The organism is Halostagnicola alkaliphila (genome assembly GCF_055379965.1).
The window spans coordinates 343,294-399,521 of the sequence record NZ_AP043825.1 but is presented as its reverse complement, the minus strand read 5'-3'; the positions used below and the strand labels follow the sequence as shown (position 1 = coordinate 399,521).

Below are 56,228 nucleotides of genomic sequence, written 5' to 3'. Positions count from 1 at the left end.
GTTCGGCGGATCATAGTCCCAATGAGGGTAATCCGAGGCGTACAGTAACTGATCCGCACCGCCCATTGCTTCGATCGATTCTTCGAAATACGACATCGAATGGGGCCTATCTAGCGGTTGAATCCCGTAATAAAACTCTCCCGCGTATTTGCTGGGTCGCTTGTTCAAGAGCGGACTTTCTTCGTTACGCTTGAGATACTCCGCATCAAGCCTCGAGAGATATGCTGGGACCCACGTGATGCCGGATTCCTGAAAAACGATATCCAGATCAGGATACTTCTCGGGAATTCCCTGAATGAGTAAACTCGTCAACTGAGCCATATTGCTCCAGAGAAACCCGAGTGAATGAGATTCGATGAAGCGGCCGAATCCATCGATATAGAAATCATCGAGGCTAGAGCCCCCGGCGTGGAAAATGACCGGGAGCCCCTTCTTCTCAGCGGCCTCGTAAATGATATCGTATCGGCGGTTCCCTAACGGGGGCTCGGGTCCCTTTGTAATGAGACAGACTCCAACGACCCCATCTTCATCTCCGTAGTCGTCGATCAATTCGACTGACTCTTCGGGATCGTGATGTGGAATCGGAATTGCCGTATATACGCCCTGATCGGGATCAACAACTTGGTCGAGCATGAACTCCATATACGCACGAGCCAAAACGATCGGACGGCGATCGTCTGCTCCAATTTCTGAAAAAGAAATCTGGGTGTGTGATAACATCAAAATTTTATCGACATTCAGCTTTTGCATGACGTTTTGAACATCTGAGGGGGACATCTCTTTCTGTTTTTCTTCACGTTTGATACGGCCGTAGAGATAATGGTCGGGTGTGTTTGACGGCGTGATTTTATCAGGTTTTGCTTTTAACCGGCGTTTCCATGGATCGGACGAATCGACGTAATCTGCTAAATTATCGATTTCTTCCAAATAATGCGCATCAGTATCGACCACGAGAGCGTTTTCAGCCATGATACGGACAATAATCTACTACGATATATAAGTTTCCGCACCCGGAAGGGAAGTCGTCAATCGATCTGTAAAGCAAATCACCCCCTCAATCTCGAACCACACACTCCAGACTCGGTCGCGAGACGAATTCACATGAGAACAAATTAATCAGCACAGTCGTTAACCTACTCTCTCCGAAAAACCGTATAAACGGCCGCACTAGTGTGGGTTTTCCCTTAGCTTGACACGAAAGACCGGATGAAACGCGTATAATTCGGTTTCGGACCGGACCAGCGCACGAAACTACGACCGTACGATCCGGTTTCACACCGTTACAGTCCGATACAGTGTTGCAAGCGAAACACGGCTTGGTGAAGCGGGGTTATATAAAACCATAGGGATTTTTAACCGTGCAATCAAAACAATCAGTATGGTTTCAGAACGCTTTAATGATGCGTACGTCCCTAATGTCGTACCGGAATCGGATTTGGCGTATTTTGACCGAGGCGGACACGGAGTCCGAATCGGATGGGGAGAGTCCCCAGCAATGCTCGTCGTCGACATGACAGAGAAATTTACTGGTGAACGCTCCGAAGAGGGAGATCGAGCGGTCGATGCGACGTCAAAGGTGCTTACGATCGCTCGCAGCGAGGACGTACCCATAATTTACACTCGCCCCGATTCGAATTTACCCTCGGATTACCGAGGTACGACGAAACCGAAGTCGGATAATGTCTCTGGAAGAGTGGGGCGGAATGTTATCGATCCACGACTCGACCGCCAATCCGATGAATTGGTAATCGATAAACCTCGAGCGAGTGCTTTTTTTGACACTCACCTAGCGACAATGCTTCATGATCGGGGTATTGATACTCTGATAGTAGCGGGAATAACGACCAGCGGCTGCGTTCGTGCTTCCGTTGTAGACGCTCACTCAAACAATTTCAATACTATCGTTCCCCAAGAATGCACAGCCGACCGTTCACGACTCTCTCATGAGGTGTCGTTGTTTGACCTAGATATGAAATATGCCGACGTAACTCCGACAGAGAAAGTGATACAGAAATTTAAAAAATAATGTTAATTTTATATTATATATCTTCGTTCCACGTTTGATCCGATTATTCGCTGCTGCGAATACGGTCTCACATTACTCTTCGCCAAGCACGTCTAATAATTCTTCTCGGTCCGCCCATTCGGTAACGGTAGTTTCTACCACATTTCCAGCTTCTTTTCCATCCTGGTACGCAATTGGAATATCCATTTCATCGGCTTCTTCACGAAACTCTTCGTCGTTGATAACAGCATATAGAGCGTCCACTAAAATTTCAGTTTCCTCTTGGGGAATATCCGGCGGTCCTGCAAATGCGCGAATCGGAGAGTTGATTTCGGCAATCTCCGTGGAGTTGTCAACGTTCGCCGAAGCTAAGGTCTCAGCGTCAGGAACCTCTTTCGGAGGCTCTTCTTCAGCAATTAGAGTGATGAAAATTTCTAAGTCGTCGGATTCGTGATAGGGGCGAATTGACGAGTAACTCCCGGCGATTATATCAATATCTCCTCGTTCAAGTGAAGGGATCATATCACCCCGACCATCGTGGATAACAAGGTTGTTCAATACTTGATCGGGGTCGTATTCACCGCCGATCTCTCCTGCTAACGCGGGACCGAGTGATCCAGTAGCTAACCTGGATTCGGTCCCGAAATTGAAGTTGCCATTCTGGACTTCTTGGACGTATTCTTCCCAATTAAGGTCGTATTCCAGATTCGTGCCGATAGCCGTGATATTTTCTGCAACTGTTGCCAACCAGGTCATCTCCGTCAGGTCGAACGGTGCGTCCGCGACTATCTGATCGCGAGAAAATTGCTCTACATTCATTAATCCGAGCGTGTATCCATCCGGTTCGGCATCGTACACTTCTCGAGCTCCGATCTGACCCTCGCCTCCCGCGACATTTCGAACATTGACAGGTGTGTCGAGCTCTTCTGTTAAGTACGATGCAGTCAAACGAGCGTACGTATCGTATCCTCCTTCGGGACCGTATGGAACGATAATCTCTATTTCAGCGGAAGGAAAATCGCCCGTCTCTTCGGATCCCACACATCCCGCAAGCCCAGCGACTGATAGCCCCCCAGTTACTCGCAGCACGTCTCGACGTTGAATGCCACTATATGCCATGCATCAAGAAAGAACAATCATGGAGTAATAAAACATAGGGATAAAATGGCGAGGCGATTATAGTAGACTCTTTCTGAATCGATAACGACAACCTGTCAAAGGCGGTAATCGAGACAAAGGACGGCCGCTCTAAGCGGAATCATCTGTTCATCGGGCGGCGAGACCTCGCCCTCCCTTTCCCGTTGATTTCAAGTACCGCCATTAGATGGCATATTGTTTACTATAAGCAATACACTAAATAACACAGTTACCTAACCCTACTACGTTGACCAAACTTTACGACCATCTCAACGAGGCCCCGCAAACGGGAATCGACCGAAGCAATCTGTCGTTCCCCGAACGCGCTCATCTCCGCCAACTCCGCATTCGTCGTAGTCATCTCCCTGCGTCGAACAGTCCTGGTGCCTTCACGACGGTATACTACATCGAAGGCGACGAACGCGCTGCCGCGCGCAAGTTCGTCGAAAAAAATCGTCCGTTGCTGGAAGCGATCGACTTTTCAAACCCTGACCCAATCCAGATGTCAGTTAGTCGTGAGGTATACGATTGGATTCTCCACGAACTTCGCGAACGGAAACTCCGAAAATATCACACCGTCGTTTACGAACGACGGCCCGACGGACTCGAGTGGGTAATCGACCGCAACCACTTTCACGACCACCCGGAACGTCGATATTCAGCCAGTTCTTATACGGCTCGGATCGCATCAACAACAACTGCCAACGAAATCTATCACGACCTCGAATCGCCCATTACGGAAGGCGGTCTCGCCAATTATAGCGCGGTAGAAGGAAGTAACCGGTGCCTTTGGGAATACTATCGGGTTGCAGGTCCATTCGACTGCAAGGCAATCACCGTCGATGATCAACCGATGCTTGTAAAGTTCGACTAATCCATTGATTTACTCGTCTTGACTTCGGTGAATCGCAATACTGCGTCAGGTTCTAGTGCCTTGCTGTCTTTGGAACGCCGTCTAATCGGTTCGTCACCGCCGGACTCCTCAAGATTGCACTCAAAATCGTTCTAGAGTGACGCCTCGATCGACGTTGGTTTCCACCAAAAGTCGCTGTCATCTAGTGATTCACCAGAGTCCTCGTCTTCAAATTTCTGTATCGTTCGTAGATAGTGCTAGTAACACGCTGTAACAACAGTCTTTAGATGTCATGAAGTTAGATAGCAATATTCATGAATCCAGAATGATAGTTGGTGTTTCACCAACTGAAGCCTTCTCATGTCCAAGTCAACGTCGTTTCTCTACTTGCACCCAGATACCGAGAAGGTCTCCACGGGCCGGAAGTTGTACCGAGTAGTGGATTTAGTCCGATATCTCTGCCTTTTTACTTAGATTCGATTTCGGCAAGTAGACCCGTTCAGAGTACAGAAGTGCAATACAAACATTTGCGAGGAAAGTCCCGGCTGCGAGAATGAGAATACCGTACCGCATACCGATCACTTCGAAAATAAACCCAATAACTGTCGGGAGAGCCGCCCCGGTCAACGTAGCGGCAGTCCAGATATATCCGAAGGTTCTCCCTTCTCGATCAGGTGGAGTGATATCACTGATCAACGCATCTCTTGCGGGGTTCACTCCGAACAGTCCTGTGCCAAGGAAGAGAATAAGAATCAATAATAGCAGAGGGTGAAGATCCAACAGTGCCAAAAGAACAAGCCCAACCGTAGCAACGCTCATGCAACACAAAATAATGAATCGAGTATCATATTTATCTGTAAGACCGCCGAGGACCAATTGCGTCACAGCACCCGCTCCTAACAACAACGCAAAATAAATATTCGCTACCGACTCTGCACCGACTTGGACGTCAAAAATGTCGAACGAGTACGCATAGACGGTGACCAAAAATGCAGGTAAGAACGTGTCGATCCCTCTGGTCGTTAGCATCTTGGAAACAAAGAAAAAGTAAATCGAGACCATGGGGTACAGGAACGTACGTCGATCATCGCTCTGATCTTCACGCGTTGATGTGTCTTGATCGGTAGTTTCCTCCCGTTGACTGGATGGAACGGTCTCAAATTCGTCACCCTGAAGAACGATGAACAGAAGGGTCCCATAAATGATCCCCACGACACCGAAGATTAGAATGATTTGATGCCATACCAAGACGAGTATCAAGGCGGCCACGACAGCGGGTGCGGTCGCGTCGCCAAACTTCGAAGAAGCGCCGAACACGCCAAGAACCTTCCCTTTATTCGCATCCGAGATGTTATCCGAGATCATTGGATATCCAACCGGGTGTATTACGGCCGAACCGATGCCAACTACGAGCATCGATAAACTCATGATGAGAAAACCTCCCTCGAAAAGGTAGCCGAAAACGGTAATGGAAGGAATATTGCCCGCCAGAGTTGGTGTGAATGCGAACAGTACGTATCCTGCTCCAGCAATTGTGATTCCCGTTGGGAGAATGTACAAACGATCGTACATATCCGAGATGACTCCGAGCGGTGCCTGAGCAATACCGGATCCCAACGAATAAAGGCTAATCAATAATCCCAATTGCCACAGTGGATAATCCATCGCAACTGCTAAAATAGGTATTAACGGGGGAATTAGCCGCATCAAAAGATGCTGCGTAAAGTGAGACGAGCTAACGACGAAAGCAAACTTAGCTTCTTGACGCGACATTCCGAACATATCGTAGGATTCATTCTGAAAGCTAATAGTTTACTTGGTATGGCACTGATGGGATGAAAGCCTGCTAAGTCCCCACGCATGGATGAACGCAAGCGGTACACACTGGCGGTGCGCCATCTTGAGGACGGCGACACCGCCAGTAGCGTCCTCGCAGAGTTTCTCGGTACTCCCGACGGCCTTGACCTTGTCCCGCGGCGGCATTTCTGCACCGGTTCACCGAGAAACACAATCTCGACGAAACAGAGTTTCTCGTCGATGCTGGCGGCTATCCGACTGCCCTCCCTCGCCACGAATTGATCGGTCAGCTTAACTACAGCGACCGAACTACGTCGAAAAGTGGAGAGATCTAACTGTTTTTGTTGATTCGCTACCGCATCAAGTGCTTACGGATCAACGAACCCCGACGATCAAACTGGTAACACTACTATTGAACGAGACGAGGGAAGTAGATAGCCGCCGAATTTTCAGCACAGTGAATCCGCGTTCCGAACTACGTACGGAGTCACCGAATGGTCGCTCTCGGCACTCTCTATGGTATTTATTCCCAAGTTGTACGGGAGATATCCGTTAAAAGACGCTATGAATTACATACATACATTCGTAATAAATAGGTAGTGAATCATTCGGTATAAGGGAACGATATTGTACTCCATTGTTCCACGTTGCTTCGCAGATAAAACGGAAATATGTGTGAGATTGTCAATAGCAGATTGTTGCGGACACCAGAGATGACCTCTTTCCAACTCACTCGAATCTACCGGCGATTACAGTAATAGGCTGAACCAATAACTCACCGACGCATTGGTTCCGATTAACATTGCAACCGTGAAATTGGATTAATACATCCGACATATTTCGGCTATTGGCACTGCTAGATTGAGGTTGAACTGAACGGAGTTCTTCGAGGAAAGTGGAAACATGCTGTTCGAAGAACTCCAAGTTGATGTAACGAGTTCTTCTGATGTGGAGTTTTTGGATAGTAATCGGACGCGCACGCCAACCTGGCTGATCAGGCTGGCGTGCGCTGCCCATACTGGAGCAGCCTCGTTAGCGGAGTGTCGAGACCTCTGCGAGTGGTTCGGCGTCGAACGACGCCGAGCCACGATTCAGCACTGGTACCAAGCCTACGCTGATTATTATGAGCAAGACTTCACAGCAGAACCGGACCGTGTTGCGGTCGATGAGAAACAGATTCAACTCGGTAACGAAGAGAAAGCATGGCTCTACGCCGCGATTGATGTCGGTTCGAAAGTCGTGCTCTATGCACGACTTTCGAAGCACAGGGGCCGAGATCCCGCTGAACAGTTCTTAGAGGACCTGAAAGAGAAACACCGCGTCGCACAGACGCGGAGTTTCTCGTCGATGGTATGGGTTACCTGACTGCCCTTGCTCGAACTGATCTCAGCGGCGATCTCAACTACACTGACCGCAATATCGTTGAAAAGTTCTTTCAAACCTACACGATGCGAATCGAGCGGTTCCACGAAACATGGAACGGCAGTCAGGCCAGCGCTCGGCGCTGGCCGACTGCCTACACCGCCTACTACAACCATCACCGCAGTCACCAAGCACTTGAGAATCAACCGCCAGTTGAAGCACTCAACCAATGAGGTTCAATCTAGCAGTGCCCGGCTATTCGAGGAGTCAAATGGTGATAACTACGATGCAATAAAGTAATCATTCGGTACCACCGAACTCTAATACTAATTGCGTCCATACGCACGGACCATCGCTTGAATCGGAGAAGGGTGAAGTTTTAATATGGCTATCTCTAACTAACTAGTATGGCAGGCCAAAGTGCCAAGGTTGATCAAATCGTGGTTGATGCGGATGTCCACACGGCATATCGCACACAAAAAATCCGCGACAAGATCGCAAAGCGTCTCGACGAGCCGTATAAAACATTTCTGACCACCGAGACACTCAACTACGGAGCGTATCCACGCGACTCCTTCCCGAAAGAAGGGCTCATGTCCACAGGAGGGACAACCGATGACGCCGTTGCAGACACCCCCGAAAGCATCCGAGAGGAGTTGTGTGATGGATTCGGCGTGGATGCGGCTATCCTGAACTCTCTTCAAAAATTCGATCTAATACCGCAACGAGAACGCGCCATCCGTGAAATGCGTGCTGTCAATGACATGTTCCTCGAGCACTTCCTCGATGGACACGACGAGTTTCATGGCCTGGCAATGCTGACAACCCAAGATCCTGATAAAGCAGCTGAGGAAATCGATCGGATGGGAGAGGAAGATAGCATCGTCGGCGTGTTAATTCTTAACGGGGCATCGGACAAACCGCTCGGTGATCCAATTTACGACGTTATCTATCAGGCGGCGGAGGACAACGGGCTCCCGGTCTGCTTCCACAGTTCGGCAGTTGGCTACGCGGCCGCGAGTAAATTTCCGTTCCTCTACAACGATCTTCAACACTACGGTTCGTTGCATATGTTGTCCCACCCGTTCGCAAACATGGTAACGGCCACGACGCTCATCATGAACGGCGTCGTCGAGAAGTTCCCCGATCTTGATTTCGTCTTCCTCGAGCAGGATCTTGGAATCGTCCCGCTGTTGATGTACCGGCTCAATCGGGAGACAGTCCAACAACCATATGAGGTTCCGCTCCTCGAGAAGGCACCTGAGGAGTACATTCGCGATCGGTTTTACTGGGGGACCCAACCGCTCCCAGAACCGGTGAACAAGCAGGACTTGCAACATCTAATAAGTATGATTGGAGCAGACAACATTCTGTTCTCGACCGATCACCCACACAGTGACTTCGATGATCCTTCCTCGGTGATCAACAGTTACTTCGGTCACCTCTCAGACAAGGAGATTGATAAAATCATGTACAAAAATTCCAGCGAGGTCTTCGGGCTCGGAATATAAAACTAAGAAATATCATCAAATATATGTCAGAGCATGTTGTCGGCACGGTAGACGAACTCAGTGAAGGCGACCGGATATTGGCCGAGATCAAAGGTAGAGAAATTGGTGTCTTCGTCGTTGACGGCGAGTACTACGCGTACGTCAATTGGTGCGTTCACCAAGGTGGTCCAATCTGCGAAGGGAAACTTACTGGCCGCCAGACGGCGGAATTCGACAAAGATTCCCTTGAGACGGAACTTGAGTGGACGGACGAAGACGGGGTTGTTGCCTGTCCGTGGCACGGTTGGGAATTCGATCTCGAATCCGGAAAAAACATCTCTCGCGAAGATGTGGAACTACCATCGTATCCTGTTCGAGTGGAAAACGACGAAATAATCGTCTCCGTTTGAGCGCTCGAACAACATCATTTCTTGCGGAGCGAGCACTACAAATCGGATGATTCGATGGCGGAAAACTCTGTTGAACCGCATCGATCCAAACCTATCGTCTGAATTCGCTGAAACGGGATCCCTATCTATACTTTATACTCGTCGAAGGTCGTCGGGGCAAAGAGGTCTTCAACTTCGAGGGGCTCCTGAATAAGACCCTGCTCGTGGGACATTTGAGTCATAAACTCGAGAGTCTCTCTGTTGTTTTCGACGCCGTATTCCCAGAAGTCCCATCCCATCAGTTCACGAGTTTCTTCGACTTCGTTGATGAGCCACGGGAGTGTCCGCTGTAGTTCACCGGTATCACCCAACTCTTCCAGGCAGATCTCTTTGGCCTTGTCGAACGTTTTGTACAGTTCCTGGGCGACCCAGGGGTTCTCGTCGTAGACATCCTGGCGAAGCACGATCGTGTGCATAATCGGGAAATGACCAGTCCGGTCGTAGTAATCCATCTCTACGTCTCGATAGTTCGGAAACAGTCGCTCGACGGCATCAGTCTGGAACGAAGACGGCGCCCGAGCAGTTATGAGCGCATCTAGATCGCCAGTCTCGAGCATTCCGCTTAGTGTACGATTCTGTGGGATATACTCGAGGGAAACCGAACCAGGTAAACTAAGTTCTAACTTTTCTTCCCGGCCAGCGTCTTCCTCGCCACCGTGGAACCAATCCATCTCCTCGGGGCTGACACCGTACTCGTGTTCTAATACACCACGACACCAAAGTGCGGCAGTCATCTGGTATTCTGGAACGCCGACGTTGCAGTCGGCGAGATCTTCCGGTTTGTCGATCCCTGCATCGGCATTGATGAAAATACAGGAATGTCGGAAAAACCGAGACGGAAAAACCGGGATCGCGATCAGTTTGGGATGACCACGGTCCCGAGTCATCATGTACGAAGACATCGACATCTCAGCGGCAGAGAACTCCTGATGCTTGAGCATTCGCCAGAACGTCTCCTCGATCTGTAGCGGCAGGAACGTGAGGTCGATGCCGTCCGGACGGACTGTTCCATTGTATACGGGTTGCGTTCGGTCGTTGAGATCACACGCGAGATCGAGCGATAAATTATCACTCATTACTACACACCTCGACGTCGCAATCGTTTTCATTCCGAAGCGATCCGCCGGGACGCGGAAAATTCATGTCTCGTGCAGTTCGGTTGTTGACAAGTGTTGTCATGGGCATGACGTGGAAGAGTCTTCCCGAGCAAATCCGATAAATATTTCGATCAGTCCGAAGCGAGTGACGATCCAGTCGTAGTGTCTGTAGTCAGAAGCTGTCCCGGGATACAACCGGTTCTCGCGATATTCGTACAACGTATTAGATGAAATCGATTGCCGAACAATCGGAGCCAGATTCAATTTAGCTACATTTCTCGAGTAACGCTTACAGCCGATCGATCAATGCAGTATCCAGTTCCAGTTCCACAAAGGTTTTTCCTCGTGAAAATGATTACAAAGTATGGACAATAAGGAATCACGCATCGACTCACTCGAAAATTCTGAGCGAGTGACCAACCCATCAGCAATATATGAAGATATAGAGGATCTCCCTGAATGGTGGCAATCGGCTGTTATCGAGTTTCAATCGTACGAGTTACGGACGTATCAACCCTCACAGTTCACCGATGGTGAAATTGTATACAAATTCATTAGTCAACTCGAGGATGAATACGACGTGAATATCGAACTCAAGGCGAAAAATCCGCCGTACGATGGGGACTGGAAGTTTGTTGTCGACGGAACCACTGCGATTATCGCCCCCCACAGCAGAAAACCTGAAGGCTATACAGAATACGGAATAAGCAGCGAAGACTTGGACCAGGCTGTTTCAGTTGTTGTTAGTAGTGAGTAAAACAGAGAACTGGCCAGTCGATACGATGCCATTATCTTTTCGCTCAGCATTTTCTCATTATCACTGTGAAAAGTATAACGAGCGCCAGTGATTGGAAGGTTTCTCGGACCGATCCCCGTGTATTGTAGTAGGATTTAAATAGAAAGAGTGCTGTGTATCTAGATATGGTGAAGAAAAAGATGACTCCAGAGGATGAGATACCTCCGGAGGCCTACGATGATCGCATCATCGATATGGACTTCCATCTCACCCCTGCGGTTGACGATCTTTTGACCTATGTCGACGATGATCGAGTCCACGACAAACTCACAACTGAGTTCGGAATTGCGCCTGTCAAAGGAAAGTGGGACGCGGCCTACGCGATAAAAGACGGGAACGAAGGGCTTTACACCCAAGGGAGAGCCGAAACGGCCTCCGACGTAAGAGAAGCTGCTGAGCGGTTCGCTATTGACGAACCGATAGTTAACGCGGGGATTAACAGTATGCCCGCACAACATCATGACCTACTCAAAACGGCAGTCGCTCGAGCTGCCAACGATTACCTCCTTGATCGGGTCGTTCCGGAGGATATGTACTGTCTCATGATGTTGCCACAATGGGACACAGCCGCCGCCGTCGAAGAAATTGAACGGGTTGGAGACGAGAAAGGAATTGTCGGCGCCTACGGTTGGTTCGGACCGTTTGGATTGTTCGGAGAGAAAGACTTCGATCCGGTTTTCGACGCGCTCGTCGAAAATGACCTGCCACTGGTTCTCCACGGGTCGCTCGCGTTCTGGCCACAGCAAGACCCTGTTGGGGACCAGATGATCACATGGACGGAAATACTCGGCTTCGATTGGCCAGTACACGCCATGCTGACAACCGTCAATATGATTATGACAGGCGTCTTCGATAAGTACCCGGACCTCGATGTCGTGATCCAAGAAGGTGGCCACTGGTGGCTTCCATTTGCTCGGTATCGAATGGATGAATTCTACGAAATGCATCCAGAAGACGTACAGATCACTCCTCGAAAATTTGATGCTGGTGAAACCTACCTCAACCGACGTCCGAGTGAATACCTTCGCGACAATATCTACGTCTGTACGCAACCGATGGCGCTGCCACAACGCGCGAATCAAACGAAGGATCTGTTGGATCTTTCGATGGCCGAAGACACGTTCCTCTACTCGAGCGATTGGCCACACCAGACGCTTGATCCAGCGACCTGGGCGTACACGAACAACGCCTTCGACGAGGAACTGAAAAATAAGATCCTTCACGAAAACGCCGAGGACCTCCTCGGAATATGATGTAAATGACAAAAAATGAATTCAAAAAAGTAGCTGAAACGGACGATCTCAATCCTGGCGAAGGACTGGGAATCGAATTGAACGGTATCGAAATCGCCCTGTTCAACGTCGGTGGGGAATTTTATGCTATCAGCAACCGGTGTTCTCACCAACGAGCGCCCCTCTGCAAAGTCGGTGAAAAGAAAATAAACGGAGAACTCTGTTGGACCGAAACTCGCGGCAATATCGACAAAGACAGTATTACAGTTTCATGCCCATGGCACCTCTGGGAGTGGGATCTGGAGTGTGGGGTTCATGAAGTATCGGAACAACAGATCGGAACCTTCGACGTGAAGGTTGAAAACGACGACGTGTTGGTTCGTATATAACTCTCGCTGATTATCCGTTTCCGTTATTTCATCCGTAGAACCGATTTCAAGTTGCTCACAGCTATAATTTGATTGGGGCCGTTTGGACAGGAGTTGCTCAACCGTTTCCGAGTTTCAGTTGCTGGTGTACGGAGATGAAATCGGAATATGATTTCGATGCGCACGAAGGAAGCAAATCGATGATACTAGTTACTCGATTCTACCGCGGTTGACTAATAACATCGACAAGAGCCGGTTGCCCGTTCTTTACGTCTTCCCATGCGGCTGTGAGTGCCGGTGCCAGATCTTCCGGGTCCTCGATCGGCCCGTACCCGTTCACCCCCATCGATTCTGCGATCTGAGCGTAGTCCGGAACCGGGTCATGAAGCCCCGTCCCAACGAGTGCACGTTCGTAACTCGAGTCGCGATCACGGTACTCCGCCAATCGCATTCGATGTTCGGTCGAGTTGTACAGTGCCTTGTTGTTGTGGACCACCGACAGCATCGGGAGATCGTAATGGCCGATCGTCCAGAGGCCACAGAGGTAAAACATGAGATCGCCGTCGGGTTGGAGATTGATTGGGACTCGATCAGTGTCCGAATATGCGAGTGCGCCGCCGATCGCGCCACCTATACCGTACCCGATTCCGCCGCCGCCCGAGGAGCCGCCAATGTATTTGTCGTACTCGTCCACATCCCACAGCTTGTGTGACCAGCCGCGCAACGTCCCGTTTACGAGCACCCACTCTTCGTCTTGAATAACGTCCCAGATTTCACCTGCAAGACGAGGGATCGAGATTGGTGTCTCGTCCCACGAAGACTCTGCTTCCTGCTCCCACTCGGCTCGTTGCTTCTCGTGTTTTTCCTCCATTTTGGCAAACCTGTTATCTGCCTTCCGTTGAAGACCGGTATCGTCAGCGAGACGGTCACGGACGGCACTAACTAACGCCGGAAGTGCCAGTTCGAGATCCGCTAAAACGGGAACTTCCGTCTCGCGAAGACCGCTATAGTCCGCAGTCAAGCTCGAGGCGCCGAGGTCGTGAGGGCCGACGTTGATAACATCGAAGTCATCCTCGATCGCTTCGGTAAGTTCGTTGCGAACGCGGTCGACGTCTTTCAGCGTATCATTCAAACTCCACGAGTCGAGCCCGATTACAACATCCGCTTGTCTGTAAACCTCTGTGCCGGTCAACTCCATTGGATGCGTATTTGGGAAATTGTACCGACGTTTCCGAGTGTCGATAACCGGCAACCCGAGTAACTCTGTAAGTTCAACTAACGCCTCAACAGCTTCGCGTGAATCACCAATTTGGTCGGTGAGAACGACAGGTAGCTCCGCTTCGACGAGTAGATCGGCAGCATCTTCAATTGCGGACGGGTCCGGCGCCATCTTTGCCGGTGCTTCAAATTTGGATAGGTCCGGAATTTTCATCGGCTCGTCGAGTTCACACTCCTGGAGACTGTGATCAAGCGTAACGTACACCGGTCCTTTGGGCGTCGTATTCGAAATCTTGTTTGCCCGGATTATAGATTCTGCAGCACCGTCAATATGCATCGGCTGATCGTCCCACTTGATATACTCTCGGACAATATCCCCTTGGACAAGGGCAGTATGAATCCACTCTATCCATGGGCGCCGAACGCTCTTTCGCATCGGCCCCGTTCCAGATAGTGCAATAATAGGAACCTGGTCACAGTACGCATTGTAGAGACTCATCGCACCGTGCATTGTCCCGACGACGTTGTGCAAAATACACAACGCAGGTTCACCAGTCGCCTTTGCATATCCGTGGGCGATAGAAACTGAGAGACCCTCGTGTCCGGCTTGAACGACCTCGGGGTCGTTTTGATTATAGTTGATAATTGATTCTTCCAGTCCGCGGAACGAGGCGCCCGGATTGAACGATACGTATTCGAACCCGTATGCTTTGAGCAAATCTGCTACGAAATCGGAACCCCATTCCTGACCAGAAATGTCGACATCTTTCGTCTCGCAGCTTCGTGGCTGACCATTCGACATAAATTGGTGTTAGGGAGTGTCAACTAATAAGTGCCGGTTTAAACTTTGAGCGACCGCTCTTGTGAAGCACGTTGTTGATTTTCAGAGCGCAGCATCGATAGCATGTTTGAGCGCTTCATCACCTGGTTTTCTATAGAGTTCACGCCGAAGCTGAAACGCCCTGAGATACGGTGTTAGCTTGTCTTTCGAAACTCCTCGATGTGGCGAGAGCCACGGTCGCACGAGTGATCAGCGTAAGTTCTGAACCTTTAGCTGAGTAGGGAACTGCTCCCGTTCGTTTCCAGTGTCGTCTAGCGGTTTGTCAGAGCTTTCCACACTTATTCTGGAGGGGTTCAATTCGGTCGCAGACCACTCCAGCGACCCGTGGCTCTCGCAGGTTGACGTGCACATCTCCATCAGCGTACTTACCATTGCCGTGGACGACGCATTCGCCCGCGAATACGTCGTCCTTCTCAAGCGGGTCGTACGCGCGAAATCCGTCGGTATACACCGTTAGCGGCTCTCTTCGTGATCCGCGAGCAGGAGCCGAACCGTCGATTCGTCGGCGGATTTCGCTGGCACGACGTACCGCTGGTCGTTGCCGCGATCAACGAGCGTGAACACCGGGGTTTGTCTCCCTCGTACGAGCCACGACCGCGCGTGGACAGGCCACGCGAGCGCGACTTTAGTACTTGAGCTAAGTTTTGCAAGTTTAGAGATCAGTGAAACCTCCCTGAACAGACTTCATGGTCACATGGCGGCATGGCCTACCTGATACTACTTGCAAAACTTCTCTTGATCACTATGGTCGCGCTCGCGGCCTTTCAGCCTCGCTGAGACGTATACTTCGCCGATTTCGACCGGACCAGATAACGTGAGCGAAGGCGCGTCGAGCGCTCTGGTAAAGCGCTCGACGCGCTGTCTTACCGTTCTGTACGAGAGATTGAGTTCAGCCTCGATCTGTCAAATGCTCGTATTGAAGCGTAAGAAACACGTAAATCGTGAAGTACCATTCTTTGAGTGTGAGCTTCGAATGAGCGAAAATTGTGTCAGTCTTGTCGTTGAATGTGCGACCACAATTCTCACACAGATACCGCTGATATACCCGATAGCTGCCGTTTCTGACCGTCAAGTCAGAACGGCAGCGGGGGCATTCGACACCGTCACGCCAGCGGACCTGTTGGAGCAGGTCCGTGGCAGCCGATTCCGACACGAATCGGTTCACAGGGAACATATCGGGCACCGCGCCAGCGGTGCCCTTGCCCTCTTCGACTTTGAGCCGCTGCTCTCGCCATCAACAATCTACTTCGCAAGAGCGTATACGTGAATTGAACTGATACACAAACTTTCTATATGGTGGTATCCATGTACATCCTGTACCATGACTAATAATTTTCGAGTTGGGCTGATCGTCCCGAGTTCGAACGTCACGATGGAAACAGAGATCCCCGCAATGTTGAACGCACGACCGGACCACTACGAAGAGGCATTTACGTTCCACTCCAGTCGGATGCGGATGCAAAGCGTCACCCGAGAGGAACTCGAGCGGATGGACGAACAGTCCGAAGAGTGTGCAACTATGTTGTCAGATGCGCGCTGTGATGTCCTCGCGTACGCGTGTCTCATTGGCATTATGGCCCAAGAACCAGGCTACCACGAACAAAGTGAGTCTAAACTCCACCAGCAGACTGTCAAGAACGATGGCGGTGCACCCGTCGTGACGAGTGCAGGTGCGCTCGTTCGCGCACTCGAGCGACTCGAGGCTGAGCAGGTCGCACTGATCGCCCCATATATGGAGGAACTCACTCAGACGATGATTGAATACTTTGAGAGTACTGGCGTTGATGTAATCGATTATGAGACACTCAAATGTCCGGACAACCTCGAGGTCGCACAACTCGACCAACGAAACCTGATCGACATCGGTCAACGTCTCGATACCGACGCAGCCGACGCACTCATCCTCTCGTCATGCGTTCAAATGCCATCGCTGGCATCAATTCAGGCAACCGAAGATACACTCGGCCTTCCAGTATTCTCAGCAGCGACCGCAACAACGTTCGAGATTCTTGACCATCTCAACCTCAGTACCCAGGTCCCCGGATCGGGACGCTTACTTGCCGGTGAGGTTAACTAGCTCCTTCCTTTCTAGCACCAAGATCACATCGTTGGATGACAGTCGGTACAGACCCAGTCATATTGCTCATTACCTGCGAGTTTCCATGTTCGGTCAACCTCTTCACCGCAGGCCTCACATCGTGGCATAGTACATCATGACTGAGAATGGTAATGAGGGTACCGATAGAAGGATGAAAATAGACTGACGCTCTTGTGAAGGACATTGTTGGTGAGTCAGAGAACAGTTCGAACGATTTCTTTCAAGGCTTCTCGTCTTGGTTTGCGTAGGATTCTCCGACGAAGTTGGAAGAGTCTGAGATACGCTGTGAGTTTGTCCTTTGAGATTCCTCGATGCGGCGAGAGCCACGCGTCGCTGGAGTGGTCTGCGAAAGGGTTGACCTTTGGAAGCGTATAGACTGCAATGAAGAGCAGTCCACGGGGCCTTTTGGTGAAGCATCTGACGAAAACAGAACTAGACCACGCAATCGAGGAGGCACAGAAGGCGGACGAGGCCCGTCTCGTCCGGCGGTTGTGTTTCGTGAAGAACCTCTATCAGGGTGATACGCGCATGGAAGCGGGCGACCGCGTCGGGATCTCCCGATCCACGACGCGTCGGTGGGCCAGTGCATGGAATGACGGCGCTGTCGATGGGCTCCGCCCCCGCTTCGGCGGCGGTCGGCCGCCGAAGCTTACCCAAGTACAGTTGACGAACTCTGTACGATTCTCGAAGACGGCCAGCCCTGGACGCCACAACAGATTCACGCACTCATCGAAGACCGCTACGACGTCACGTATCACCCGGCACATCTGAGCCGAAACTTCGTGCTACAGGGATGAACTACGCGAAACCACGGCCGATGGATCCACGTCGCCCGGCCAACGCAGAAGAGATTCTCTCCGAGCGCCTCGGCCAGGGTAACCACGAGGCTGGTGGTGATGAGTCCGCCGTCTTCGGGTTTTTTCGATGAAGCGTGGCCACAGCCGTTCGAGAATTCTCAGCGGATGTGGTCATTCGACCGGACGGTCCAGATCGAAAAGCCGTTAGTTACCTTCCCATGGCGGTCGATCGGCTTCTACGCGCTAACTGGCCAGAGCGTAATCACCTTCAAAGAGCGGTTGGTCAAGGGGACAATTGTGGAGGCACTCGAAGAGATCCGCGAGCAGAATTCGGTTGAGCGGATTCTGCTCGTGGCCGACAACTACGGTTCCCACCATGCGAAACTCACCCAGAAACGGGCCGACGAACTCGGCATCGAGTTCGTCTTCATCCCGCCATATTCACCCACACTCAACGCCATCGAACCGCTCTGGAAGAGTACCAAACGAGAAATCTCGCCAGAGATTTTCGAGGACAAAGATCACTTTAGAGCGTTCCTCACCGAGACATTTCTTCGGTTGAGCCGTCGAGTGACCTTCGCTAGCGACTGGATTGAGGCATTTCTTCCAGATGTTCAGAAGTTACGCTGACCACTCGCGAGACGCGTGGCTCTCGCACGTATTCACGTGTGCGCTTCCATCGACGTACTCTCCTTCGCCGTGAATAACGGCTTCTCGTTGGTACTTTTCGTACTCGCTCATCCCGATAAGCCGTAACATCCATTTCCCTGACGATCTAAGCGTCTGTCAACGATGGACGAGAAGTCTGCGCAAGTGTTCCTTCCATCACGTGAGCGTTGCTTTGAACGTCTCCGTCTTGCCCGTTTCGTCGAGACGATGACATGTGTCCATTGCGAGAGCGACGACGTTGTGAAGCGCGGGACGTCCGGTAAAGACGCCCAGCAGTACTGGTGCAAGGAATGTGAGACCTATTTCAACGACCTCACGAACACGATCTTCAGTCAGCATCGCTTCGAACTGGAAGAGATGTTCCACATCGTCAAGGAGATGCGATCTGAGCCGGAGTGATCAGCGAAACCTTTGGATGTTCGGGAGGAATGTCTCTATCCAGTCGACGGCAAAGCTCACGCGGTGGCTCAACCGAAGAAACGTCTCGGTGAGGAATTCTCTGAAGTGGTCTTCGTTCTCGTAAATCTCTGGCGAGATATCTCGTTTGAGGCTCTTCCAGAGCGGTTCGATCGCGTTCAACGTCGGCGAATACGGCGGAATGAAGACGAACTCGATGCCGAGTTCGTCAGCCCGTTGTGTGGTGAGCTTCGCGTGATGAGAGCCGTAGTTGTCCGCCACGAGCAGAATCCGATCGGGCGGATTCTGCTCGCGGATCGCCCCTAATGCATCACAGACGGTTTCCTTGTTGACTCGCTCACCGAACGAGATCGTGCTCTTCCCGGTCAGCGCATAGAAGCCGAACGAGCGCCATGGGGCTGTTACCAGCGGTTTCTCGATTGTTACCGTTCGGTCGTACGACCACATCCGCTGAGAATTGTCGAAGGGTTGTGACCACGCTTCATCGAAAGAATCCCAGGACGACTGGATCATCCTCCTGTTCATCCGCCTCCTCCTTATCCTCGCCGAGCGCCTTGGCGAGGCGCTCGGCGAGTATTTCATCTGCGTTCTCGGGACTTCGGGGGTCCATTGGACGTGGTTTGGCGTAATGCATCCCGCTCTCGTGCAACTTCTGGCTCAAGTGAACCGAGTCGTAGGTGACGCCGTAGCGGTCTTCGATGAGTGTGTGGATCGCCCGTGGCGTCCACGGTTGGCCTTCTTCGAGGATCTCACACAGCTCAGCAAACTGCTTGTCTGAGAGTTTCGGGGGCCGACCGCCCCCGAAACTCGGTCGCAATCCATCGACACCGGCATCGTTCCACGCGTGTGCCCAGCGGCTACTGTTGGCTTGTGATACTGTCGGACAGAAGTCAATACGAAGTCGGTCGCGAATTCACGGCCGTCTCCACCGGTGACGGCCGCAACGGAGCGACCGATCTTCACGTCGTTCTGTCTGATAGTATGAAACCCCGATGCGTCTGGCGGCATCTTCCAGTACATCGCCCGTGTAGAGGTTCTTCACGAAACACAGACGGCGGACGAGGCTCGGCTCGTCCGCCTTCTGGGCTTCATTGATCGCTATATCGAGTTCCTCCTCAGAGAGGTGCTCCGTCACGTCAAACCGGCGAGTTCCCATCATACACCATATATGTTCTGTGAGTATCCATACTTTGCGCAGACCACTCGCCGAGTTCGTCTGCCCGTTGCTGGGTGAGCTTCGCGTGATGACCGCCATCGTTGTCAGCGATGAGCAGAATCCGCCCGACCGGATTCTGCTCGCAAATTGCCTCTAAAGCCGCGCAGATACTCTCTTTCGTGGTTCGTTTCCGAAAGATGAGCGTACTCTTACCGAGTAATGCGTAGAAGCCAAGCATTTTCCAGGGGACTGTGACCAGTGGTTTATCTATTTCCACGGTTCGATCGTACGACCACATTCGCTGGGAGTTCTCGAACGGTTGTGGCCACGAAGCGTCGAAGAAGCCGAGAACAAGTGGTTCATCACCATTTTCTTTCGTGAGCGCCTGGGAGAGGCGCTCACGAAAATCCTCCTCTCCATCCGGTGATTGCCGCGGGTCCATCGATCGTGGTTTTGCGTACTGCATGCCATCAGCACGGAGAATTCGAGCAAGGTGGGCTCGATCGTACGTAACGCCGTAGCGGTCCCAGAGAAGATTGTCGATCTCCTGGGGTGTCCACGGTTGGCCGCCTTCGAGGAGAGCAAAGAACTCCTCAAATTGTTCAGGAGTGAGCTTCGCGGGCGGCCGGCCCGCGAAGCGCGGGTGCAGTCAAGCGACTCCATCCTCGTTCCACGCTTTGAGCCAGCGGCTGTCCGTTGGTTGTTACGCACCGACACGTCGTGCAGCCATTTTGTCGGTGTCCCCGAGAGAGACGTTTTTGATGAAGCAGAGTCGCCGGACGAAACGGGTCTCGTCCGCCTTCTGGGCGTCATTAATCGCTTCATCAAGCTGTTGTTACGACAGATGCTCCACCATCTCAGTCCGACGAACTTCCTTCATCAGAGCCAATACGTGCGCTGTAGATACGAACATAGCGTTGACCACTCGCGGCGAAGCCGAACACGAGCGCCCACACGAGGACGGGAATTTAAAGATCACGGTCACGTTCGACCACGCCGAGTTCCTCGGCGTGCTCTTCGAGGAACTCAGAGGGAAACAGTTAGTGAGCCGACGCATAATACGAGATGAAGAAGTCTGGTTGTGCACAGACTCGACTTCCTCATTCCTTCCGAAAAGATGCCTCGATAAGCTGCCACTATCACGCGGTTCCTCGACTAACTAAAGATGGATACTGTGCTGGGTTCTAGTATCTTGTTGTTTTTGGAAGGCCCGATTAGTCGGTTCGTCACCGCTGGATTCCTCGAGATTTTATTCAAAATCGTTCCAGAGTGACGCCTCGAGCGACGTTATTTTTCACCGAGAGTTGATGCCGCCTAGTGATTCAGCAGAGCCCCTTGTAGGTGATAGCTGCCGTCAGCCGCTGTGTCGCGTCAGTATTGTCAGCCTCCGCCAAGATCTGGCGGAGTCTTCCGTAGAGACGTTCTCCAAAGTCGCCATACTCTCACCATTAGCTCGAACGCCATGAATTTTTAGCTGACGTATGAGTACCTAGTTTGCTTACTCTGTCGGAGCGAATTCGGCGTCTATTTTCGATTAAGTGTCATCTATACCATTCGGTATTACAAAACGCCCGAGGAAGGATTTACTATAGTACATGTGTAAAAGCTCGTTCCGTCTGCACTGTCGATAATCCGCATCTTGAGGCTTTATACGCCACAGAGGTAAAATACAAGATTGTTTTCAATTAGTAAAGCACCTTGCTAAATAATTAGTACAGATGGATTCGGCTATGTCGAACGAAAATTGCCTTTTTCACGCTAATGGAGAAAACATTTCGAGTACACGTCTTAGTATAGTGACTAGCAGAGATACTCATATATTTGCGGCGAGTTGAGTGCTAGCAGAGCCACTGGGAAATATTCGTTGGTGTCATCGAGCATTCGAAACAGGTGGTTGGCTCAGCCCTCTCGGAGCTGTCGCCAACAGTTTTCGAGCGGGTTCATTTCTGTCAAATACGACAACAAGAATTCCAGAAGTAGGCCGTCTAGTACCGTCCCAAACGTGGACAGTCTCAGTACCTCACAAAGCGTCATCTCCTAACTCAGGCTGAAGCCGCAATTCTGTCCTAATCGGTAGCGATCGACGGTGGTTCTGATTGAAGATTGAGTAGAGCCGTCGCTGTCGGCGGCGATCAGCCGCCGACGCGACAGCGTTGCCACTCGCAGGGGTGCTGGCTCGGTCGGGCGTTAGCGGTGGAACCGGTCGTCAGGTGGCCGATTTGCGGGGACGGCCCGACGCACCGCGAGGGCCGTCCACGCTGCCCAGCATAGCATCTTGATGAACTCCTTGAACGACCAGGACCAGAGGCGACGCCCGCCACGGCGGGGCGTCGCCACATATTCCCAGTGCAGATACCGCCAGACGTTCTGTAACAGCAAACTCACCACAACGTACAACAGCCGAACCACCGGATTTTGCGTTGTCGTCGTTGCAATGCTTTGCTCAGAGAGTCGGTAGCTGGCCTCGATACCGAAGCGTTTCGCGTAGTGGTATCGAGCATCGCGTGGCATGTCGATGAACGGCGCGTCACGGCTACGCCGCTGACGCGCCACTCCATGTTCGTCGTATCGTCCGTTCTGGTAGGTACAGTCGATATAGACGGGAAACTCGACGGTCACAGCTGGATCGTCGAGTTTCGCCGTCAGGTCGTGCTCGATGGCGCGACTCCAGCCTTCGGAGAGTTCCTGCTTGATCGTCTTTCTCCAGCGGACGATCGGCATCACGTACGCATGGTTGTGCGCCTGAAGTAACGTGAGGCCCTTGATGTCGTAGAATTCGCAGTCAAGATAGGCGGCCTTGACGCTGAAGTCAAGGCCGTCGAGAACACCGAGAAACGCTGCAATGACGCTGCTGCAGTGCGCCGTCTCGAAGACGGCAACACTGCCAGCGTGGATCGTTTGTTCTTCACACGCGCGTAGAGTGTGGCATAGGCGTGGAAGGCAGTGGTTCCACGCTTTGCTTCCGAATGATAGAGGCCATCTGTCTCGTCTTCGTCACCGTAGTAGGGTCGCAGGTGGAAGTCTGCGCAGACCTCCACCTGCTCAGGAAGCACAGTGAGTACGTCCTTCTGGAGCAGCGTGTTGCCAATCCGCTCAACCGACTCCAGATCGAACTTTTCGCGGAGGTGATAGAGAACTGTGTTCTGGTGACGCGAGTCTTCGCTCTTCTCGCAGAGTGTCGAGACTGAGGTCCCGTCGGCGCAAGCGCTGACGAGGACCTCGTAAATATCTTCAGACGTTGTTTCGGCGTTAGGAGCAAGGTCGAGATCGACTTCCTCGTCGATTGTATTGACGAGGAAGTTAAGGAGTTGGTCTTCGTGGATTTTACTGTCCACTTGCTTTGCTTGGACATAACTTCGCAAGCGGACTCTTTCAACTTGCAAGCTTTGTGTAGTACTGAAATCAAATCCGAAATAGTACTGCTCAAATTGAGTTAGTTCAGCATACAAACTCTAGTGGCAGAACGTCCAGTCGACTAACATCAGTTTACGTTTCTCAATGTTATTCTATATAGTCTGTGTTAGTCCGGAATGTGGCTATCTGGAAGGCGATTTATCAAATACGACCACATTCTATCCACGGGAACGGGGTCCAGAATTACGTCGTCCACCATCGTTTCCATTGCGTCAGTCGACTCGTCGTAATACGTGGGGTTGCCTAATTTTTCAGCGTGGTATTGGTACTGCGCATTCTTCACCAGATATACCGTCGATAGAACCGATTCCTTGAGGTTTGATCCCGTCACGTTCGCGCCGTGATTTTCGAGTAATTGAGCGCGTTTATCACCAAGTTCTTTCGCCATCCGCTTTCCCTCGTCTTCGGTCGCTATGAGGTAGCCGTATTCCATATCGTAATCGGAGAACGTTTCGATACCATCATGGAAGAGAGCGCCCATGTGGAAAATGGGTTTAATTTCTTTATCGGTGGCTGTGAAGGGGATAACTGCTGGCGCGTGATGGTGAACTACCGACCCGACATCGTCACGGTTTCGCATGATTGCCCGGTGGATTACAGTTTCCATATACGGATTACCGTCCGGTTTGTCAACGATAGTACCGTCGAATTTCATCGTAATAATGTCTTCTTCGGTCACGAATCGAGGACTCACCGACTCTGCGATTAATAACTTATCCCCGTCTGGGTGTCGCAAACTTACATGACCGAAACCTTCGATAATCCCCTCATTTGCTAGAATTCGGTTCGCTGCGACGAGTCTCTGCTTTAGTGATTCGATATCTTCCATGTTAGAGTGTTCCAATCCATGCGTTAATAATGTTTTGGATGAAGTGAATAGTTTCTTTACGCATGTAGCCCGCTCTACGAAAGGCTACCCTACAAAGAGCGTTACCGATATGGAACTAAAAGTACGAACAGATGACGATATCCTACAAGAGAGACGACGAGACTACAACTGTGTGTGAAGTGCCGAGTAAATAAATTTACCTGATATTTATATAAAATCTCGACGGCTATAATTCGGTCGAAAAGAGAAGTTTTAAACATTAGCAACGAGACCGCATAACGATGCTCGGATACACATATGTTAGCCGTCGTGCCGTAATAGCGACAACAGCCACCGGTATTGCGACCTCGCTAGCGGGTTGTTCGGATGGTGAAGATGAAGATGAGCAAGAGGGCCTCGAGGATGGTACGATAGCAGTTACTGTGCAGGATCAAGACGGAAATTCGATCGACGACGCAGTTGTCTCAATTAGTGGGGATGAACAAGAAGTCGACAACAACGGAGAGGGCTATTTCGAGGATAACGATGAGGGAGAGTACGACGTGCAGGCAGAAGCAGACGGATATCAGGACGGGGAAGCTGAAGCCGTAATAGACAAAAACCGAAGTACTACTGCATCGCTCACGATACCGCTCGAAGAAGAATAGCTAGCGAATTTACGCGCAGGGTTGTATTCAAAACTACATTCTCGAGTTCATTGCTGAGTGGTTGATGATTTCGACTACGTTGTAGGATCATCCATCGAAGTATATCGGGATAGGACAACGGCGAATCGAACGGAAACACTTGATGGAGGTCTGATCTATCGGTTGTTACAACAGTTCGGCCACGTTATTGCAGAGGATATCTTCCTTTTGCTCACTCGAGATATCAGCCTCCTCTATCATCGAGAGACCCACCTCGTAGTTTATTCGTCCTCCTTCCGTTCCGAACGGATAGTCGGCACCGAAAACGAGCTGGTCCGAATCGTAAAAGTCGAGACCGCATTCAAGCGAGGACGTCGAACCGCTTACTGCTAAATCGCCGTAGAACTTCCGGAACTGATCTTTGACTCCGTTTTCGAATTTCGGTAATTCTGTTCGAGAGTACATTTCCGGGTAGGTCATCCGTTTATCATAAAATTTCTCGATGCGATCAGAATAGAAGGATGTCATGCCACCCATATGATGTGTAATAATGTTTGGATCGAATTCGTCCATGATCCCACTCCAGACTAACCGTGCCATTGCTATCGTCGTGTCAAACGGCCACCCAAACAATTTGTGATCCATGTACTCATCGGTCCACGTATGCCAATTGTGCAACTGCGGATGAATCCAGATCGTTGCATCGAGCCGGTCTACCGCTTCCCAAAAGGGGCGAAATTCCGACGAATCTAGGGGTTTCCCTTCGATATTCGAGAAAATCTGTACGCCAGGCATCTCGAGTTCGTTTATACAATATTCAAGCTCCTCGATATACTTCTCGTTCAATAATGGTATCGTTCCTACCGAAATCAAACGGTCAGGATATTCCTGTCCAACATCGTTTATCGCATCGTTTGCAAGCCGGATGGCTTCAGGAGCTACGTCTCGATCGATTCCAGGCCAAATTGAAGGTCGAGCCAACGTCATTACTTGCCTATCGATCCCGAATTCGTCCATGTCGTTGACCCGATTGTCTATATCAATTAGGTGATCTGCACCTGCCATTTCCTCTAATTCAGGTGTCGAGTACAACTCTGACATCTCTATCAGAAATTGTTCTGGTAGGATGTGACTAAATGAATCGATGATTTCTGTCATCGGTATCTGATTTCGCCTGTTTACTATTGAATGTTTCCACTGTCACTGCTAGATTGAACCCCGTTGGTTGAGTGCTTCGACTAGTGATTGATTCTCAAGTGCTTGGTGACTACGATGGTGGCTGTAATAGGCGGTGTAGGCAGTAGCCAGCGCTCGGCGCTGGCCTGACTGCCGTTCCATGCTTCGTGGAACCGTTCGATTCGCATTGTATACGTCTGGAAAAACTTCTCAACGATGTTACGATCGGTGTAATCAAGATGGCCAGTGAAATTAGTGCGTGCGAGAGCGGTTAAATACCCATGCCATCGACGAGAAACTCCGTCAGAGACGCGGTGTTTCTCTTTCAGTTCATTCAGGAAGCGTTCGGCGAGATCTCGACCTTTCTGTTTCGAAGTCGTACGTGGAGCACGACTTTCGAATCGACAGCATTCGCCCGTAGAGCCACACTTTCTCTTCATGTTCGAGTTAAACTTGTTTCTCATCAACCGCAACGCGATCCGGTTCAGCGGTGAATCTTGGTCGTAGTGATCGGCGTACGCTTGGTACCAGTGCTGAATCGTGGCTCGGCGTCGATTGAGCCGCCCCACTCACAAAGGTCTCGACATTCGCCAATGACGCTGCTCCAGCATGGGCACGCACGCCAGTCTGATTAGCCAAGCTGGTGTACGAGTCCGATCACTGTCAAAAACTCCATATCAAAAGAACTCGTTGTCTACCTAGAGTTCTTCAAGGAGCATGTTCCACTTCCATCGAAGAACTCCGTTCAATCTCAATCTAGCAGTGCCCTTGCAGGCCAAACCACAATTTGATGAGTGGCGGTTGCTTCTCAGGGACTATACCGGTTTCATTCTATTATCTGGTCCGCTAGACACAACCTGTGAGAGTCGAAGGATAGTTACACAGGAATGATTCGATGCTCAGAAAGAGAGCAGTTCCCCCGACGGGAAATTCACATTCAAGAGCACCACAAATAATACGTAAATCGCTCCTGCCAGGACGATGGTCAGTATGAGCGATTTTTTAACATCCCGTAAGAAGAAGAGGAGGAAGGCGAGCAAGTACAGCGGGAGGGTTACTACAAACCCGATGTAATAAAGGAAGACAGGAAGGAAGATTACCCAGACCGCCATCATTAGTTGGTATTTCTCCCTTTCCGGTTTTACGCGAGAGACGTTATCAATATCGACTTGGAAGGAGTCATCAGTGTCGTCCTCAATGTTTGGTTTCATCTTCTCAATTTGTTCTGGGAAAAGTATCTTGAGTATCATTACCACGAGCAGGACAATTGCAATCGACCCCAATACTCGAGGGAACAGTCTATCCTCGAACGCCCACCCCTGAGTTTGCACTATCATCCAGCCGATCCAGACAATAATGCTGGCGTAAAAACCGACCTCGATCCAAGCTGAATCGATAGGCAGATAACTTTTCTCTGGTTGGTCCTTCTGAGTGTCTTGTTTCGTTGATTTCATGTCGGAACTTGTGTCTCTATTGGATGGCTGGCTATCGGTGTTATCGATATTTTCTTGGTTACTCATGCTAACACCCGTTTTCGAATTTGGACTCGAATGTATGGGAGGAACAGACTAATGATGATCAACACAATGAATCCGATGGAGATGGCGGAGTTGAAGAAGATACCGTAATCGTGGCCGGATATCTGGAGAGCTCTAAAGAAATTGTCTTCGACAATTGGCCCCAGAACCATTGCTAAGATGAGCGGAATTCGTGGGATCCCCGTCTTGATCATCGCAAATCCGAGAAGACCGAATATAAGCGTTACCCAGATGTCAAAAACGACGTTATCCAACGCAAACGTTCCGAAGAATGATACTATCAAAACGACTGGTGCGATAATCCGGACATCGAGTTGCGTAACGTATGCCATTTTATCTGCTAGTAAGATACCGACCGTACTCGTCATAATATTCGACAGAAGCAAAGCGACGACGATGATCGTAATAATATCGAGGTTCTCCTCAACGAGCAGTGGCCCTGGTGTCATGCCATGAAGGATAAACGCTCCGAGCAATACAGCCATGCTAGCGCTGCCGGGAATACCGAGAGCTAAGGTGGGAAGGAGGCTGGTTCCATCCTTTGCATCGTTACTCGCCTCACTTGCGATGACACCGCGTACATCTCCGGTTCCGAATTTTTCCGAATCGCTCGCTGTCTGGACGGCCTGAAAGTATGCTATGTAATTCGCTGCTGCACCGCCGATACCAGGAATCAATCCGACGACACCGCCGACTAACGAAGACCTAAAGAATAATGACTTGTTTTCATACACATCCCGAAACCCTCGAAGGTCGATACCCGCTAATTCTGACTCTTTCTTCGCGGTCGTCCCACCCTCCGATACTAGCTTGATCATTTCGGCGACCGCGAACAGCCCTATGAGAACAGGGATTAATTTGAACCCATCCAACATCTCAAGCTGACCGTAAGTCCACCGCTGGTTGGCAGTGATAGCACTCAAACCGTGCATAATAACGAGAAAACCGAGGGCAGCTGAAAACAGGCCCTTGATCATATTCCCTTTAATAACGATTGCAATAACAGTCAATCCCCACATTCCAAGCCAGAATACCTCCGGTGGGCCGAACAATACGATAAATTCCATAAGAACGGGAAAAATCAATAAAAAAATACCCAACCCAATAAATGCGCCTGCCGCACTCGCGACAGCACTCGCTGAAATTGCTCTCCCTCCCTCCCCGTTCCTCGTCATGGGATATCCATCAATTAGCGTTGCAGCATTGGGCGCCGAACCGGGAGTGTTTATTAGAATAGCCGATACGCTTCCCCCGAAGTTAGTTGCCCCCAACGCTGCTGCAAGAATTAAAATTGCCACGATCGGCTCAAACGTATACGTTAGTGGTATGAGCAGTGCTAGCGTAATCGTACCGCCCATTCCAGGAAGCATTCCCATGAACATTCCAAGCATCACAGCTAAACATACCAAAATAAAATTAGACGGTGTAGCGATTGTTTGTATTGCTATGCTAAAAGCTTCCATGAGACTACCTGGCATCGCTTCCCTGTTTTGAGTGAACATATATAATGTTTTTGCTCCATACCACGTTCCGAAGCTCTTAACGGGCATATATTCCGGCTATTGTTTGGAGATACTAGATATTCCGTGAGTGCAGTAGCACGGAATCTTCTAACATGCTAGTTTTGAGAGCGGTGCCCGGCTGCTATAGTGAAGTGAGCCCTCGACATTTGCGACAACGATTGGGCTGATCGTAACATAATACTGAAAACGACTGAAACAAAATTCAAAATGAATTACACAGCACACGGGTTACTTAAAAAGAGGGGTGAGAAAAGCAAAGGAAAAGTTGTCTCTGTAAAACAGGTTACGCAAGCGCGTCTGGAATTATAGGCCTTATCACGAAAATCACTCTGCAATGTGAAGGACGACCACGTTCGATTCAACTGGTTGCTTCGGGTATCCCAAATCAAAACCGTGGTCAGTTTAGATACTACCGTACTCTCAATACCAGCTATTCGAAGCAACAACGGCTAAAACGGGGGTACTTATTCAAAATGTATCGGTAATGTTGATATTGCTCTTGATTCGAATAACTAGTTCTACGGCAAGTTACTCGCTCACCTCCGATTCGTACTCCGGTGCGTTTTCGAATTGTTCTAGGTCCTCGAAACCAAAACCAAGATTGGTGAATGCTCTCGCCTGCGCTGAAATAAATCGGGCTGGGTCCGAATCTGAAGAGTTGTAATGTTGATGAACCGTATTCACCGGAATGTATATCGCATCACCGGCTTCCCACTCAAATTTCTTCGGCTCTTCATCGTAGCTCCAATCCGGTTTCTCATCATCCGGCTCATCGCCGCCAACAACTTCCAATTCGGCATCCCAATGCAGATCGTATCCCTCACCCTCGAGGACAATGACGATTTCCTCACTTCGGTGACGGTGTTTGCCAGATTTGCTTCCGGCGGGGATGACCTGTTGGTAAAGGTCAGCACCCATCCCTGGATAGTCGTAACGTTCGGCCATATCCTCATTTAACATATGCTTGAGCAGTCCTTGCTGAGATAGCTCCCACGGCATATCCTCCGGTTTGAGCACCTTATTCAGTGGGCCGTCACCATGTGCGGAAAGTGGATTATTCAGCGAGTTCTCGAGAAACTCCTGATAATAACCGGCCTGTTGATCGCCCCGTACCCACCGTTCTGCTTCTTCGTGAACATCTTCGATTTCGGAATCTTCTAACGGATTGCTCATTCGTTATCACCTTCGTGATCGTGGGCATATTCGTGGTGATGACTGTGTGGATGCTCGTGGTCAACCTTTGGCGCAAGATCTGCAACCTTCTCGAGGGCCTTTCGATGAGCTGGCTCTAGGTCAATTCTCGATGCCGTGCCGAACTCATCCGGTTCGTAATCTTCCCAACCGTCGATCGGTTCGTCTGGATACGGCGAGATATACTCTTGGTCAATAAGATGGAGAAACAAGTACATCGGTTTTGCTTTTATAATCAATACCCGAGCCGGATTATCAGGATCGGCGCTAAAGTGTTTGTGCGCACATCCACCGTGAATAAGCGCAAGATCACCCGGTTCCCAGGCGTAGCGTTTCCCGTCATGAACCTCGTACCCGGTTCCATTCAGAATATACATCAGCGCTTCGTTTTGATGTACGTGCATTTGTGACTCTCCCTCGGGCGCCAAATCAAGGATGTGCACCTGAAGTGAGTCCGTTTTATCGAAGACGTGCTCACCGCCTCGTGTCGAACCAAATACGTCTTTGTTCCAAACCTGGCCGCCCCCTTTCTGTTGCCATTCGGTATCTTCCCAGTTAACGACACGGTTTTCATCACGAAGGTTTTCCCGCTTATCCTTCATGCTATAATAGTTACTGGCTATTTCATTGACAAAAATTCGCTCAGTTTCGTACTCAACTTCCACCTCTGGGTTAATTTCACTTTCTTCTACCTCTTCATCCTCATCTCTCTCTCTGGTCCGTTCCATAGCGGGTGAGTTTTCCTTTATTGCGGTTAAACGTTTTGGTTACTTTGCTACCGACTGGAGTATTGAATCTGGGGCAATCTAGCGGTGGTTATACGTGAATTATATGTCACAGATCCCGTATTTCGGAGAGAGCGAATTTCTATTAGTAGGATTTCAGCGCGCTCCTATGATGCTCTTCGCTCGTTTTGTTTTCCTTGCCCCCTAGTTCCGTTCGGAATTGGCGAACACTACTAGGGATTGCACGCCTAAATTAGGTACATTCCTCATCGAGATATTCAAAAATCTACCCGGGGGATGTTTTTACACCCATACTATCGTAATAATATCCATCAATTTGAGTTGTTCCTCTTCTTTGGAGGAACATGACCCCCATCCACATTCGGTATTTTCGAACGGGGATATAGCGGTGATGAAAACCGTACGAGTAGTGATAAATCGTAGTATAATAATTTCAATATTATTTATGGGGATGGGCAAATTACATTCGTATGTAGACAGACATAGACATATAAAATAATATAAATAAGTAATGAGATGGTTAGTAACCGCTTTGACGAGAAAAGTGAAAACAATCTCGAGAACGGGGTATCTGGAACTAGGTTCGTTTCGTGGGCCAAAGTCACACCGGGTCGTTTAGATTACATGTCGTCCGGAATTGCAATGACGGGTGAATTCGAGTTCAAGATTATTCTTTGCGAAGTACTTCCAAAAACAGCCTTTCCAGTTGGTGAGCGTTTTTTCGTACCAATTACTACGTATTCTGCATCCATTTCCTCTGCATATTCTATGATTTTCGTGCTAGCACTCCCAATCAATCCGACGTGATTTGCATCAACGTTTGCTTCGTGAGCCGTTTCTCTCGCGACTTTTGCGGCACCTTCCCTGATTCGATCCATCTCGATAGCCTCACCGCCAGCATCCAGCGACTCGGAATGCATTTCGATAAATTCGGATTGGTTCAAAACGTGAACAACGTGTAATTCCATGCCGAAAGAGTTCGCCAATTTATTTGCTTCCTTCACGACTTGTACCGAGTGATTTTTTTGATCAATCGAGGCAATTACTACCATAGAAGAGATTATCAAAGGATGTGTATGAGTCTTTTGGTAGTATCCAGTCGTAGCCCCAAGCATGATGGCACCAGTGACGCCTGGATTTATGTAACGGACATGTGGCGAATCAGTAGTATTCGCTCTTGTGAAGCACGTTGTTGATTTTCAGAGCGCAGCATCGATAGCATGTTTGAGCGCTTTATCACCTGGTTTTCTATAGAGTTCACGCCGAAGCTGAAACGCTCTGGGAGACGGTGTTAGCTTGTCTTTCGAGGCTCCTCGATGTGGCGAGAGCCACGGTCGCACCAGCGACCCGTGGCTCTCGCAGGTATTGACGTGCACATCTCCATCAGCGTACTCACCATCGCCGTGGACGACGTATTCGCGGGCGAATGCGTCGTCCTTCTCAAGCGGGTCGTACGCGCGAAACCCGCCGGTATACGCCGTTAGCGGCTCCTCTTCGTGATCCGCGAGCAGGAGCCGAACCGTCGATTCGTCGATGAATTTCGCTGGCACGACGTACCGCTGGTCGTTGCCGCGATCAACGAGCGTGAACACCGGTGGTTTGTCTCCCTCCTGTCTTACCGTTCTGTACGAGAGATCGAGTTCATCAGCTGGAACGGTGTGCAGCTGCGCGAGAGTGTAGTCGTCGGAGTAGGTTTCATGAGTGGAGTCGGTGACGGCCTTGATGGATTTCTGATCGACAGCGGCTTGCAGAAGCGTCTGGCGAATGATCCCGGAGTCGAAGCCGCAGCCTTCGACTCCGGGGATTGGAATCTCTGTGAGTAGATCAAGCGCTAAGGTTTCAAGGTCAGAGGCCGTAAGGACGGTGTCTGGGTGGTAGAGGAACTTCATACACCCATCCAGACGCTTCCTGAGAACCTAACCTCGTCAGTTGTGGCTATCCGCTGATCTGATGGGAACTACCGACTTTGAGCCGCTGCTCTGCCATCAACAATCTACTTCGCAAGAGCGGTAGTATTAATACTCAAATTAATCATTGCCGAATATATGACAACCAAAGTCGGAGTTATCGGTGCCGGTCGCATGGGATTTCCGATGGTCAGGAACTTGAGGGGGAATGGATTCGAGGTATACGCATACGACGTCGACAAAGATGCTCAAGAAAAAGCTGTAAACGCAGGGTCTCAGTCAATGAAAAACCCGAAGAAGCTCGGACAACAATAGGATATCGTATTCGTTTGTGTTCCATCTGCAGTGCACATTTTTGAGGTGTGTGACGGTGAGGGAGGATTGTATGAGGGAATGGAGTCCGGAACAGTCGTCATAATGAGTTCCGTTCATCCGTCCATTCCGAACGCTGTCAAAGAGGAGACTCCGCAAAACATAAATGTCGTTGATGCACCGATGTGCCGAGGTGTCTCGGCTGCGAAACAGGGAGAAATATTATTCATGGTGGGGGGTGACGAAGAAGCCATAGAACACTGTAGACCCGCACTCGAGGCGTGTGGTGAGGTAGAAATCCTCGGATCATTCGGCGCGGGTCAAGTTGGAAAAACGAGTAATAATTTACTGCTCTGGACATCAATACTTGCAAATTATGAAGTCTTACGATTGGTTTCGGAGACCAATGTCGACGTGGACCCACTGCGTATACGCGATGTAATTCCAAAATCGAGCGGTGACACCTGGTCAATTCGAAGCGGTAACTGGGAACAACTCCGCCTATCGTGGCCGGAAAAAGATATGGCCACCGCGCTGGACATGGCGGACGACGCATCCTGCTCTCTCCCGGTTGCAGGATTATCATCCCAACTCATTAAAGAAGTTACTGTAGACGACCTCGAAGAGTTTTATTTTCAGGACCACTAAGAGCGCTGTATCCGTAATCAGTGCACAGCTAGCTCTTTCTCTGATTTGACCGTCTCATTCTGCGAGTTGTCCGTGGGTCGGCTGACGGTATTTCGGGTGATTATTCGCAGTCACAAACAGCTGTGTCGGACAGTAATCAGTTACTACTATTCAGAACTTTGTGGAAGTCTCTTACGTTTAAACGGTGATATGGAATAAATAGTATATCATGAATCATCACTGATAACTTTGACAGCGATAGCTTCGGACGACTCCCATTCAATGTTATCATTCTGTACTAATTGAAATAGAATAGCAGTTTCACCTGTCGATTCGCCGTGGATATGAATGTGATTTCCATGTGAATCAATATTGATCGTACTACTCTCGCCGTCGTCTGTCACACCGACACCTAATTGATGCTCTTCATCGTCGCCGATTGGAATTTTAACTCCGTTTTCGTCTTCGAATTCGGCACCGAGGGAGACGTAATCTCCAAGTTGAATTTTGGGTATGTTACCATGCCAGTGCCCATGATAGTCAGCAACGACGGTTTCATCGCCCCAATCAATGATCTCAAGATTCGAGACGGCATCATCCGAATCGTGATCATGGCCGTGGTTTTCATCGTCGTATTCGTCGTCGTGGCCATGGTCTTCATCGTCGTGTTCATCTTCGTTGTGTTCATCGTGTCCATCTTCGCTGTGGTCGTTATCACCGTCACTGGTGCAACCTACAACCACTGCTGAAGTTACTGATACAGCTCCGATTCCAAACTGACGTCGTGTCACTATATCTGCACGCATTATCTTAGCCAGTTCCATCTCTTTCTCGAGATGGCTTTAATATTCCGAAACAAGTAATATTACTAATTATATTCCAAATATTACTGCCAACAGGGCACTGATATCATACTATAGTGTCCATATTGAGAGGAGGCCTACTATCCGATGTGACTTCAATGAATTGAAGGAGACAGTCCGGATCGATCGGATAAGAGGATGGCCAACAAATACACTATAATTGAAATGACGACTATTGTTGCCCCCGGACGAAGTGCATACTGCCACGAAAGAAAGATACCAGTAAGCACCGAGAGAACGCCAATAACGATGGAAGCATAGAGTGCTTCCTCAAAACTACTCGAAAGGAGAGATGCCGCCGCAACTGGAACGACTAACATCGCCGCAACTAGGATCACGCCGAGTATTTGCATTGCACCAACGATCACCAAGGCGGTGAGAATAATCAACAGTGAGTTATATCCGGAAACGTTGAAACGAGCGACGACCGCAGCGTCTTCATCAAATGTGATATATAATAGCGGTTTATATGCTACTGTGACTAAACCGACTACAATTATGCTCAATACTGCCATCAACGATACGCTCCGTTCATCAGTGATAGATATGTTTCCAAATAGGTAGCTGTTGATATCAACAAAAGCAAATCCACCACCGAGATCAATGAATAGCGTCCCGACTGCGAAACTTCCGGTCAACATAATCGCGATGGGAACATCCCCATACGAACCAGTCCGATCAGCGAGGATTTGTACGGCTACTGCGCCGATAACTGCGACGCAAGTAGCAATAAGTAGCAACCTTGCATCCCATCCTGATGCACCCAAAATAAGCGTTCCGAAGGCCACACCTGCAAAAGCGGTGTGCGCGAGCGTCTCCCCGATCAATGCCATCTCGCGATGAACCAAGAACATTCCAATGACTGGTCCAATTATCCCAATGAAAACACCTGTCGTGATAGTGTTCCACATAAATTGGTAACAACCGATTTGCGTACCAAACATTTGACCTACAGCACAGCCTTGGTCGAAGAATTGTCTCGGCATTAGGCCGAAGGCCAAGGGTAGAAACACAACTACGACTGATAGCCCAATAATTGCGAGTGCTGCTTTGACCACCGTTGATAGAGATTTGTTCATTGATTCGGATCAGTTTTCAACTGCGTAACCACTAGGAAGTTGGTTGGCGTTTTCCTGACTTCGTACACGCTGGTTCGAATATACGTTCGATTTTGCCTTGCTCTCGACGAATTCGTCCGCTGGACCCACGTAGTGGAGGTTCCGGTTAATGCAAGCGATGCGATCCGCGTGTTCAGCAACGATACCGAGGTCGTGTTCGATGAGAATTATTGTGATCAATTCCTCTTGGAGGGTATTCAACAACCGATAAAAGTCGTCGCGAGATTCAGCATCGACACCGACTGTCGGTTCATCAAGCGCAAGTAAATCAGCGCCAGAAGCTAATGCTCTGGCGATGAAAACACGCTGTTTCTGGCCGCCAGAAAGCTGAGAGATCCGTCTGTTGGATAAATCGAATATGCCAACAGTCCGGAGAGCATCATCGATCATTTTGATGTCTGACTCTCCAAGCCGTCTAAAAGGGGACGCGGGATATCTCCCCATAGTGACAACTTCACGGACAGTAATTGGCATTGTGTTGCCTTTTCGCGAAGATCGCTGCGGAACATACCCAATCCGTTCCCCGTCACTGAAATCATTCACTTTCTCACCGAATACAGAGATCTCACCGGAATCTTGTTCAAGGATTCCCAACATTAGTTTCAGCAGAGTTGTTTTCCCTGATCCGTTCGGTCCTACGAGACCTAAAAATTCGCCTCGGGGGACCGAAAGAGAAAGACCCTCTACTGCCGGGTTAGTTCCGTAGCTGAACGTGATATCTTCGAGTTTTACTGCGTAAGTCATTGTTCGGTCGCTCCCAGCGCGTTCTTGAAAGCTGGTAGGTTAATCTTTTCCATTTGGCCGATATAATCACCGTGGCCATCGTCCTTCCACTCGCCAAGATAACTTTCTGCCGCGGAAACCATCGCCATGTCATTTGCACTGTCAGCTTCAGATAGTATAGCATCCGCAACCTGGTCCCCATCGAAGTAATCCCATAATATATACTTGATATCTTGCTCTTCGACGAGGTGTACGGCGGCAGCGATTTCAGTGCTCGACGGTTCATCATCTGGCGAAAGACCGACTGGAGTATGTATTTCAAATCCGTATCTCGTACCGAGATAATTGAACGAATCGTGACCAGCCAATACAGCAAGATCGTGGTCCCGATCCGAAAGTTCTGTTCTGAACCGTTGATGAAGATCATCAAGTCGGCCAATGTACTGTTCTGCGTTTTCCTCGTAGGTAGTTTCGTTACTTGGGTCAAGATCGATTAACCCATCGCGGATATTTCGAACGCCATCTTGGGCTAACACCGGATCAGAAAAAAACTTCACATCGTACATACCGTGATCTCGATTTCGACTATCGGCGTTCATCTCGGATACAGTTACCGTAAGTGGCTTCGACTCCCAGACTATCTCTCCAGACTGTCTCAACTCAATGATTACTGGAACATCACCCTTGGCCTGTCCCTCTAACCCGATATGATCCCCCTTGAAGTTAATTGAAATCGTATCTACTGATCCGTTTTCTTCTACTCGTGCGCCTAATTCATACGGCTCATCATCACTGAGGGGAAACAGTTCCCCGTTACTATCGATAAATCTCGCATCGAGTAAAATAGCTTCTTGAGGAGAGGTTCCAGGAATAGTTCCGTGCCAATGATCGAAGTGGAAGTGCGCAACCAATTGACTAGTCCGTCGGTCGATGAGCTCTAGTTCTCGAACAGATCCGTATTCGTAATCGGAAGTATCGTGGTTCTGTTCTTCGTGGTGGTCGCTTTCGTATTCTAGTAAATCAATTCCCTCAAGCGCATCGATTAGGAGAACATCGTCCGAATAATTCTCTTCGATCTCACTTGCAACTTGTTCCGCCCACGGTTGAAAGCCTTCAGCATCGAGATATACGAAGGCATCGGATTCGACGATATTCGGAAGGAGGTTCGTAGGCGGTTCCCATCCATGTCCGTGTTGTTCGGCAGGGACAGGATTTTCGACGGCAATATCTTTATTGGCGACGTTCCGGGTGAAATCATAGAGTGTGAAAAACGAAGTGTATACGGACTGTGTAGACGAATCTACTTCGGTAGAGTTAACACATCCAGCAATAGACGACATGGCAAATGAACTTCCTGTTATTTTCAATAGATCTCGACGGGATTTCCGCTTCATAGTATGCAATCTTGAGCGTATAGTATTATACCTAAGGATCATTTTCTCTTGTCATGGGGGTGGAAAATACAACTAAACCCCTTACATTTTCCTATTTTTAATACTAAATTAACCAGTTACCTATCTATATAGAGTTGAAGAGGTAGGTAAGAAGAATACCTAGGTGTAAAACTACCAATCTTTTCTATAGGTGCGTAAGGTGTATACGAATGGACGAGTTAGAGAAACACATGTCAGATTCCGTTGAAAGGGTGAGTCTTACAATCTCGGGAGATTTAATGGAAGAGGTTGATGAAGTCGTTGATGATCTAGAATACGCTAGTCGGTCAAAAGCGTTCAGGGATGCAATTCGAATGTTTTTATCTGATCTTCAATGGAAAAACGATCTCGAATCTGTTCACCGAGGATCAATAACAACTATATATAGTCACGATTCCCAGAATGTTAATGACGAGTTATTGAACATACAGCACAATGCAGAAAAGAATATTATCGCTACCCAACATATTCATTTCGACTCTCATCTCTGCCTGGAAACTATTGTTGTGAACGGGACCGGAAAAGAAATACGCGACTTAGTTAATAATCTAAAATCCCTATCTGGTATGAAACACGTGCAATTTACCAAAGTTTAATTTCAATATATAATATCAAACATTGTAGTGTCCATACACAGACTATATTTTATTAAGATGGTATAAAACTAGTGTATCTTTCTAAGGTCGTGTTTAGTTAAGGCTGAAAAGTGAGGCGCGCAGATTTCTAGCTGATCTATGGCAGAAATCGCACTGTTCGCGCGTATCTCGCCAGCCTCAGTGGTCGTGGCGACTGGATCGACTTGGGATTTGTGGAGCGCGAGCGGACACCGCCTCGATTGATGGGGCTCGGTATTCGGCTCCATCTGTCCGGACTATCGCTTTCGAATACCGTTCGAGAATTAGAGAAGTTCGGTGTCCAACGGTCGCGGAAAGCGGTCACGATTAGGTGCATAAGTGCAATTAACAGCCCGCCGATGGGACATCACCGAATCACGGTGCACTCGACGAGACCGTGATTCGGACAGTGGTCAGCAATATTGGCTGTACGCCGCTGTCGATCCTGACTCGAACGAACTGCTGCACACACGGCTGCTTTCGACCACTACGACCGCCCTTACAAAGATTTTCTTACGCGAATTAGCCGAGAAACACGACGTCTCTGACGCCGTGTTTCTCGTCAATGGAGGCACTCATCTCCAGACGACACTCCGTCGACGCGGCCTCCGATTTCGATACGAGAAACACGGAAATCGAAACAATATTGAACGTGTCTTTCAAGTGGTAAAGCGTCAAATTTCTCCGTTCTCAAACTGTTTCAGTCATGTCGATCCAGTAACAGCCGAATCGTGGCTCCAAGCCTTCGCCGCCTGGCACAATCCCACTAAGTAAATACGATGCTCTCTTACACCAAAAATATACTATAATTAAACCAATAAGTGAAAATGAGGAGGTTCCTATTTTGGCGGGTATTGCAATTTAAGTTCGATTTCGTTTTGTGCCTCTAGTAGAATAGGTTTTATGTTATCGTAGCATCGTTCTACTGTGAGTCGGTTTGCTGGCCCAGAAACGCAAATTGCACCAATAATTTCGTTCTTGTCCATTACAGGAGCTGCGATTGCTCGAAGCCCCTCAAGTCGTTCGTTGTCGTTGAGAGATATCGTTTCTTTACGGACGCGCTCGAGTTCTCGTTTAAGTTTCTTTCTATCAGTAATTGTATGTTCTGTTTGTTTCGGTAGCCCATGTTGATTAATAATCCCATCTACGCGTTCTTCCGGCAAATGAGCAAGAATTTGCTTTCCGCTGGCTAAGCAATGTAAATGCGCTCGACCACCGATAATTGCGTGCGTCTGGATCGCTTTCTCACCCATTGCTTTATTAAGATAAATTGCGCGTCCATGTTCCTCTACGATTATCCATGCAACCTCACCAGTTTTATCTGCCAATTCATCGATAACCGGTTGCCCTACCTGTGAGATTCGAAGTCTGTTTTTCGAATACATACCATGGTATAGAAACTTGAGACTAAGCGTGTATTCGTTATCTTGACGGACGATGTATTCTCTATCCACTAACGTAGATAGATGATCGTGCAATGTACTTTTCGCGAAGTCTAACTCTCGAGAAAGTTCTGCGAGAGATGCTCCATCAAGTACGTGAAGCATCTCTAGAATTTCGAAAATTGTATCAGTCGTCTTCACGCGACGATTTGGTTTGTCCTCCTTTCCCATAGAATCATATCATACGTGAACAGCCAACAGTATTTCGATTGTTTATTTCAATTAGAAATATTAGAAGTGAATATTATATAGTTAGACCTCCGCTGGTGTCTATCCATTGCGCTCTTGCGAAGTAGATTGTTGATGGCGAGAGCAGCGGCTCAAAGTCGAAGAGGGCAAGGGCACCGCGCCAGCGGTGCCCGATATGTTCCCTGTGAACCGATTCGTGTCGGAATCGGCTGCCGCGGACCTGCTCCAACAAGTCCGCTGGCGTGACGGTGTCGAATGCCCCCGCTGCCGTTCTGACCGTCAGGTCAGAAACGGCAGCTATCGGGTATATCAGCGGTATCTGTGTAAGAATTGTGGTCGCACATTCAACGACAAGACCGACACAATTTTCGCTCATTCGAAGCTCACACTCAAAGAGTGGTACTTCACGATTTACGTGTTTTTGGCTCCGTTGAAATCCTCTTCTTTAGATACTTATCCTCGTGAATCCACTTCACACTACACCTGCAGATGTACCGTTAAGGCATTAATAGTCACAGTCGGCGTACGAATACGTGTGGAAACTCCGTAGACTTCCATATTGAATCCTCGTATCGCTAACAACCGGATCGTTATCGTTATTGACATCCACATCGGGAAGGTACTCTTCTACCCAGTCACCATCATCGATCCGAACCCTAACTGAGAACGCTCCCTCATTTGAATTGAGTTCGTCCGCTGTAATCACTAATCCATATGGCTCATCCGTATCATCATCATATGGAACAATGTCGCCAGCTTCTTCACCAACAATATCGCCATCCTCTACCACTTGTAATTCGGCGTGATATGTGTCTCCGTCTTCATCATCTTCGAAGACCCCATCTGTATTTTGGATGCCTACAGCACAGAGTTCAACAGTATCATTACTATCACTGATAATGTCAGTAGATCCCGCTAAATACGTAAGCGATGTACATGCTGCAATTGTTAGCATTGACCGCCGCGTACGGGAGGGCATTGATGTATTGGCGAAATTATTTGCCTCTGATAAAAATCATAGGGGGAGGGCAGCCTGAGATTGAGGCACAAATTCTGATTTGCTTAAACTTCGGCTGTTATTTGTAAATACTGTACTGATCGTTAGAGGGTTCGGTCGAGATTGTGGACGAGGCACGCAAGGGCGAGTTCACGAAACTGCTTCCACCAGCGTCGTGGCCGGACGAACGCACCGTATTTCCGCTTGAGTCGAGAGTTCACCATTTCGCTCTGATTCCGTTGGGCGTAGGGGCGGCATCCAGTCGAGCGTTCCACGCTTTCTGAAGTGAGGAGAACTCACGGTGTTTGATGAGTGGACGAATATCGTTCTCGCGGGCCGTTGCTCGAATCTGCTGATCGTCGTACCCCTTGTCACCAAGCAGAACTTCGACTTCAGCCGTGTTGCGGTTGATAAGCGATGGTACGATCTGTGTATCGTGTTTTCGAGTCGTTGTGACGTGGAGATCGAGGATCGCGTTTGCTCTCGTATCGACTAAGAGTGTGACTTTTAGTTGCCGAATCGTCAGCTTCGCCCGTTTTGTGTAGTGCTTTGAGGCGTGACTGCGGTCGAATCCCGATGCGTCGATCCCCGCAACACCGTTAGTCGGGAGTAGTGAAACAGAGAGATTGAGCAGCACTCGCCAGACGGTCATATCGAGTCTATCGAACACTTTGCACAGCGTTGACGGGGCAGGAAGTTTGGTGAGATTGATCGCTTTCCGAATACGGGGCATCTCAATGAGTTCGTCAAGGAGTGTTCGATAGGTCGTGTTCTTCCAAACTTTGAGACACAGAAGAACGATGTGCTGATGAAGCGTATAGCGTTGTTTCAAGAACTTTGGTGAGTATCGAGCCACAGCACGTTGCGCTAACTAAAATGCTTCTTCTACAAATTGGAGTAATCGTGACTTCGGGAGAGTTTGCGTTCGGTTACACTACTGCTCAAACTTATAACTCCTCAAGGATTTCAACAGGGCCGTGTTTTTATGCTTCAACACGAGCATTCAGCAGATCGGGGCTGAAATCGATCTCTCGTACAGAACGGTAAGACAGGAGGGAGACAAACCACCGGTGTTCACGCTCGTTGATCGCGGCAACGACCAGCGGTACGTCGTGCCAGCGAAATTCATCGACGAATCGACGGTTCGGCTCCTGCTCGCGGATCACGAAGAGGAGCCGCTAACGGCGTATACCGGCGGATTTCGCGCGTACGACCCGCTTGAGAAGGACGACGCATTCGCCCGCGAATACGTCGTCCACGGCGATGGTGAGTACGCTGATGGAGATGTGCACGTCAATACCTGCGAGAGCCACGGGTCGCTGGTGCGACCGTGGCTCTCGCCACATCGAGGAGCCTCGAAAGACAAGCTAACACCGTCTCTCAGAGCGTTTCAGCTTCGGCGTGAACTCTATAGAAAACCAGGTGATAAAGCGCTCAAACATGCTATCGATGCTGCGCTCTGAAAATCAACAACGTGCTTCACAAGAGCGATAGTCGAAAGTCAGATCTTCCTCGAAATCGGGCCTACAGAAGCACGTCACTAGTCGGCACTCCAAGCAATCAAACATCCCCTGCAGACCGCAAAAACCAGATGTAGACTATGATATCATTACCCAACTGTGAGTGTTCACTCTAGGGAAGGCGGATTCCTGCCCAATTTCACTCGAGAACAAGAATCCTTCGTCTTCTATTAGTTTAGCTGCCTTCTCAGGGTGGTGAAATGTCGCAAGAAGGGGGAACTCTCGAGCGTCTGTTTTTGACACTTCGTTCGTTCGAAGGTGGTCAGCAACCTCATTTCTGAATTCGGCTTCTTGATCAGCTACTTTGTCTCGGACATGGATTTTAAGACGTGTATCACGCTCGTCGCCAACGTTGTTCCGTCGGATGAAGTAGGGATTGTTCTGCACCGCCAGTTGAAGTTGATGCCGTGTCGTCTGTAGATGCGCGATTCGATACAGACTGATTTGATGTGTCCTCTGTCTCAGGTAATTCTTTGACGGAGGTGGATGATGTAGACTGTTCAGAGGGTAGCGAATCAGCGCTTTCGGATCCTTTATCCTGAGTTTTTGTAGTTTCATCGGTGGATCCGGTTTCCTCATCGTTCTCATCGCTCTCACCGAAATCGAGATTCCCTGATCCGGATTTGAAGTTACTCATGCAGTCGTCACCTCTGTGGTATCGTCACCTTGGAGGCTGATGGATCTATTATCGTGGCCCTCAATATCGAGTTCCAGTATGGGATCGACGTCGGCTTCGAATGTGGTAGTGGCAATGAACCAAGCGAGTTCATATAGCTTCCGTAGCGTCTCAATCTCTCTATCACGCACTCGACATTGGCCGGGCTCGCTCACCATCTTGCCGTCCTGTTCGAACGTTTTCCACCGTTCCTCGACTACCTTGAACGCTGACCCTCTGGCTTCCCACATTGCGTCCATTAGGCTTTCACGGTTTCCGATGCTAACCGGTGTGGCGAATGCCTCCGTATTCTCGAATTGCTGTTGATGTGAATTGGTTTGGCCTACCCCAGAGGGAACGACACACGATAGCCCGATCTCTATATTTAGTTGGTTCTCCATATTCTTGACGAGTTCCTCGAGCCCCTCGAGACTCAGATTCCCTTTTCCAGCAGGTTTGACGGGAGCGACGAGCGTCCGAAGTGCGAAAATTGTGTTGTAGAGTAGGTCCTCGGCACGTGCGTTAGGATCGATGTGCTCTGTAGGATTGCTAGACGGCTACAATCGCGTTATCTCCATAGAAAGCGAAGAGGCAGAGTGTTATGACTTCAGAATTCCGCCTCTTCACCCGAGAATCGGTTGCGAAAGCTAAAGAAGTTGTTGAGAATCCCGACGGACCCGCCGACCCCGAAGGGGGTGGCGGGTTCGCCGAGTGGGCTATGCTCACGTTGCAAGCACTACGAATCGAACTCAGGAAGTCCTACCGCCAGACGATCGATCTCTTGAGCGAAATGCCCGGCATTCTCGACGAAATTGGGTTGATTCGGCTCCCTCAGAAACGACCCGCTTCTGAGTCCTCGTGGGTCCACTGTCGGCGGACTCTCGGCGATGACGCTTCCCAGCCTTTTCTACCGCTAGGCACTGTAGAGAACACCGATGGAACAGGAGCCGACACTTACTGAGGCAGCAGTCCACGGCCTCGCACGATCGCAGTCATATAATCGGGGCGAGGATTACTACGAGAACAATGCCGTCTGCGAGGTCATACGTCGTGGAAGTCACCTGCGAGCGGCGGTCGAGGGCAGCCAGTACGAGCCCTATCAAGTGCGGATCGAACTCGATGAAACCGGGATCGTCGACACGACCTGTTCTTGCCCGTACGATCACGGCGGGATCTGTAAGCATCGCGTTGCCGTCCTCTTGACGTACATCCGCGATCCCGACGAGACCAGTCAGCGCCCACCCGTCTCCGAACTGGTCGCGGAGACAGATCCAACGGAACTCCGCGACCTGCTCGTTGATCTCGTCGAGCGTCGCCCCGAACTCGCAGAGTGGGTCGAAACTCGACTCGAGACAGTCCGATCGGAAAACGTAGCCGACGACTTCCGCAAACAGCGTCCAGACATCAGTCAGGACTCGATCCGACGTCAAGTCCGGTATCTTCTCCAGCCCTCGGACGGGCGTAGAACCCAGACCCACGATCCGTATGCGGCGGTCGAAACCGATGTCGAAGCGCTTGGAGAGATACTCGAGCAAGCGTGGACCGCTCTCGAGGCTGGCGACGGCGAGACGGCATTGGATGTTCTCGAACCGCTCGTTGACGAGTTGATGGACGAAGAGTGGCTTGCACTCTCATACGACGATTCCCAAGCGATCTTCGAGTTTTTCGACGGGGTTGACCGAGCACTGGCCGAAGCACTGCTCACGGCCGGTCTTTCTGAATCAAAACGCGGTGAGTGGGAGGAACGCCTCTGGACCTGGGAGAATGAGATAGGGAGCTACACAGACCGACCACCGTACAGCGTTGCCCTCGAGGCGGCCCAGCGAGGCTGGGATTTCGAACCGGTCCAGCGGGCGATGCGGGGAGACAGCAGCAACGTTGACCTCTGGGAGGGCGATCCGCCCTGGTATGCCGAAGACTTCATCAGGGCCCGCCTCAACATCCTCGAACGCCAGGACCGCATCGAGGAGTACCAGAACCTAGCGGAGGCGGCTGACCTGATTGAGGCGTACGTGACGATGCTCGTTGCGGAGAGCCGTATCGACGAGGCGATCGAGTACGGCCAGCACAACCTGTACTCGCCGGACGAAGCACTCACGCTGGCTAAAGCACTCCGGGAACACGACCGGCCGCAGGCAGCACTGGAGGGAGCCCAGTACGGATTGACGCTGGACGGCAGCGGGAAGGCGGAGCTGGCCGAGTGGCTTCGCGACCGGGCCAGCAGTATGAGCGAACACGGCGTTGCGCTCGAGGCAGCCGTCGCCGCGTTCAAAGCTTCGCCATCGCTTGCAGCCTACCAGGCGACAGAGGAACTCGCAGGCGAGGACTGGTTCGCTATTCGCGAGCAATTACTGGAGGCTCTCGTAGACCGGAACACAAGTCAGCGGGTTGCGCAACGACACATCGATATTCTTCTGTACGCGGCGGTACGACGAGGCAATTGCCATCGCGGACCGCTTTCCGGACTACAAGGTGGTCAAGCCGGTCGTCGAAGCCGTCTGGGACGAGCATCTGCGGTGGACGATCGACGCCTGCAAGGAACAGGCCGAACCGATCATCGAAGACGGACAGTCACAGCGGTATCGACACGCCGTGGAGTGGCTCGAGACCGCCGGGAAAGCGGCCGACGCCGCGGGTGAACTCGACGAGTGGCACGCCTACGTAGAAGAACTCCGGGACGAACACTACCGGAAGTACAAGCTCCGGCCAATGCTGGAGGAATTGCTTGAAGAGTTCGAAACACGATAGCTCAACCGAGACTATGACTGAGACAGATATCACAGAACGATTTGTCATCAAAGTCAGCCGCGTAGGAACTGTCGATCACATCGTCGACCTAGAGGCTGAAGTAGACCGGTCGGCCTATTCACCTCGTCAGCACTTACTAGGAGCAAAGTTGTGTGATCGAAGCACCCGTTCGGGCATGCAAGGACGTAGTCTGCATCAACGACATCGTCACCCTCGTAACGAGCAACTGGATCTGCACCCACTTGACGTACTGCGTCTTTCCACTCCTCGCCGTGAGGCTTCACCTCCTGACCGCCCGTCTCGAGAATGTAGGCGTGGGCGACCTCGTGACGGACGGTGTCGCGCCATCGGTCGTCGTTCCAATCTTCGAACAGTCAGCGCGCGATGCGAATTTCGTACTGGCCGTCACTGGGTTCGCTGTCGGAGTGATGCACCGTTCGGCACTCACCGAGCCTGCGCTGGAACGAGTCGATCACTTCGATACTGATTGCATCGGAGTTCAGGTGTTCGAATTCCGCCTGGTCGATCGTAGCGACCACCTCTTCCCGAACGAGAGTAGCGTACTCAGTCATCGGTCGTGATCTGTTGGGGTAGCTCCGGAGCGCAATCCTCTCGTCGTCACGTGCGATGAACTCGTTCCCGTGGGTTGTCCCATTGCTCGAACGCGTCGAAAATTGCCTCGTGGAATTCAGCCAATGTGTGAGATTCGTCGATTTTGATGTCGCGCCAGACCTCGTCGTCGGGACCGAACTCCAGCGGTGGATTCGGGAGCAGCCACACGCGAAACACGTAGCCCGTCATAGGTAGCCGTTCAAGACCTGGGGTTGTAGATGTTCCTCCCACCAGTGATGTTCACCCTCTATCGGTCAGCGACATGGCCAACGAGTGGCTCGGCGAGAGCCTGTCAGATCGAATCGCCGCTGCAGACGACACTGATTCAGACACCTGACTGGTGGGCGGTGTCGATCGGTCAGAACCCCTCTTAGCCAGAGGGAACAAAGCCACTAACCTGCTCGCTTGCGTGAGTTCTGGTATGAAGGTTCGATATTATGCCGACGCTGAGGTCCAAAATTGGCACGATCACACGATACGACTGTTGAGAACGATACATGACGAGCATGGACTCTCAGTCGAAATCGACCGCATTGACGAGCGATACAGCTCAATTACTGACTTTCCCGGAAAAATCAGGTATCCAGCCCCTGAGAAGGTCTACGAGCGCGGTCTCAAACACAATCGTGACTTGAGCGAACGCATCGATCAACGACCATCGGACGCATACAAACGTTATGGGGACTTCGATATCGCCGGTAATATCGCACTTGTTGATGATGAGGCGACCGTCCAGTGGGCCTCAACCCTCCCGGGTTACGCCGATGGATATGGCCCTGACGCTGGTCCGCATGCGTCCCTCGACTTCCTCAAAGATATCGCCAGGTCTCCTAGCAATCGCGTATGTGTCGACTGTCTCGAGCTGTTGGATGGTGACGAAACGTTCTGCCCGAACTGTGGAGGCGATCTCTCGTAACTGCTCCAGCACGCTCAGAGTTCTTGCAATCGTCGATGTACCGTTCCCGGACGAACGGTTCCTCCTCAGTCATCATCTCGGACATTTTTTCGAGCAACACTGCCCCGACGATACTGATTGCCTTCTCTCTGCTGTTCCCCCCTTCCGTCAGCCGATCAACCGCATGATTGACTGCCTCCAAATCGGGTTGCTAGAGCTGTCGTTCAACCACTGTCCGAATTTCGTTCCGAGCCGTGGGTTTGGATCGTTTATTTAAGCTCAACCCTTGATACCAGTTCAAGAGGGCAATTGCAGTCATGGCATGTCCGGAGCATCAATCAGGGATTGTGTAACAGTCCCACATAGGACTTTAAACCCATCACCATCTGACAGCCAGTTTCAATACTAACTCGGACTCGTCCCTGTGAGTCCCGACGTGGCCCTGCGAACAGGCTTCAAAAAATTCTTTAGTTGATATCGACACATGTATATAGAACCACTATCAATGCAGTTGTTGTTATGGCAGAGCAGATGGGTAATCAGCCGATGGTTGTCATGTCCGAGGAGAGCCAGCGCACCTCGGGCGATGACGCACAGTCGATGAACATCACCGCCGGAAAAGCCGTCGCGGAGGCAGCCCGAACGACGCTTGGGCCCAAAGGAATGGACAAGATGCTCGTTGGCTCAACCGGTAGCGTCGTTGTGACGAACGATGGGGTCACGATCCTCAAAGAGATGGAGATCGAGCACCCCGCCGCCAACATGATCGTCGAGGTCGCCGAGACACAGGAGGAGGAAGTCAGCGACGGGACCACCTCCGCTGTCGTCATCGGCGGTGAGCTTCTTGATCAGGCTGAGGGCCTCCTTGACCAGGACGTGCACGCAACATCCGTGGAACAAGGCTATCGCCAGGCCGCCGAGAAAGCAAAACAACTTGTCGAGGAGATGGCGATCGATGTTGACGCTGGCGATACTGAAATTTTACAGCAGATTGCCGCCACGGCAATGACCGGGAAAGGCGCAGAGAGTGCCAAGGACCGCTTGGCCGAACTCGTTGTCAGAGCCGCCAGCAGCGTCGCTTCTGATGGCCGCGTCGACACGGACAACATCAAAGTCGAGAAGGTTGTTGGTGGTGCAACTGAGAACTCAGAACTTATCGAGGGTGTTGTTGTCGATAAAGAGCGGGTCACCGAGAATATGCCGTATTTCGCTGAGGACGCCAACATAGCGGTGCTCGACGACGCTCTCGAAGTCAAGGAAACGGAGGTTGACACCGAAGTCAACGTCACCGATCCCGACCAACTCCAGCAGTTCCTCGACCAAGAAGAGGAGCAACTCCGCGAAATGGTCGACGAGCTTGTTGACGCCGGAGCTGACGTTGTCTTTGCACAGGACGGCATTGATGACATGGCCCAGCAGTTCCTTGCTGACGAGGGTATCCTGGCAGTGCGCCGAACCAAATCCAGCGACGCCGAGCAAATCGCTCGCGCAACTGGTGCTCGCATCGTCGGCAACGTCACCGACACCACCGCCGACGATCTCGGCAGTGCTGGCTCCGTGTCCCAACAGGAGATCGCTGGCAGTCAACAGATCCTCATCGATGATGTCGAGGATGCCACGTCTGTCACACTGTTGCTGCGGGGCGGGACTGAGCACGTTGTCGACGAAGTCGAACGCGCCGTCGAGGACAGCCTCGGCGTCGTTCGCGTCACCCTCGACGAAGGCAAGGCACTGCCCGGCGGTGGTGCCCCAGAGACCCAACTTGCACTCGAACTGCGCCAGTTCGCTGACAGCGTCGGCGGCCGCGAGCAACTGGCTGTCGAAGCCTTCGCCGACGCGCTTGAAGTCATCCCACAAACGATTGCTGAGAACGGCGGGCTCGATCCGATCGACTCGCTCGTCAACCTGCGGAGCCAGCACGATGCTGGCAATACGACAGCTGGACTCAACGCCTACACAGGCGACGTCATCGATATGGAGTCTGAGGGGGTCTACGAGCCGCTGCGCGTAAAAACTCAGGCGATCGAGTCGGCCACCGAGGCGGCTGTCATGCTCCTGCGCATCGACGACGTCATTGCGGCTGGCGATCTCAAGGGCGGTCAGGTCAACGGTGATGATGACGACGACGCAGGCGGCCCGCCTGCCGGTGGCCCTGGCGGCGGAATGGGTGGCGGTATGGGAGGTATGGGCGGCGGTATGGGTGGAATGATGTGAGTTCCTACGAGTAACAAAATAGTACACGATTGAGGGCACTCGGTTGTACGTCGAATATAATCCCCTCTTCCGTCGTTCGGCAAACCGCCAACTAATTTTTCTGTGTTGTACTGTGATTCCCTCTCACAACGGGAGGTACCGATTGGTGAGACAGATAAATCCTATCACCGAATAGGAAACACTATGAATCTCGTTTCGCTCATCCTATCTGTGGGCCTTTAGCTTAGTCAGGTAGAGCCCTCGGCTCATAACCGAGTGGTCACTGGTTCAAATCCGGTAAGGCCCATCTCCTCTTTCCTACGGAATCGTGGGATATGACTGTGTTCTACGAGTCCTCGATGGCGTCAGCGATGCTCGTAAGCGCACGCGTCTGGTCGCGCATCTCATCACGAAGCTGACGGACTTCCTGAACGAGTTCCTCATTGCCGACCTCTTCGCCGCGACCGCCCGGACCACCGGGACTGCCGCCGCCCATACCTGGTGGACCGCCACCGCCGCCCATCATGCCACCCATCATTTGCGCCATTGGGTTCCCTCCGCCCATACCCCCGCCGCCGCCGAAGGGACTCTGAGGCTGTTCGCCGTCACCGTCTTCACCGCGTTCTTGACGCATGTCTTCGACACGCTCACGGAAGGGCTGTTCTTCAGATTCGTCTTGGTCATCCGCATCTTCTTGAGTCTGCTCGTTGTTATCGCCAGTATCGTTGTCAGACATACTTCTGATTCAAGGCTTCTATCGCAAAAGAGTGGCGACTGATAACAGCTCTCAGAGAATATGCTGATATAGATGTACTCTGAATTACCTGCGTCATTACTAACAAGCCCTTGTTGCTTCTCCAATAAGTAGTAACACCTTCGTCTGTACTTACCGATTCAACCGTTGTCGAAGTGTGGTCGGAATGAGGGGTTAAGAAGTATTGTATGACTCCCGAGCGTGTCATAGAACTATTCACGCACTATGTCGGTTCTCTTACCGTTATAGAGGGTTACTGGCTTAGAGATCCGTGCACCTGGTGCACGATGGTTAGAGTCTTTTAGAGAGTTCCTCTTCGTTTCCGAATAATGATCTCTCGCACTCGCTTTGCGTGATTCGACTCGGATTGAACAAATGCTGAGAGGATAGCTTCGACGATTTCGGAGCGGCTGGCTCCGAGATCGTCACACTCAGCGACCAGTTCATCCACTTCTTCCACGGTCTCTTCATCAACAGCAATTCCGAACTTCTCTTTGGCCATCATCCGTTCTAGCTTAGTGACCGACTGAGACGAAGATCACGCCGAAATTACGTCGAGTCTGACCACAATCACACCGAGATCACTGCTGTTCCGGCAGACCAGCTACTGTTCGACCTTCTCTCCCGTCGAAGGCGGCGCACTCGCGGTCGTGAGTGCGCCGCCGTTCCAAAGCCGTCGCTGATCAGGCCGGGCGATCCAGACCGTCTCGTCAGGCGAGTTCTCTACCAGAACTCGCCTGACTCTACTTGTTCACGTAACCTCGGACGATGTGGATTTGGATCTCGTGACGACCACAGCAACAACGAATCAAGATCCGGTAGTTCGTACCCCAGATCCAGCATCAGGTACAACTGGATCAGGTGCGCGTGCCGTTCGACGGCGTGTGAACAGCGTCGTCGAGGGAGGCGCGTCGACGACGCCTCGGCGTCGTCGGCGCAGTCTCGCTGTTTTGCGTCCAGTTTCTGGAGTTCGTCGACAATAACTCGGCTCATCAGCAACGAGAGTGCTGCCATGATGATCAGCGCCTCGATGATGTAGGCGTCCGTCGTGTTGATCTCGTCCAAACCGAACCGCGATTTCAGTTCTTTGAACAGCAGTTCGATCTCCCAGCGCGCCCGATAGAGCTGTGCGATATCGGGCGCGCGGTAGTCGTCTCTGTCCAGATTTGTCAGGTACAGATGATACTCGCCGCTGTCGTCGTTGCGAACGCCGACTAATCGGAAGGTTCGGGTCGCGCTGGCGCCCGACCCTCGTTTGCGGTCGAACGAGAGCGTGATCTGTACGTCGATTTCCTGTCGCTGCAGGTCGTCCAAGACGGCCTGCAGCGACTGCCCCTCCAGCGGAATGCTGTTCCCGCGACACGTCCGGAGTTCTTCGACGATCTCGAAGTCAGCGTTGTCTTTGACACGGGAGACGAACCAGCCGTCATTGGCGTCAATGCGGTCGAACAGCCAAAAATCGTAGTAGCCGAGATCGAACAGGATGAGGGCGCCAGCTACCCACTCACCGGTGGGTAGCTGGCTCCGTTCGTGGGTGGTTGCATCGGTTGTCTGGAATCGTGTCGGAAGCCCCGCCGAGAGCGATTCGGTGAGGTGAAGTTTCGCCCCGGCTCGGTCGTCATCGAGTGCATAGACGTCTCTGGCGTCTTGGTAGAGCGAGATGACCGTAGCATCGACGATGAGGACGTCTCGAAATCGTTCGAGACGTCCGGTAAGCTCGGTTTGGCCCGTATCGAGATTCTCGATGGCGTCATCGAGAATCTCTCGAAGGAGTGCAACGAATCCCGGTTTGAACCAGCCGTGAAACGTTGCATACGAGAGTTCGTCACAGTCAGCCATCTCGACGTAGCGTTCGAGAAACGCCTGAATGGATCGATCAGATCCGGCAGCGAAGCCGAGTGAAAGCGTGTAAAACAGGGCGACGACGTCGAGTTTCCGCTCTCGCTGGATGAGATTCGTTGCGCGAGCACGCTCGCGCAACTCATCAGATGGAAACGCTCTTTGAATCCGATTCACAACTACTGAATCCGGTGGTTTGTACACACTTCCCACCGGATTCTCACATTCCTAGTTACTGACGATTCTAGCTTGGCGTCTCTGGATACCCCGATCTGCTAAACTAGAACGGATGCTTTGGCCATAATTAAGACAATCTGAGACCAGCGTGCACCAAGTGCACGACGGTTTTAATCCGTTAGATCTGATTCAGTAGATCATGAAAATTCTTCTATGACACGCTCCACCATCTAGTCGCTGATGGGCAGTGGGCCGTCCACTGAGGTGTTACAAACTGCAGGGCATCACGTTGAGTAGAGTCCGTGGGTTATCGTGGGCAAAGTATATACTTGAGTGGGTTATAGTGGGTAACATGGAAATTGATGCAGACGAATTCCAGACCAACGAAACCGACGACAGGGGGCGAATTTATCTCGGCACAGAGTATGCGAACAAACGAGTAACGGTTGCGGTCGTTGATGTCGAAAACGACCACCCAGAAGAGGACGAATTAGCCGCGGCCTACCGCGACGCGTCCGAGAGTGCCACCGCTCTTGCCGAGGAGTGGGACGAGACATCTGATGAAGCGTGGGACGGGCTTGATGAATGAGTGGTAGCCCGAACGTCCGGCGCGGCGATGTCGTACTCGTCCGCTTCGACCCTGCTGAAGGCCATGAAAGGAAGAAATCTCGCCCAGCGGTGGTTGTACAGAACGACGTTGGGAACGAGAACTCCAGTACGACGATCGTTGCACCTGCAACAGGAATGTATCGAGAATATCCATTCGAAGTATTAGTCGAAGCGTCTGATTCGCCGTTCGAAAAAGATTCGTCAGTCCGGCTTGATCAGATCCGTGTCGTCTCTATAAACGAGCGGATTCATTCAGTTGTGGGAAGCCTCGATAAGTCAACTATGACCGAGGTAGATGACGCGTTGCAATTGAGTCTTGGGTTGGAGTAGTCTTCTAGCGCAGCCGGCATTATTTCAATCTCGTCACAACAGGGAGAAAATCCACTAAGGGATTGAAACGACTCGGGAGCGGTAAGTACAGAGTGTACACTGAGTAGCTAATTCACTGCTATCTAACACGATACCAACTCGTGTAAAAAATTTCTATGACTCCTCCGTCATGTTTGACCGTTGGATTGAACGCAAAATGGAGAGCAGCAAGTGTGAACCCAATTCCGAATGCGCCGAAAATATTCGTAGCGAACGGTATCGTTTTGTCCTCGTCGATACTAATCGTGAACCGCACTTCGATTGTGGCGTGCATGAGACACCTCTTGGGGTAGACACCAGCGGCGTCCCGTTCCTCACGGGAGACAGTTACTACTGACCTCTAGAGGACTTTGCGACGCGACCAACTCTTTTGGCAACCCAAACACTTCGTTCGGTGAAGCGAGAGATTTTCGTAGGCACAACTTCGATTCTCCCGCTTCATTCCCCTTATTCTGGCGGCCTAATCCGACACCCTTTAGCGATTAAACACGGCCGCTTAAACCGACTCAAACGGAGGTTATAGCTAGCGCGTTCTCCATGGGAGTACACGAGAAATGTTGTTTTAAACCTTCTATAATTATTTATTTGATAAATTACCGAACCACTCTTATCAACTATGTGAAACAGCGGCGAACGCATCACCCGAGGGGTAAAATCATAAAATTCATCACTTTCAAACTACTTCAGTAATGCTCACGAATGAACTGATGATCAGTGGTTCCGATCATTCGCGTTCGCATGGAACCAGCTTATCTGAATCTGAACACGATGGTTATAGACGAGAAAACATTGACCGTGGAGTTCCAGAACTAAACCGTTCCCACAATTACTTTCATTCACAAGTACTTACTCGTCTACTACCACCAACTGAGATTTGTATTCCGAAAGTTCAATCTCCTCGAATGAAACGGGATTCGGTTGAATACGTACATTGAGTTGCGATCGGACTTCGCTGGCTGCCTCGTTGACAATATCCGCTGGCACACGATTTGTTTCGGGTTTGAGTACAATATTTACAGGAATTGGTTCCTCGAAATGGACTTTTCCTTGTTTCGGGAGATGCACTCGTATATGCGGTAACGTTCCCGTTACGTCGGAAACAACATCACGAATAGCTGACGGAAAAACATTCATACCCTTATAGATGAGCATGTCATCAACTCGGCCGGTGCACTGTATCTTGGGACTGGTTCGACCACAGGAGCAAGTGGTGTCCGTGACTTGCGCGTAGTCACCTGATCGGTACCGAAGCAGTGGCGTGGCTTCGCGTTTGAGTGGTGTATAGACAAGTTCGCCTTCTGCCCCCGCCTCAAACGAGATAGTTTCGTCAGTTTCGGGATCGATGAGCTCGACGTGGGAGTGGCCTTGTGCACAGTAGTGCATACCATCTTCTTGCTCGCATTCGGCCCACATACAGCCGATTACGTCGCCGAGTCCCATTATTTCACGGACGAGCGTTGCATCCCATTCGTCGTACAATTCGTCTCGAATCTCTGGATTTGCGATCCCAGGCCCACCACCGCCGACGAGTTTCGTCGGCGGTAACTCGTCGACGCTGTGTTCGAGTAGGTCGGGAGCCGCCTCTGTAAGATATCGAAGATGGGACGTCGTCGTAAAGAGTACGTCTCCGTTGAGATCGGTCGTTGCCGCAAGTAACCGTTCGGTCGATCCACCGCCAGCTGGAACGACGTTCGCTCCTGACTCCGTCATCGCTTCGAAGTACGGTGTTCCGCCGGGGACCATCGTCTGTCCAACGCCAAAGATAACCGTATCTTCGGAGCGAATTCCGGCCGTGTAGAAGCATCGTTGGATTACTTCGTTCCAGTTCTCCCTATCCGATTCAGTCAGGCCAAAGTACGTCGGTTTTCCAGTCGTTCCAGATGACGAGATCGTTCGATTGAGTGCTTCGGTTGGGACTGCTTGGTGAGTTCCGAGAGGTTGGTCCTGCGATGGGGTCGACTGATTTCGACGTTCGTCGTCTTTGGTTGTGAACGGTATCTCTTGCAACCGCTCAAGCGACGTGATCGATGACGGATCAATTTCCCACTCGTCGAACTTCGATCCGTAGTAGTCAGAGTTCTCTTGCAGATATCGAAGTTGTTCTCCCAGTTGTTCTTCGTGTCGCTGTTCGACTGCTTCCCAGGGTTCCGTTTCAATTGTGTCGTACGTTTCTGCCATTATCCTTTTGCGTGATTGTCGTTCTCGCGATGGCGATTAGCGCGATCCTGTCGTTATATCGGTTTTACAGTGGAAGCGGTTTTCGATCTCACATTCGCATAACTGGCCCCTCCTTCTTAGCGTCCGGCCACCGTCCGTAGTGGGTTAAAATCTCCTCTGGCGGTTGTTTTTCTTCCCACTCATCTCTGAATTCGTCGAATGGAACGGCTTCCTCGAGGCGTTTCTCACGGTAACTCTCTCGTCGTTGTGCGGTCGCTTCGTGATCGACGGTGAGCGATTCTTCGTCGTACTCAATCTCGTAGATGTTCTTCGCGGCCCAGTGAGTCACTCGGTCGTCTTCGATGTCTTCCATAACCGCTTCGGGGTCGCGCTCGAGTGCGTCACCGTAGCCACACCCTCCTCCAGAAAAGCCGACGAACAGGTCACCGTTCTCGTAGGGTTTTGACTCTCGAACGTGACTGGTAACGTTGTAATCGGCGTCGAGCGTTTCCTCCTGTAGAAGTTCGATGACATCGTCAGGGATGTACTCGCCGTTTTTCATCCGTTCTTTGAGGTCTGAATCGGTGATCGTTATTCCGGGAATCGTCCGCGGTGCGTAGCCGCCGAACAGCCCCTGTCCGGTAACCAAT

At 50.7% G+C, this 56,228-nt stretch carries 49 protein-coding genes, 1 tRNA gene and 18 pseudogenes (2 of these 68 only partly in view); 27 read left to right on the top strand and 41 right to left on the bottom strand.

What is annotated here, in order from left to right; translation table 11 throughout:
• A protein-coding gene (locus ACZ5C7_RS04120; protein ID WP_464374842.1) for an amidohydrolase family protein crosses the window boundary here: on the bottom strand, positions 1 to 969 show its 5' portion. 84 nt of this gene lie to the left of the window's left edge; 969 of the gene's 1,053 nt are visible here — the first part of the coding sequence; its start codon is at positions 967 to 969; the stop codon falls past the left edge of the window.
• Between the two features lie 409 nt (positions 970 to 1,378).
• Between ACZ5C7_RS04120 and ACZ5C7_RS04115 the strand changes: the two genes are divergently transcribed.
• Complete coding sequence (locus ACZ5C7_RS04115) at positions 1,379 to 2,026, top strand: isochorismatase family protein (RefSeq protein ID WP_464374841.1); 648 nt, start codon at positions 1,379 to 1,381, stop codon at positions 2,024 to 2,026.
• Positions 2,027 to 2,098: 72 nt separating this feature from the next.
• Here ACZ5C7_RS04115 and ACZ5C7_RS04110 read toward each other — a convergent pair whose 3' ends face one another.
• On the bottom strand, positions 2,099 to 3,124 hold the full coding sequence (locus ACZ5C7_RS04110) for a Bug family tripartite tricarboxylate transporter substrate binding protein (RefSeq protein ID WP_464374840.1): 1,026 nt from the start codon (positions 3,122 to 3,124) through the stop codon (positions 2,099 to 2,101).
• Positions 3,125 to 3,389: 265 nt separating this feature from the next.
• Between ACZ5C7_RS04110 and ACZ5C7_RS04105 the strand changes: the two genes are divergently transcribed.
• Positions 3,390 to 4,016, top strand: a complete 627-nt coding sequence (locus ACZ5C7_RS04105; protein WP_464374839.1) for a hypothetical protein — start codon at positions 3,390 to 3,392, stop codon at positions 4,014 to 4,016.
• Positions 4,017 to 4,439: 423 nt separating this feature from the next.
• Here the strand turns inward: ACZ5C7_RS04105 and ACZ5C7_RS04100 are convergent, their stop codons facing one another.
• A complete protein-coding gene (locus ACZ5C7_RS04100; RefSeq protein WP_464374838.1) occupies positions 4,440 to 5,768 on the bottom strand; it encodes an MFS transporter in 1,329 nt (442 codons plus the stop codon).
• 197 nt (positions 5,769 to 5,965) lie between these two features.
• Here ACZ5C7_RS04100 and ACZ5C7_RS04095 point away from each other — a divergent pair.
• The 4 genes and pseudogenes from ACZ5C7_RS04095 to ACZ5C7_RS04080 form a co-directional block, all read left to right on the top strand.
• Positions 5,966 to 6,117: pseudogene (locus ACZ5C7_RS04095) on the top strand (IS6 family transposase); the annotation flags it as partial.
• A 581-nt stretch (positions 6,118 to 6,698) separates the two neighbouring features.
• Positions 6,699 to 7,387, top strand: a pseudogene (locus ACZ5C7_RS04090) (IS6 family transposase).
• A 174-nt stretch (positions 7,388 to 7,561) separates the two neighbouring features.
• Complete coding sequence (locus ACZ5C7_RS04085) at positions 7,562 to 8,665, top strand: amidohydrolase family protein (RefSeq protein WP_464374837.1); 1,104 nt, start codon at positions 7,562 to 7,564, stop codon at positions 8,663 to 8,665.
• Positions 8,666 to 8,688: 23 nt separating this feature from the next.
• Positions 8,689 to 9,054: a Rieske (2Fe-2S) protein gene (locus ACZ5C7_RS04080; RefSeq protein WP_464374836.1), complete on the top strand. Its 366-nt coding sequence runs from the start codon at positions 8,689 to 8,691 to the stop codon at positions 9,052 to 9,054.
• A gap of 125 nt (positions 9,055 to 9,179) precedes the next feature.
• Here the strand turns inward: ACZ5C7_RS04080 and ACZ5C7_RS04075 are convergent, their stop codons facing one another.
• Entirely contained in the window at positions 9,180 to 10,169 is a 990-nt protein-coding gene (locus ACZ5C7_RS04075) for a substrate-binding domain-containing protein (RefSeq protein ID WP_464374835.1), read from the bottom strand.
• 385 nt (positions 10,170 to 10,554) lie between these two features.
• Here ACZ5C7_RS04075 and ACZ5C7_RS04070 point away from each other — a divergent pair, with 385 nt between their 5' ends.
• The 3 genes from ACZ5C7_RS04070 to ACZ5C7_RS04060 all read left to right on the top strand — a co-directional run bounded on the left by ACZ5C7_RS04070 (position 10,555) and on the right by ACZ5C7_RS04060 (position 12,607).
• A complete protein-coding gene (locus ACZ5C7_RS04070) occupies positions 10,555 to 10,947 on the top strand; it encodes a hypothetical protein (protein WP_464374834.1) in 393 nt (130 codons plus the stop codon).
• Between the two features lie 179 nt (positions 10,948 to 11,126).
• On the top strand, positions 11,127 to 12,239 hold the full coding sequence (locus ACZ5C7_RS04065) for an amidohydrolase family protein (RefSeq protein WP_464374833.1): 1,113 nt from the start codon (positions 11,127 to 11,129) through the stop codon (positions 12,237 to 12,239).
• Between the two features lie 5 nt (positions 12,240 to 12,244).
• A complete protein-coding gene (locus tag ACZ5C7_RS04060) occupies positions 12,245 to 12,607 on the top strand; it encodes a Rieske (2Fe-2S) protein (RefSeq protein ID WP_464374832.1) in 363 nt (120 codons plus the stop codon).
• Between the two features lie 199 nt (positions 12,608 to 12,806).
• Here ACZ5C7_RS04060 and ACZ5C7_RS04055 read toward each other — a convergent pair whose 3' ends face one another.
• The 4 genes and pseudogenes from ACZ5C7_RS04055 to ACZ5C7_RS04040 form a co-directional block, all read right to left on the bottom strand.
• Positions 12,807 to 14,141 (bottom strand): thiamine pyrophosphate-dependent enzyme, encoded by a 1,335-nt coding sequence (locus tag ACZ5C7_RS04055; protein ID WP_464375255.1) that lies wholly within the window; start codon positions 14,139 to 14,141, stop codon positions 12,807 to 12,809.
• A gap of 96 nt (positions 14,142 to 14,237) precedes the next feature.
• Positions 14,238 to 14,606 (bottom strand): annotated as a pseudogene (locus ACZ5C7_RS04050) (thiamine pyrophosphate-binding protein); the annotation flags it as partial.
• 84 nt (positions 14,607 to 14,690) lie between these two features.
• Positions 14,691 to 15,268, bottom strand: a pseudogene (locus tag ACZ5C7_RS04045) (transposase); the annotation flags it as partial.
• A gap of 120 nt (positions 15,269 to 15,388) precedes the next feature.
• A pseudogene (locus ACZ5C7_RS04040) lies at positions 15,389 to 15,819 on the bottom strand (transposase); the annotation flags it as partial.
• A 147-nt stretch (positions 15,820 to 15,966) separates the two neighbouring features.
• Here ACZ5C7_RS04040 and ACZ5C7_RS04035 point away from each other — a divergent pair.
• Positions 15,967 to 16,722, top strand: a complete 756-nt coding sequence (locus ACZ5C7_RS04035; RefSeq protein ID WP_464374831.1) for a maleate cis-trans isomerase family protein — start codon at positions 15,967 to 15,969, stop codon at positions 16,720 to 16,722.
• Between the two features lie 215 nt (positions 16,723 to 16,937).
• Here ACZ5C7_RS04035 and ACZ5C7_RS04030 read toward each other — a convergent pair.
• Positions 16,938 to 17,084, bottom strand: a pseudogene (locus ACZ5C7_RS04030) (IS1595 family transposase); the annotation flags it as partial.
• A 40-nt stretch (positions 17,085 to 17,124) separates the two neighbouring features.
• On the opposite strand from ACZ5C7_RS04030, the gene ACZ5C7_RS04025 reads away from it, so the two are divergent.
• Positions 17,125 to 17,514, top strand: a complete 390-nt coding sequence (locus ACZ5C7_RS04025; RefSeq protein WP_464374830.1) for a helix-turn-helix domain-containing protein — start codon at positions 17,125 to 17,127, stop codon at positions 17,512 to 17,514.
• A 125-nt stretch (positions 17,515 to 17,639) separates the two neighbouring features.
• Positions 17,640 to 18,170 carry an IS630 family transposase gene (locus ACZ5C7_RS04020; protein WP_464374829.1) on the top strand — a complete coding sequence of 177 codons (531 nt, stop codon included), beginning with the start codon at positions 17,640 to 17,642 and terminating at the stop codon, positions 18,168 to 18,170.
• On the opposite strand, the pseudogene ACZ5C7_RS04015 reads toward ACZ5C7_RS04020, so the two are convergent.
• A pseudogene (locus ACZ5C7_RS04015) lies at positions 18,171 to 18,263 on the bottom strand (IS1595 family transposase); the annotation flags it as partial.
• Between the two features lie 69 nt (positions 18,264 to 18,332).
• On the opposite strand from ACZ5C7_RS04015, the pseudogene ACZ5C7_RS04010 reads away from it, so the two are divergent.
• Positions 18,333 to 18,602: pseudogene (locus ACZ5C7_RS04010) on the top strand (transposase); the annotation flags it as partial.
• 6 nt (positions 18,603 to 18,608) lie between these two features.
• Here the strand turns inward: ACZ5C7_RS04010 and ACZ5C7_RS04005 are convergent.
• The 6 genes and pseudogenes from ACZ5C7_RS04005 to ACZ5C7_RS03980 form a co-directional block, all read right to left on the bottom strand.
• Positions 18,609 to 19,073, bottom strand: coding sequence for an IS630 family transposase (locus ACZ5C7_RS04005; protein WP_464374828.1), 465 nt, complete (start codon positions 19,071 to 19,073; stop codon positions 18,609 to 18,611).
• A gap of 34 nt (positions 19,074 to 19,107) precedes the next feature.
• Complete coding sequence (locus tag ACZ5C7_RS04000) at positions 19,108 to 19,521, bottom strand: helix-turn-helix domain-containing protein (RefSeq protein ID WP_464375254.1); 414 nt, start codon at positions 19,519 to 19,521, stop codon at positions 19,108 to 19,110.
• An 18-nt stretch (positions 19,522 to 19,539) separates the two neighbouring features.
• Complete coding sequence (locus ACZ5C7_RS03995; RefSeq protein ID WP_464374827.1) at positions 19,540 to 19,761, bottom strand: hypothetical protein; 222 nt, start codon at positions 19,759 to 19,761, stop codon at positions 19,540 to 19,542.
• Position 19,762: 1 nt separating this feature from the next.
• A complete protein-coding gene (locus ACZ5C7_RS03990; RefSeq protein ID WP_464375253.1) occupies positions 19,763 to 20,431 on the bottom strand; it encodes an IS630 family transposase in 669 nt (222 codons plus the stop codon).
• Between the two features lie 1,538 nt (positions 20,432 to 21,969).
• Positions 21,970 to 23,144, bottom strand: a pseudogene (locus ACZ5C7_RS03985) (ISH3 family transposase).
• Positions 23,145 to 23,302: 158 nt separating this feature from the next.
• Positions 23,303 to 24,025, bottom strand: coding sequence for a class II aldolase/adducin family protein (locus ACZ5C7_RS03980; RefSeq protein WP_464374826.1), 723 nt, complete (start codon positions 24,023 to 24,025; stop codon positions 23,303 to 23,305).
• A gap of 281 nt (positions 24,026 to 24,306) precedes the next feature.
• On the opposite strand from ACZ5C7_RS03980, the gene ACZ5C7_RS03975 reads away from it, so the two are divergent.
• The gene (locus ACZ5C7_RS03975) at positions 24,307 to 24,672 is read left to right on the top strand and encodes a carboxypeptidase-like regulatory domain-containing protein (protein ID WP_464374825.1); all 366 of its coding nucleotides are present in this window, start codon (positions 24,307 to 24,309) and stop codon (positions 24,670 to 24,672) included.
• Between the two features lie 165 nt (positions 24,673 to 24,837).
• Here ACZ5C7_RS03975 and ACZ5C7_RS03970 read toward each other — a convergent pair whose 3' ends face one another.
• The 8 genes and pseudogenes from ACZ5C7_RS03970 to ACZ5C7_RS03935 form a co-directional block, all read right to left on the bottom strand.
• Positions 24,838 to 25,809, bottom strand: a complete 972-nt coding sequence (locus ACZ5C7_RS03970; protein WP_464374824.1) for an amidohydrolase family protein — start codon at positions 25,807 to 25,809, stop codon at positions 24,838 to 24,840.
• A 48-nt stretch (positions 25,810 to 25,857) separates the two neighbouring features.
• A pseudogene (locus tag ACZ5C7_RS03965) lies at positions 25,858 to 26,492 on the bottom strand (IS6 family transposase); the annotation flags it as partial.
• A 234-nt stretch (positions 26,493 to 26,726) separates the two neighbouring features.
• A complete protein-coding gene (locus ACZ5C7_RS03960) occupies positions 26,727 to 27,347 on the bottom strand; it encodes a tripartite tricarboxylate transporter TctB family protein (RefSeq protein ID WP_464374823.1) in 621 nt (206 codons plus the stop codon).
• The gene (locus tag ACZ5C7_RS03955; RefSeq protein ID WP_464374822.1) at positions 27,344 to 28,915 is read right to left on the bottom strand and encodes a tripartite tricarboxylate transporter permease; all 1,572 of its coding nucleotides are present in this window, start codon (positions 28,913 to 28,915) and stop codon (positions 27,344 to 27,346) included. The genes ACZ5C7_RS03960 and ACZ5C7_RS03955 overlap by 4 nt, the downstream gene beginning before the upstream one ends.
• 501 nt (positions 28,916 to 29,416) lie before the next feature.
• Positions 29,417 to 30,061 carry a cupin domain-containing protein gene (locus tag ACZ5C7_RS03950; protein WP_464374821.1) on the bottom strand — a complete coding sequence of 215 codons (645 nt, stop codon included), beginning with the start codon at positions 30,059 to 30,061 and terminating at the stop codon, positions 29,417 to 29,419.
• Entirely contained in the window at positions 30,058 to 30,807 is a 750-nt protein-coding gene (locus ACZ5C7_RS03945) for a cupin domain-containing protein (protein WP_464374820.1), read from the bottom strand. Before ACZ5C7_RS03945 ends, ACZ5C7_RS03950 begins: the two co-directional genes overlap by 4 nt.
• Positions 30,808 to 31,445: 638 nt before the next feature.
• Positions 31,446 to 31,877, bottom strand: coding sequence for a universal stress protein (locus ACZ5C7_RS03940; RefSeq protein ID WP_464374819.1), 432 nt, complete (start codon positions 31,875 to 31,877; stop codon positions 31,446 to 31,448).
• 147 nt (positions 31,878 to 32,024) lie between these two features.
• Complete coding sequence (locus tag ACZ5C7_RS03935; protein ID WP_464374818.1) at positions 32,025 to 32,714, bottom strand: transposase; 690 nt, start codon at positions 32,712 to 32,714, stop codon at positions 32,025 to 32,027.
• 156 nt (positions 32,715 to 32,870) lie between these two features.
• Between ACZ5C7_RS03935 and ACZ5C7_RS03930 the strand changes: the two are divergent.
• Together ACZ5C7_RS03930 and ACZ5C7_RS03925 are read left to right on the top strand one after the other, a co-directional pair.
• A pseudogene (locus ACZ5C7_RS03930) lies at positions 32,871 to 33,323 on the top strand (NAD(P)-dependent oxidoreductase); the annotation flags it as partial.
• On the top strand, positions 33,297 to 33,692 hold the full coding sequence (locus tag ACZ5C7_RS03925) for an NAD-binding protein (protein ID WP_464375252.1): 396 nt from the start codon (positions 33,297 to 33,299) through the stop codon (positions 33,690 to 33,692). The pseudogene ACZ5C7_RS03930 and the gene ACZ5C7_RS03925, both read left to right, overlap by 27 nt.
• A gap of 206 nt (positions 33,693 to 33,898) precedes the next feature.
• Here the strand turns inward: ACZ5C7_RS03925 and ACZ5C7_RS03920 are convergent, their stop codons facing one another.
• The 4 genes from ACZ5C7_RS03920 to ACZ5C7_RS03905 all read right to left on the bottom strand — a co-directional run bounded on the left by ACZ5C7_RS03920 (position 33,899) and on the right by ACZ5C7_RS03905 (position 37,769).
• Positions 33,899 to 34,495: a hypothetical protein gene (locus ACZ5C7_RS03920; RefSeq protein WP_464374817.1), complete on the bottom strand. Its 597-nt coding sequence runs from the start codon at positions 34,493 to 34,495 to the stop codon at positions 33,899 to 33,901.
• A 134-nt stretch (positions 34,496 to 34,629) separates the two neighbouring features.
• Positions 34,630 to 35,613 carry a metal ABC transporter permease gene (locus ACZ5C7_RS03915; RefSeq protein ID WP_464374816.1) on the bottom strand — a complete coding sequence of 328 codons (984 nt, stop codon included), beginning with the start codon at positions 35,611 to 35,613 and terminating at the stop codon, positions 34,630 to 34,632.
• Between the two features lie 9 nt (positions 35,614 to 35,622).
• Complete coding sequence (locus ACZ5C7_RS03910; RefSeq protein WP_464374815.1) at positions 35,623 to 36,396, bottom strand: metal ABC transporter ATP-binding protein; 774 nt, start codon at positions 36,394 to 36,396, stop codon at positions 35,623 to 35,625.
• Positions 36,393 to 37,769, bottom strand: a complete 1,377-nt coding sequence (locus ACZ5C7_RS03905) for a metal ABC transporter substrate-binding protein (protein ID WP_464374814.1) — start codon at positions 37,767 to 37,769, stop codon at positions 36,393 to 36,395. Before ACZ5C7_RS03905 ends, ACZ5C7_RS03910 begins: the two co-directional genes overlap by 4 nt.
• 209 nt (positions 37,770 to 37,978) lie before the next feature.
• Between ACZ5C7_RS03905 and nikR the strand changes: the two genes are divergently transcribed.
• On the top strand, positions 37,979 to 38,404 hold the full coding sequence (nikR, locus tag ACZ5C7_RS03900; RefSeq protein ID WP_464374813.1) for a nickel-responsive transcriptional regulator NikR: 426 nt from the start codon (positions 37,979 to 37,981) through the stop codon (positions 38,402 to 38,404).
• 134 nt (positions 38,405 to 38,538) lie between these two features.
• Positions 38,539 to 39,196 (top strand): annotated as a pseudogene (locus ACZ5C7_RS03895) (IS6 family transposase).
• A 65-nt stretch (positions 39,197 to 39,261) separates the two neighbouring features.
• On the opposite strand, the gene ACZ5C7_RS03890 reads toward ACZ5C7_RS03895, so the two are convergent.
• Positions 39,262 to 40,035: an IclR family transcriptional regulator gene (locus tag ACZ5C7_RS03890; RefSeq protein WP_464374812.1), complete on the bottom strand. Its 774-nt coding sequence runs from the start codon at positions 40,033 to 40,035 to the stop codon at positions 39,262 to 39,264.
• A 193-nt stretch (positions 40,036 to 40,228) separates the two neighbouring features.
• Here ACZ5C7_RS03890 and ACZ5C7_RS03885 point away from each other — a divergent pair.
• Positions 40,229 to 40,477 (top strand): annotated as a pseudogene (locus tag ACZ5C7_RS03885) (transposase); the annotation flags it as partial.
• 81 nt (positions 40,478 to 40,558) lie between these two features.
• Here ACZ5C7_RS03885 and ACZ5C7_RS03880 read toward each other — a convergent pair.
• Together ACZ5C7_RS03880 and ACZ5C7_RS03875 are read right to left on the bottom strand one after the other, a co-directional pair.
• On the bottom strand, positions 40,559 to 41,008 hold the full coding sequence (locus tag ACZ5C7_RS03880) for a hypothetical protein (protein WP_464374811.1): 450 nt from the start codon (positions 41,006 to 41,008) through the stop codon (positions 40,559 to 40,561).
• 146 nt (positions 41,009 to 41,154) lie between these two features.
• Positions 41,155 to 41,972: pseudogene (locus ACZ5C7_RS03875) on the bottom strand (IS5 family transposase); the annotation flags it as partial.
• Positions 41,973 to 42,030: 58 nt separating this feature from the next.
• Between ACZ5C7_RS03875 and ACZ5C7_RS03870 the strand changes: the two are divergent.
• Positions 42,031 to 42,513 (top strand): annotated as a pseudogene (locus ACZ5C7_RS03870) (transposase); the annotation flags it as partial.
• A 135-nt stretch (positions 42,514 to 42,648) separates the two neighbouring features.
• Here the strand turns inward: ACZ5C7_RS03870 and ACZ5C7_RS03865 are convergent.
• From ACZ5C7_RS03865 to ACZ5C7_RS03855, 3 genes and pseudogenes are all read right to left on the bottom strand, one after another.
• On the bottom strand, positions 42,649 to 42,957 hold the full coding sequence (locus ACZ5C7_RS03865; RefSeq protein WP_464375251.1) for a DUF7970 domain-containing protein: 309 nt from the start codon (positions 42,955 to 42,957) through the stop codon (positions 42,649 to 42,651).
• Positions 42,905 to 43,207, bottom strand: a complete 303-nt coding sequence (locus tag ACZ5C7_RS03860; protein WP_464375262.1) for a hypothetical protein — start codon at positions 43,205 to 43,207, stop codon at positions 42,905 to 42,907. The genes ACZ5C7_RS03865 and ACZ5C7_RS03860 overlap by 53 nt, the downstream gene beginning before the upstream one ends.
• Positions 43,204 to 43,758 (bottom strand): annotated as a pseudogene (locus ACZ5C7_RS03855) (ParA family protein); the annotation flags it as partial. The gene ACZ5C7_RS03860 and the pseudogene ACZ5C7_RS03855, both read right to left, overlap by 4 nt.
• 68 nt (positions 43,759 to 43,826) lie before the next feature.
• On the opposite strand from ACZ5C7_RS03855, the pseudogene ACZ5C7_RS03850 reads away from it, so the two are divergent.
• Both ACZ5C7_RS03850 and ACZ5C7_RS03845 read left to right on the top strand, forming a co-directional pair.
• A pseudogene (locus tag ACZ5C7_RS03850) lies at positions 43,827 to 44,057 on the top strand (IS5/IS1182 family transposase); the annotation flags it as partial.
• Positions 44,058 to 44,160: 103 nt separating this feature from the next.
• Positions 44,161 to 45,973, top strand: a pseudogene (locus tag ACZ5C7_RS03845) (SWIM zinc finger family protein).
• A 53-nt stretch (positions 45,974 to 46,026) separates the two neighbouring features.
• Here ACZ5C7_RS03845 and ACZ5C7_RS03840 read toward each other — a convergent pair.
• Together ACZ5C7_RS03840 and ACZ5C7_RS03835 are read right to left on the bottom strand one after the other, a co-directional pair.
• Complete coding sequence (locus ACZ5C7_RS03840) at positions 46,027 to 46,281, bottom strand: hypothetical protein (protein ID WP_464375250.1); 255 nt, start codon at positions 46,279 to 46,281, stop codon at positions 46,027 to 46,029.
• Positions 46,282 to 46,591: 310 nt separating this feature from the next.
• A complete protein-coding gene (locus tag ACZ5C7_RS03835) occupies positions 46,592 to 46,774 on the bottom strand; it encodes a hypothetical protein (protein WP_464374810.1) in 183 nt (60 codons plus the stop codon).
• 232 nt (positions 46,775 to 47,006) lie between these two features.
• Here ACZ5C7_RS03835 and ACZ5C7_RS03830 point away from each other — a divergent pair, with 232 nt between their 5' ends.
• The 3 genes from ACZ5C7_RS03830 (at position 47,007) to ACZ5C7_RS03820 (ending at position 49,980) form a co-directional block, all read left to right on the top strand.
• Entirely contained in the window at positions 47,007 to 47,501 is a 495-nt protein-coding gene (locus tag ACZ5C7_RS03830; protein WP_464374809.1) for a DUF8045 domain-containing protein, read from the top strand.
• A gap of 510 nt (positions 47,502 to 48,011) precedes the next feature.
• Positions 48,012 to 49,694, top strand: coding sequence for a thermosome subunit alpha (thsA, locus tag ACZ5C7_RS03825; RefSeq protein WP_464375249.1), 1,683 nt, complete (start codon positions 48,012 to 48,014; stop codon positions 49,692 to 49,694).
• A gap of 212 nt (positions 49,695 to 49,906) precedes the next feature.
• Positions 49,907 to 49,980: transfer RNA gene (locus ACZ5C7_RS03820), tRNA-Ile, on the top strand.
• Positions 49,981 to 50,019: 39 nt separating this feature from the next.
• On the opposite strand, the gene ACZ5C7_RS03815 is transcribed toward ACZ5C7_RS03820, so the two are convergent.
• From ACZ5C7_RS03815 to ACZ5C7_RS03805, 3 genes are all read right to left on the bottom strand, one after another.
• The gene (locus ACZ5C7_RS03815; protein ID WP_464374808.1) at positions 50,020 to 50,409 is read right to left on the bottom strand and encodes a hypothetical protein; all 390 of its coding nucleotides are present in this window, start codon (positions 50,407 to 50,409) and stop codon (positions 50,020 to 50,022) included.
• A 319-nt stretch (positions 50,410 to 50,728) separates the two neighbouring features.
• On the bottom strand, positions 50,729 to 50,929 hold the full coding sequence (locus tag ACZ5C7_RS03810) for a ribbon-helix-helix protein, CopG family (protein ID WP_464374807.1): 201 nt from the start codon (positions 50,927 to 50,929) through the stop codon (positions 50,729 to 50,731).
• 221 nt (positions 50,930 to 51,150) lie between these two features.
• The gene (locus ACZ5C7_RS03805; protein WP_285253032.1) at positions 51,151 to 52,479 is read right to left on the bottom strand and encodes an IS4 family transposase; all 1,329 of its coding nucleotides are present in this window, start codon (positions 52,477 to 52,479) and stop codon (positions 51,151 to 51,153) included.
• Between the two features lie 316 nt (positions 52,480 to 52,795).
• Between ACZ5C7_RS03805 and ACZ5C7_RS03800 the strand changes: the two genes are divergently transcribed.
• Together ACZ5C7_RS03800 and ACZ5C7_RS03795 are read left to right on the top strand one after the other, a co-directional pair.
• Positions 52,796 to 53,032, top strand: coding sequence for a hypothetical protein (locus ACZ5C7_RS03800; RefSeq protein ID WP_464374806.1), 237 nt, complete (start codon positions 52,796 to 52,798; stop codon positions 53,030 to 53,032).
• Positions 53,029 to 53,382 carry a type II toxin-antitoxin system PemK/MazF family toxin gene (locus ACZ5C7_RS03795; RefSeq protein ID WP_464374805.1) on the top strand — a complete coding sequence of 118 codons (354 nt, stop codon included), beginning with the start codon at positions 53,029 to 53,031 and terminating at the stop codon, positions 53,380 to 53,382. Before ACZ5C7_RS03800 ends, ACZ5C7_RS03795 begins: the two co-directional genes overlap by 4 nt.
• An 885-nt stretch (positions 53,383 to 54,267) precedes the next feature.
• On the opposite strand, the gene ACZ5C7_RS03790 is transcribed toward ACZ5C7_RS03795, so the two are convergent.
• Entirely contained in the window at positions 54,268 to 55,599 is a 1,332-nt protein-coding gene (locus ACZ5C7_RS03790) for a phenylacetate--CoA ligase family protein (RefSeq protein ID WP_464374804.1), read from the bottom strand.
• 88 nt (positions 55,600 to 55,687) lie between these two features.
• Positions 55,688 to 56,228, bottom strand: the end of a protein-coding gene (locus ACZ5C7_RS03785; RefSeq protein WP_464374803.1) for a hydantoinase B/oxoprolinase family protein. 1,520 nt of this gene lie beyond the right edge of the window; 541 of the gene's 2,061 nt are visible here — the last part of the coding sequence; its start codon lies off the right edge, out of view; it ends in the stop codon at positions 55,688 to 55,690.

Excerpts from the sequence above, each read along its gene's own strand:
- ACZ5C7_RS04115 (WP_464374841.1), top strand. The coding sequence starts at position 1,379 with ATGGTTTCAGAACGCTTTAATGATGCGTACGTCCCTAATGTCGTACCG.
- ACZ5C7_RS04110 (WP_464374840.1), bottom strand. The coding sequence starts at position 3,124 with ATGGCATATAGTGGCATTCAACGTCGAGACGTGCTGCGAGTAACTGGG.
- ACZ5C7_RS04100 (WP_464374838.1), bottom strand. The coding sequence starts at position 5,768 with ATGTCGCGTCAAGAAGCTAAGTTTGCTTTCGTCGTTAGCTCGTCTCAC.
- ACZ5C7_RS04085 (WP_464374837.1), top strand. The coding sequence starts at position 7,562 with ATGGCAGGCCAAAGTGCCAAGGTTGATCAAATCGTGGTTGATGCGGAT.
- ACZ5C7_RS04080 (WP_464374836.1), top strand. The coding sequence starts at position 8,689 with ATGTCAGAGCATGTTGTCGGCACGGTAGACGAACTCAGTGAAGGCGAC.
- ACZ5C7_RS04075 (WP_464374835.1), bottom strand. The coding sequence starts at position 10,169 with ATGAGTGATAATTTATCGCTCGATCTCGCGTGTGATCTCAACGACCGA.
- ACZ5C7_RS04070 (WP_464374834.1), top strand. The coding sequence starts at position 10,555 with ATGGACAATAAGGAATCACGCATCGACTCACTCGAAAATTCTGAGCGA.
- ACZ5C7_RS04065 (WP_464374833.1), top strand. The coding sequence starts at position 11,127 with ATGACTCCAGAGGATGAGATACCTCCGGAGGCCTACGATGATCGCATC.
- ACZ5C7_RS04060 (WP_464374832.1), top strand. The coding sequence starts at position 12,245 with ATGACAAAAAATGAATTCAAAAAAGTAGCTGAAACGGACGATCTCAAT.
- ACZ5C7_RS04055 (WP_464375255.1), bottom strand. The coding sequence starts at position 14,141 with ATGCATATTGACGGTGCTGCAGAATCTATAATCCGGGCAAACAAGATT.
- ACZ5C7_RS04035 (WP_464374831.1), top strand. The coding sequence starts at position 15,967 with ATGACTAATAATTTTCGAGTTGGGCTGATCGTCCCGAGTTCGAACGTC.
- ACZ5C7_RS04025 (WP_464374830.1), top strand. The coding sequence starts at position 17,125 with ATGAAGAGCAGTCCACGGGGCCTTTTGGTGAAGCATCTGACGAAAACA.
- ACZ5C7_RS04020 (WP_464374829.1), top strand. The coding sequence starts at position 17,640 with ATGAGTCCGCCGTCTTCGGGTTTTTTCGATGAAGCGTGGCCACAGCCG.
- ACZ5C7_RS04005 (WP_464374828.1), bottom strand. The coding sequence starts at position 19,073 with ATGTGGTCGTACGACCGAACGGTAACAATCGAGAAACCGCTGGTAACA.
- ACZ5C7_RS03980 (WP_464374826.1), bottom strand. The coding sequence starts at position 24,025 with ATGGAAGATATCGAATCACTAAAGCAGAGACTCGTCGCAGCGAACCGA.
- ACZ5C7_RS03975 (WP_464374825.1), top strand. The coding sequence starts at position 24,307 with ATGCTCGGATACACATATGTTAGCCGTCGTGCCGTAATAGCGACAACA.
- ACZ5C7_RS03970 (WP_464374824.1), bottom strand. The coding sequence starts at position 25,809 with ATGACAGAAATCATCGATTCATTTAGTCACATCCTACCAGAACAATTT.
- ACZ5C7_RS03960 (WP_464374823.1), bottom strand. The coding sequence starts at position 27,347 with ATGAGTAACCAAGAAAATATCGATAACACCGATAGCCAGCCATCCAAT.
- ACZ5C7_RS03955 (WP_464374822.1), bottom strand. The coding sequence starts at position 28,915 with ATGCCCGTTAAGAGCTTCGGAACGTGGTATGGAGCAAAAACATTATAT.
- ACZ5C7_RS03950 (WP_464374821.1), bottom strand. The coding sequence starts at position 30,061 with ATGAGCAATCCGTTAGAAGATTCCGAAATCGAAGATGTTCACGAAGAA.
- ACZ5C7_RS03945 (WP_464374820.1), bottom strand. The coding sequence starts at position 30,807 with ATGGAACGGACCAGAGAGAGAGATGAGGATGAAGAGGTAGAAGAAAGT.
- ACZ5C7_RS03940 (WP_464374819.1), bottom strand. The coding sequence starts at position 31,877 with ATGGTAGTAATTGCCTCGATTGATCAAAAAAATCACTCGGTACAAGTC.
- ACZ5C7_RS03935 (WP_464374818.1), bottom strand. The coding sequence starts at position 32,714 with ATGAAGTTCCTCTACCACCCAGACACCGTCCTTACGGCCTCTGACCTT.
- ACZ5C7_RS03920 (WP_464374817.1), bottom strand. The coding sequence starts at position 34,495 with ATGGAACTGGCTAAGATAATGCGTGCAGATATAGTGACACGACGTCAG.
- ACZ5C7_RS03915 (WP_464374816.1), bottom strand. The coding sequence starts at position 35,613 with ATGAACAAATCTCTATCAACGGTGGTCAAAGCAGCACTCGCAATTATT.
- ACZ5C7_RS03910 (WP_464374815.1), bottom strand. The coding sequence starts at position 36,396 with ATGACTTACGCAGTAAAACTCGAAGATATCACGTTCAGCTACGGAACT.
- ACZ5C7_RS03905 (WP_464374814.1), bottom strand. The coding sequence starts at position 37,769 with ATGAAGCGGAAATCCCGTCGAGATCTATTGAAAATAACAGGAAGTTCA.
- nikR (WP_464374813.1), top strand. The coding sequence starts at position 37,979 with ATGGACGAGTTAGAGAAACACATGTCAGATTCCGTTGAAAGGGTGAGT.
- ACZ5C7_RS03890 (WP_464374812.1), bottom strand. The coding sequence starts at position 40,035 with ATGGGAAAGGAGGACAAACCAAATCGTCGCGTGAAGACGACTGATACA.
- ACZ5C7_RS03880 (WP_464374811.1), bottom strand. The coding sequence starts at position 41,008 with ATGCTAACAATTGCAGCATGTACATCGCTTACGTATTTAGCGGGATCT.
- ACZ5C7_RS03860 (WP_464375262.1), bottom strand. The coding sequence starts at position 43,207 with ATGAGTAACTTCAAATCCGGATCAGGGAATCTCGATTTCGGTGAGAGC.
- ACZ5C7_RS03835 (WP_464374810.1), bottom strand. The coding sequence starts at position 46,774 with ATGACGGGCTACGTGTTTCGCGTGTGGCTGCTCCCGAATCCACCGCTG.
- ACZ5C7_RS03830 (WP_464374809.1), top strand. The coding sequence starts at position 47,007 with ATGAAGGTTCGATATTATGCCGACGCTGAGGTCCAAAATTGGCACGAT.
- thsA (WP_464375249.1), top strand. The coding sequence starts at position 48,012 with ATGGGTAATCAGCCGATGGTTGTCATGTCCGAGGAGAGCCAGCGCACC.
- ACZ5C7_RS03815 (WP_464374808.1), bottom strand. The coding sequence starts at position 50,409 with ATGTCTGACAACGATACTGGCGATAACAACGAGCAGACTCAAGAAGAT.
- ACZ5C7_RS03810 (WP_464374807.1), bottom strand. The coding sequence starts at position 50,929 with ATGGCCAAAGAGAAGTTCGGAATTGCTGTTGATGAAGAGACCGTGGAA.
- ACZ5C7_RS03800 (WP_464374806.1), top strand. The coding sequence starts at position 52,796 with ATGGAAATTGATGCAGACGAATTCCAGACCAACGAAACCGACGACAGG.
- ACZ5C7_RS03795 (WP_464374805.1), top strand. The coding sequence starts at position 53,029 with ATGAGTGGTAGCCCGAACGTCCGGCGCGGCGATGTCGTACTCGTCCGC.
- ACZ5C7_RS03790 (WP_464374804.1), bottom strand. The coding sequence starts at position 55,599 with ATGGCAGAAACGTACGACACAATTGAAACGGAACCCTGGGAAGCAGTC.